53 protein-coding genes and 1 pseudogene are annotated in these 57671 nt (G+C 57.9%); 20 read left to right on the top strand and 34 right to left on the bottom strand.

Features of this window, described 5'->3' with window-relative positions; translation table 11 throughout:
- Positions 1-372: 372 nt before the first annotated feature.
- The 6 genes from mqo (at position 373) to VGC33_RS19645 (ending at position 9664) form a co-directional block, all read left to right on the top strand.
- Positions 373-1989: a malate dehydrogenase (quinone) gene (mqo, locus tag VGC33_RS19670; RefSeq protein WP_331122474.1), complete on the top strand. Its 1617-nt coding sequence runs from the start codon at positions 373-375 to the stop codon at positions 1987-1989.
- Between the two features lie 267 nt (positions 1990-2256).
- Complete coding sequence (locus VGC33_RS19665; protein WP_331122473.1) at positions 2257-5469, top strand: beta-galactosidase; 3213 nt, start codon at positions 2257-2259, stop codon at positions 5467-5469.
- Complete coding sequence (locus VGC33_RS19660) at positions 5459-5911, top strand: GNAT family N-acetyltransferase (protein WP_331122472.1); 453 nt, start codon at positions 5459-5461, stop codon at positions 5909-5911. Before VGC33_RS19665 ends, VGC33_RS19660 begins: the two co-directional genes overlap by 11 nt.
- Positions 5912-6372: 461 nt before the next feature.
- Positions 6373-8145: an NEL-type E3 ubiquitin ligase domain-containing protein gene (locus VGC33_RS19655; RefSeq protein ID WP_331122471.1), complete on the top strand. Its 1773-nt coding sequence runs from the start codon at positions 6373-6375 to the stop codon at positions 8143-8145.
- Between the two features lie 52 nt (positions 8146-8197).
- Positions 8198-9232, top strand: a complete 1035-nt coding sequence (locus VGC33_RS19650; RefSeq protein ID WP_331122470.1) for a M4 family metallopeptidase — start codon at positions 8198-8200, stop codon at positions 9230-9232.
- Positions 9233-9322: 90 nt separating this feature from the next.
- Positions 9323-9664, top strand: coding sequence for a protealysin inhibitor emfourin (locus VGC33_RS19645; protein WP_331122469.1), 342 nt, complete (start codon positions 9323-9325; stop codon positions 9662-9664).
- Here the strand turns inward: VGC33_RS19645 and VGC33_RS19640 are convergent.
- From VGC33_RS19640 to ndk, 10 genes are all read right to left on the bottom strand, one after another.
- Positions 9661-9882 (bottom strand): zinc ribbon domain-containing protein, encoded by a 222-nt coding sequence (locus VGC33_RS19640; RefSeq protein ID WP_331122468.1) that lies wholly within the window; start codon positions 9880-9882, stop codon positions 9661-9663. The genes VGC33_RS19645 and VGC33_RS19640 overlap by 4 nt on opposite strands.
- A 64-nt stretch (positions 9883-9946) precedes the next feature.
- Complete coding sequence (gene der / locus VGC33_RS19635) at positions 9947-11428, bottom strand: ribosome biogenesis GTPase Der (RefSeq protein ID WP_331122467.1); 1482 nt, start codon at positions 11426-11428, stop codon at positions 9947-9949.
- Positions 11429-11566: 138 nt separating this feature from the next.
- Positions 11567-12748: an outer membrane protein assembly factor BamB gene (gene bamB, locus VGC33_RS19630; protein ID WP_331122466.1), complete on the bottom strand. Its 1182-nt coding sequence runs from the start codon at positions 12746-12748 to the stop codon at positions 11567-11569.
- A 10-nt stretch (positions 12749-12758) separates the two neighbouring features.
- Positions 12759-13382 carry a YfgM family protein gene (locus VGC33_RS19625; protein WP_331122465.1) on the bottom strand — a complete coding sequence of 208 codons (624 nt, stop codon included), beginning with the start codon at positions 13380-13382 and terminating at the stop codon, positions 12759-12761.
- 13 nt (positions 13383-13395) lie between these two features.
- Positions 13396-14670, bottom strand: a complete 1275-nt coding sequence (hisS, locus tag VGC33_RS19620; RefSeq protein WP_331122464.1) for a histidine--tRNA ligase — start codon at positions 14668-14670, stop codon at positions 13396-13398.
- A 20-nt stretch (positions 14671-14690) separates the two neighbouring features.
- Positions 14691-15812 (bottom strand): flavodoxin-dependent (E)-4-hydroxy-3-methylbut-2-enyl-diphosphate synthase, encoded by a 1122-nt coding sequence (gene ispG, locus VGC33_RS19615; protein WP_331122463.1) that lies wholly within the window; start codon positions 15810-15812, stop codon positions 14691-14693.
- A gap of 31 nt (positions 15813-15843) precedes the next feature.
- Positions 15844-16812, bottom strand: coding sequence for a cytoskeleton protein RodZ (rodZ, locus tag VGC33_RS19610; protein ID WP_331122462.1), 969 nt, complete (start codon positions 16810-16812; stop codon positions 15844-15846).
- Positions 16802-17557: a type IV pilus biogenesis/stability protein PilW gene (gene pilW / locus VGC33_RS19605; RefSeq protein ID WP_331122461.1), complete on the bottom strand. Its 756-nt coding sequence runs from the start codon at positions 17555-17557 to the stop codon at positions 16802-16804. Before pilW ends, rodZ begins: the two co-directional genes overlap by 11 nt.
- A 77-nt stretch (positions 17558-17634) precedes the next feature.
- Entirely contained in the window at positions 17635-18831 is a 1197-nt protein-coding gene (gene rlmN, locus VGC33_RS19600; protein ID WP_331122460.1) for a dual-specificity RNA methyltransferase RlmN, read from the bottom strand.
- 178 nt (positions 18832-19009) lie between these two features.
- Positions 19010-19441, bottom strand: coding sequence for a nucleoside-diphosphate kinase (ndk, locus tag VGC33_RS19595; protein ID WP_331122459.1), 432 nt, complete (start codon positions 19439-19441; stop codon positions 19010-19012).
- A gap of 272 nt (positions 19442-19713) precedes the next feature.
- Between ndk and VGC33_RS19590 the strand changes: the two genes are divergently transcribed.
- On the top strand, positions 19714-19875 hold the full coding sequence (locus VGC33_RS19590; RefSeq protein WP_331122458.1) for a hypothetical protein: 162 nt from the start codon (positions 19714-19716) through the stop codon (positions 19873-19875).
- A 73-nt stretch (positions 19876-19948) separates the two neighbouring features.
- Complete coding sequence (sseA, locus tag VGC33_RS19585) at positions 19949-20806, top strand: 3-mercaptopyruvate sulfurtransferase (protein ID WP_331122457.1); 858 nt, start codon at positions 19949-19951, stop codon at positions 20804-20806.
- A gap of 90 nt (positions 20807-20896) precedes the next feature.
- On the opposite strand, the gene sseB is transcribed toward sseA, so the two are convergent.
- From sseB to trmJ, 5 genes are all read right to left on the bottom strand, one after another.
- Positions 20897-21691, bottom strand: coding sequence for an enhanced serine sensitivity protein SseB (sseB, locus tag VGC33_RS19580; RefSeq protein ID WP_331122456.1), 795 nt, complete (start codon positions 21689-21691; stop codon positions 20897-20899).
- A 54-nt stretch (positions 21692-21745) separates the two neighbouring features.
- The gene (gene pepB / locus VGC33_RS19575; protein ID WP_331122455.1) at positions 21746-23044 is read right to left on the bottom strand and encodes an aminopeptidase PepB; all 1299 of its coding nucleotides are present in this window, start codon (positions 23042-23044) and stop codon (positions 21746-21748) included.
- 25 nt (positions 23045-23069) lie between these two features.
- Positions 23070-24263 carry an IscS subfamily cysteine desulfurase gene (locus VGC33_RS19570; protein WP_331122454.1) on the bottom strand — a complete coding sequence of 398 codons (1194 nt, stop codon included), beginning with the start codon at positions 24261-24263 and terminating at the stop codon, positions 23070-23072.
- Between the two features lie 51 nt (positions 24264-24314).
- Positions 24315-24815 carry a Fe-S cluster assembly transcriptional regulator IscR gene (gene iscR / locus VGC33_RS19565; protein WP_331122453.1) on the bottom strand — a complete coding sequence of 167 codons (501 nt, stop codon included), beginning with the start codon at positions 24813-24815 and terminating at the stop codon, positions 24315-24317.
- Positions 24816-24966: 151 nt separating this feature from the next.
- A complete protein-coding gene (gene trmJ, locus VGC33_RS19560; RefSeq protein WP_331122452.1) occupies positions 24967-25704 on the bottom strand; it encodes a tRNA (cytosine(32)/uridine(32)-2'-O)-methyltransferase TrmJ in 738 nt (245 codons plus the stop codon).
- A 117-nt stretch (positions 25705-25821) separates the two neighbouring features.
- Here trmJ and suhB point away from each other — a divergent pair, with 117 nt between their 5' ends.
- From suhB to VGC33_RS19540, 4 genes and pseudogenes are all read left to right on the top strand, one after another.
- Positions 25822-26625, top strand: a complete 804-nt coding sequence (suhB, locus tag VGC33_RS19555; RefSeq protein ID WP_331122451.1) for an inositol-1-monophosphatase — start codon at positions 25822-25824, stop codon at positions 26623-26625.
- 411 nt (positions 26626-27036) lie between these two features.
- Positions 27037-27399, top strand: coding sequence for a hypothetical protein (locus VGC33_RS19550; RefSeq protein WP_331122450.1), 363 nt, complete (start codon positions 27037-27039; stop codon positions 27397-27399).
- A 118-nt stretch (positions 27400-27517) separates the two neighbouring features.
- Entirely contained in the window at positions 27518-27868 is a 351-nt protein-coding gene (locus tag VGC33_RS19545; protein WP_331122449.1) for a hypothetical protein, read from the top strand.
- Positions 27869-27876: 8 nt separating this feature from the next.
- Positions 27877-27969 (top strand): annotated as a pseudogene (locus VGC33_RS19540) (inositol monophosphatase); the annotation flags it as partial.
- Between the two features lie 14 nt (positions 27970-27983).
- On the opposite strand, the gene VGC33_RS19535 reads toward VGC33_RS19540, so the two are convergent.
- Together VGC33_RS19535 and VGC33_RS19530 are read right to left on the bottom strand one after the other, a co-directional pair.
- Positions 27984-29117 carry a nickel/cobalt transporter gene (locus tag VGC33_RS19535; RefSeq protein ID WP_331122448.1) on the bottom strand — a complete coding sequence of 378 codons (1134 nt, stop codon included), beginning with the start codon at positions 29115-29117 and terminating at the stop codon, positions 27984-27986.
- Positions 29108-29788, bottom strand: coding sequence for a DUF1007 family protein (locus VGC33_RS19530; RefSeq protein WP_331122447.1), 681 nt, complete (start codon positions 29786-29788; stop codon positions 29108-29110). The genes VGC33_RS19535 and VGC33_RS19530 overlap by 10 nt, the downstream gene beginning before the upstream one ends.
- Positions 29789-30017: 229 nt before the next feature.
- Here VGC33_RS19530 and csiE point away from each other — a divergent pair, with 229 nt between their 5' ends.
- Entirely contained in the window at positions 30018-31295 is a 1278-nt protein-coding gene (gene csiE / locus VGC33_RS19525) for a stationary phase inducible protein CsiE (RefSeq protein WP_331122446.1), read from the top strand.
- Positions 31296-31451: 156 nt separating this feature from the next.
- Here the strand turns inward: csiE and glyA are convergent, their stop codons facing one another.
- The 6 genes from glyA to purL all read right to left on the bottom strand — a co-directional run bounded on the left by glyA (position 31452) and on the right by purL (position 41388).
- A complete protein-coding gene (gene glyA / locus VGC33_RS19520) occupies positions 31452-32705 on the bottom strand; it encodes a serine hydroxymethyltransferase (RefSeq protein ID WP_331122445.1) in 1254 nt (417 codons plus the stop codon).
- A 279-nt stretch (positions 32706-32984) separates the two neighbouring features.
- Positions 32985-33323: a nitrogen regulatory protein P-II gene (gene glnB / locus VGC33_RS19515; protein ID WP_331122444.1), complete on the bottom strand. Its 339-nt coding sequence runs from the start codon at positions 33321-33323 to the stop codon at positions 32985-32987.
- Positions 33324-33385: 62 nt separating this feature from the next.
- A complete protein-coding gene (glrR, locus tag VGC33_RS19510) occupies positions 33386-34723 on the bottom strand; it encodes a two-component system response regulator GlrR (protein WP_331122443.1) in 1338 nt (445 codons plus the stop codon).
- Positions 34723-35514 (bottom strand): two-component system QseEF-associated lipoprotein QseG, encoded by a 792-nt coding sequence (gene qseG, locus VGC33_RS19505; protein ID WP_331122442.1) that lies wholly within the window; start codon positions 35512-35514, stop codon positions 34723-34725. The genes glrR and qseG overlap by 1 nt, the downstream gene beginning before the upstream one ends.
- Positions 35515-35516: 2 nt before the next feature.
- Positions 35517-36944: a sensor histidine kinase gene (locus VGC33_RS19500; protein WP_331122441.1), complete on the bottom strand. Its 1428-nt coding sequence runs from the start codon at positions 36942-36944 to the stop codon at positions 35517-35519.
- A 556-nt stretch (positions 36945-37500) separates the two neighbouring features.
- A complete protein-coding gene (gene purL, locus VGC33_RS19495) occupies positions 37501-41388 on the bottom strand; it encodes a phosphoribosylformylglycinamidine synthase (protein WP_331122440.1) in 3888 nt (1295 codons plus the stop codon).
- 303 nt (positions 41389-41691) lie between these two features.
- Here purL and mltF point away from each other — a divergent pair, with 303 nt between their 5' ends.
- Positions 41692-43233 (top strand): membrane-bound lytic murein transglycosylase MltF, encoded by a 1542-nt coding sequence (gene mltF / locus VGC33_RS19490; RefSeq protein WP_331122439.1) that lies wholly within the window; start codon positions 41692-41694, stop codon positions 43231-43233.
- Here the strand turns inward: mltF and tadA are convergent.
- From tadA to murQ, 3 genes are all read right to left on the bottom strand, one after another.
- Positions 43223-43738: a tRNA adenosine(34) deaminase TadA gene (tadA, locus tag VGC33_RS19485; RefSeq protein ID WP_331122438.1), complete on the bottom strand. Its 516-nt coding sequence runs from the start codon at positions 43736-43738 to the stop codon at positions 43223-43225. The genes mltF and tadA overlap by 11 nt on opposite strands.
- 55 nt (positions 43739-43793) lie before the next feature.
- Positions 43794-44432 carry a phosphatidylglycerophosphatase C gene (gene yfhb / locus VGC33_RS19480; RefSeq protein WP_331122437.1) on the bottom strand — a complete coding sequence of 213 codons (639 nt, stop codon included), beginning with the start codon at positions 44430-44432 and terminating at the stop codon, positions 43794-43796.
- A gap of 192 nt (positions 44433-44624) precedes the next feature.
- On the bottom strand, positions 44625-45539 hold the full coding sequence (gene murQ, locus VGC33_RS19475) for an N-acetylmuramic acid 6-phosphate etherase (protein ID WP_331122436.1): 915 nt from the start codon (positions 45537-45539) through the stop codon (positions 44625-44627).
- 303 nt (positions 45540-45842) lie between these two features.
- On the opposite strand from murQ, the gene VGC33_RS19470 reads away from it, so the two are divergent.
- Positions 45843-46691, top strand: a complete 849-nt coding sequence (locus VGC33_RS19470; protein ID WP_331122435.1) for a MurR/RpiR family transcriptional regulator — start codon at positions 45843-45845, stop codon at positions 46689-46691.
- A gap of 52 nt (positions 46692-46743) precedes the next feature.
- Here VGC33_RS19470 and VGC33_RS19465 read toward each other — a convergent pair whose 3' ends face one another.
- Positions 46744-47178, bottom strand: coding sequence for a GtrA family protein (locus tag VGC33_RS19465; RefSeq protein ID WP_331122434.1), 435 nt, complete (start codon positions 47176-47178; stop codon positions 46744-46746).
- Positions 47179-47869: 691 nt separating this feature from the next.
- Here VGC33_RS19465 and VGC33_RS19460 point away from each other — a divergent pair.
- The gene (locus tag VGC33_RS19460; protein WP_331122433.1) at positions 47870-48178 is read left to right on the top strand and encodes a hypothetical protein; all 309 of its coding nucleotides are present in this window, start codon (positions 47870-47872) and stop codon (positions 48176-48178) included.
- Between the two features lie 422 nt (positions 48179-48600).
- Entirely contained in the window at positions 48601-48861 is a 261-nt protein-coding gene (locus tag VGC33_RS19455) for a YfhL family 4Fe-4S dicluster ferredoxin (protein ID WP_331122432.1), read from the top strand.
- Between the two features lie 127 nt (positions 48862-48988).
- Here VGC33_RS19455 and acpS read toward each other — a convergent pair whose 3' ends face one another.
- From acpS to lepA, 7 genes are all read right to left on the bottom strand, one after another.
- On the bottom strand, positions 48989-49375 hold the full coding sequence (acpS, locus tag VGC33_RS19450; protein ID WP_331122431.1) for a holo-ACP synthase: 387 nt from the start codon (positions 49373-49375) through the stop codon (positions 48989-48991).
- Positions 49375-50106 carry a pyridoxine 5'-phosphate synthase gene (gene pdxJ, locus VGC33_RS19445; RefSeq protein WP_331122430.1) on the bottom strand — a complete coding sequence of 244 codons (732 nt, stop codon included), beginning with the start codon at positions 50104-50106 and terminating at the stop codon, positions 49375-49377. The genes acpS and pdxJ overlap by 1 nt, the downstream gene beginning before the upstream one ends.
- Before the next feature lie 44 nt (positions 50107-50150).
- Complete coding sequence (gene recO / locus VGC33_RS19440; RefSeq protein ID WP_331122429.1) at positions 50151-50897, bottom strand: DNA repair protein RecO; 747 nt, start codon at positions 50895-50897, stop codon at positions 50151-50153.
- Positions 50898-50908: 11 nt separating this feature from the next.
- Positions 50909-51814 (bottom strand): GTPase Era, encoded by a 906-nt coding sequence (era, locus tag VGC33_RS19435; protein WP_331122428.1) that lies wholly within the window; start codon positions 51812-51814, stop codon positions 50909-50911.
- Positions 51811-52491: a ribonuclease III gene (rnc, locus tag VGC33_RS19430; RefSeq protein ID WP_331122427.1), complete on the bottom strand. Its 681-nt coding sequence runs from the start codon at positions 52489-52491 to the stop codon at positions 51811-51813. Before rnc ends, era begins: the two co-directional genes overlap by 4 nt.
- A gap of 186 nt (positions 52492-52677) precedes the next feature.
- Positions 52678-53649: a signal peptidase I gene (gene lepB, locus VGC33_RS19425; protein ID WP_331122426.1), complete on the bottom strand. Its 972-nt coding sequence runs from the start codon at positions 53647-53649 to the stop codon at positions 52678-52680.
- A gap of 15 nt (positions 53650-53664) precedes the next feature.
- Positions 53665-55464 (bottom strand): translation elongation factor 4, encoded by a 1800-nt coding sequence (gene lepA / locus VGC33_RS19420; RefSeq protein ID WP_331122425.1) that lies wholly within the window; start codon positions 55462-55464, stop codon positions 53665-53667.
- Positions 55465-55690: 226 nt separating this feature from the next.
- Here lepA and VGC33_RS19415 point away from each other — a divergent pair, with 226 nt between their 5' ends.
- The 3 genes from VGC33_RS19415 to VGC33_RS19405 all read left to right on the top strand — a co-directional run.
- Positions 55691-55849, top strand: coding sequence for an SOS response-associated peptidase family protein (locus VGC33_RS19415; RefSeq protein ID WP_331122424.1), 159 nt, complete (start codon positions 55691-55693; stop codon positions 55847-55849).
- Positions 55850-56125: 276 nt separating this feature from the next.
- Positions 56126-56650, top strand: a complete 525-nt coding sequence (locus VGC33_RS19410; protein WP_331122423.1) for a hypothetical protein — start codon at positions 56126-56128, stop codon at positions 56648-56650.
- Positions 56583-57671, top strand: a 1089-nt coding sequence (locus VGC33_RS19405; RefSeq protein ID WP_331122422.1) for an S-type pyocin domain-containing protein, incomplete at its 3' end; no start/stop codon positions are given. The genes VGC33_RS19410 and VGC33_RS19405, both read left to right, overlap by 68 nt.

The raw sequence follows: 57671 nt of genomic DNA, 5'->3' as shown, positions 1-57671 counted from the left end.
TGCCGCTTCAAAAAATATAGCGAAATGACGAGCTGCTAATTATCTCCGGAATAAAGAGGATCCGGCTGCGCCAGGGTTAAACCATCGCCGATTACGCTGAAAATGTCTTTTTCACCGCCATAAAAAGAGAGTAAGCATTTGTTAATGAAAAGTAAATAAAAATTGTTTTTATCCTTGATCTCAATTTTTATCAAAGGGTTACAAACCATAAGCTTAATGTATCTTAACCAGTCGATAACATCACTTTTTGGTTTACTTACCCGTTGGCGACTAATAGAATCAAAAACGCTAAGCAGACAGTATTGGGCTCAAATCAACCTCAATAATATTGCCCTGCGGTATACTTAATTTTCTTAAATAGAGACTTTGCGCATGAAAGAGCATTTCATCGCATCCCTTTGCATGAATGCGTTGGCATCGCCCCAACGGCAAACGGCTGCGAATAACGCCCCGGTGGATGTTGTCCTGATCGGCGGTGGAGTCATGAGCGCTACGCTTGGCACCTACCTTAAGGAACTTGAGCCAGACTGGACCATCAATATGTACGAGCGTCTGGATAAGACCGCGGAGGAAAGCTCCAATGGCTGGAATAATGCCGGCACCGGCCATGCGGCGTACTGCGAGTTGAATTACACCCCGGAAATGGCCGACGGCTCGATTGATATCACCAAAGCGGTGGCGGTGAACGAATCATACGAAATATCCCGGCAATTCTGGGCTTATCTGGTGAAGAATAATATTCTCGGCGCGCCCGAATCCTTCATTAATAACGTTCCCCATATGAGCTTTGTCTGGGGAGAAGAAAACGTTAATTACCTGCGCAAACGTTATGCCGCACTGCAGGGAAGTACCTTATTCCAGGGCATGGAATATACCGAGGACAGCCACAAAATCAGGCAATGGGCGCCGATGATCATGGCGGGGCGCGACACGTTTCAAAAAGTGGCGGCCACCCGCATGACCATGGGCACCGACGTTAACTTTGGTGAACTCACCCGCCAGATGCTCACGGCGCTCGAGCGGCGTCCGAACGTTAACCTGCGCCTTCGGCACGACGTGCTGGACATCAGCCGCAACGCTGACAATACCTGGACGGTAAAAGTCGCCGACCTGAACAATAACGGCAAACAAAGCTCGGTGCGCGCGCGTCATATCTTTATCGGCGCCGGCGGCGCGTCGCTGACGCTGCTGCAAAAATCAGGCATTCCCGAAGCACGGGGTTATGCCGGTTTCCCGGTGGGCGGCAAGTTCCTGGTGACCACCCGGCCCGAGGTGGTCAACGGCCATCTGGCGAAAGTCTACGGCAAGGCGTCGGTCGGCGCGCCGCCCATGTCGGTGCCGCATATCGATACCCGTATGCTGGACGGCGAGAGAACCCTGTTGTTCGGCCCATATGCCACCTTCAGCAGTAAATTTCTTAAACGTGGCTCCTGGTTCGATCTGTTCGGATCGCTGACCTGGCAAAACCTGATGCCGATGATCCGCGTCGGCCTGGATAATTTCGGCCTGCTGGGGTATCTGGTGAGCCAATCGTTTATGTCGGATAAAAAACGGCTGGCGGCGCTGAAGGAATATTATCCCGAGGCGCGGCTTGAGGATTGGCAACTGACCGACGCCGGCCAGCGGGTGCAGATCATCAAAAAAGACGCCAAAAAAGGCGGCATACTGCAGTTCGGCACCGAGGTGGTCAGCTCGGCGGACGGTAGCCTGTCGGCGCTGCTTGGCGCGTCTCCCGGCGCCTCAACCGCCGCGCCGATTATGCTGCAGCTGATTGAGAGCATGTTTAAACAGCAGGCGGCCTCCCCCGCCTGGCGCGCCAAATTACAGGAAATGATCCCGTCCTATGGGAGTCCGCTCGACGGCAGCGTCGACATGACCAATAAGATACGCGCCTATACCAGCGAGATCCTGCAGCTGGCCTGCGTCGAAGCGACCCAGGGCGGCGCCGGGTCGGCAGGCCGGTGGAACACGCTGCCCAAAGCCATCTAGTCCTCACGCCGCGGCCGGCTGATCGCCGGTCGCCCCCTTGCGCCCGGCGGTTCGCCGGTCATCTTTTTCCCGCCAGTCTCCACAACCGCACCGCGCGCCGGCCCCGGGATGCGGGCGACGCCGGATCTTGCCAACCGCCGCGTGGCGATGGCGTATACATTGGCATTTAACTGAAATACTATGTCCACAAAATACAGGCTTTTCCCGCCGGCCACGGCATAACCGCCACAGACGCCCGGGCATAAACCACAATATGGAAGGTATGCCATGCCCCTGTCCCCGACACATGAAAACAGCCCGCCATCCCTCTCCTCGCTTGCGGTGGTGCTGGCGCGCGGGGATTGGCAAAATCCCGGCGTGACCCATTATCGCCGGCTGCCGGCCCATCCGCCGTTCAATAGCTGGCGGGACGGGGAGCAGGCGCGCCTGGACGCGGACAGTGGACAACGGATCTCCCTGGACGGCGAATGGCGATTCAGCTACTTCCCGCGCCCGCAAGCGGTGCCGGAAAGCTGGCTGGAAGGCGATCTGCCCGACGCGCAGCCCATGACCGTGCCATCGAACTGGCAAACCGCCGGTTACGACCGGCCCATTTATACCAATGTCAAATACCCTATCCCGGTGAATCCGCCCTTTGTGCCCGAGGATAATCCCACCGGCTGCTATTCACGGGATATTCTGCTGCCGCAGGACTGGGCCGGCCGGGACCCGACGCGGATTATTTTCAACGGCGTTAACTCGGCATTTTATCTGTGGTGCAACGGACGCTGGGTGGGATATTCGCAGGACAGTCGCCTGCCGGCGGAATTTGACCTGGACGGCTATCTGCGCCCTGGCCGTAACCGGCTTTGTGTGTTGGTGCTGCGCTGGTGCGACGGCAGTTATCTGGAAGATCAGGATATGTGGCGCATGAGCGGAATATTCCGTTCGGTATGCCTGCTGCGCAAGCCCGCGGTGGGTTTTACCGATATCCGTATCCGTACACGGCTGGATGCGCTGTTTCATGACGCGGTGCTTGAGGTGAGCGTCGCTATCACGCCTCAGGCCGACTGCGGCGTCGGCTATGGCGTCGAGGTGGCCCTTTGGTATGGCGAACAGCGCGTTGCGGCGCAGCAATCCCCGCTCGGGTCCGAGATCATCGACGAGCGCGGCCGCTATCCGGAACGGGTGAAGCTGGCGCTGCCGGTCGCCGCGCCGCGCCTGTGGAGCGCCGAAACGCCGGTGTTGTACCGGGCGGTGGTGACGCTGCGCGACGGCCGGGGCGCCCTGGTGGAAGCCGAGGCCTATGACGTGGGCTTTCGCCAGGTGGAGGTGCGCGACGGCCTGCTGCGCCTTAACGGCCAGCCCTTGCTTATCCGCGGCGTTAACCGCCATGAACATCATCCGGTCCACGGCCAGGTGATGGACGAAGAAACGATGCGCCGCGATATCCTGTTGCTAAAACAGAATAATTTTAACGCGGTGCGCTGTTCGCATTATCCCAACCATCCGCTGTGGTATCGATTATGCGATCGCTATGGCCTGTATGTGGTGGATGAGGCCAATATCGAGACGCACGGCATGGAACCCATGAGCCGGCTGGCGGACGATCCGGTCTGGTTTCCGGCATTCAGCGAACGGGTCACGCGCATGGTGCAGTGCAACGGCAACCACGCCAGCATTATCATCTGGTCGCTGGGTAACGAGTCCGGCCATGGCGCCACTCACGACGCCCTGTATCAGTGGGTGAAAGCCCAGGATCCCGGCCGGCCGGTGCAGTACGAAGGGGGCGGCGCCGATACCCGCGCCACCGATATCCTCTGCCCGATGTATGCGCGGGTGGATGAAGATCAACCGTTCCCGGCGGTACCGAAATGGTCGATAAAAAAATGGATCGGCCTGCCCGGCGAGCAGCGTCCGCTGATTTTATGCGAATATGCCCATGCCATGGGCAACAGCCTGGGCGGTTTCGCCGCGTATTGGCGGGCCTTCCGCCAGCATCCGCGCCTGCAGGGCGGTTTTATCTGGGATTGGGCCGATCAGGCGCTTGAGCGCGTGGACGAAGAAGGCCGGACCTTCTGGGCCTACGGCGGCGATTTTGGCGATACTCCCAACGATCGCCAGTTTTGCCTTAACGGCCTGGTGTTTCCCGACCGCACCCCGCATCCGTCCCTGATGGAGGCGAAACACCAGCAGCAGTTCTTCCAGTTCCACCTGCTGGATACCCGGCCGCTGCGGATAGCCATCACCAGTGAGTATCTGTTCCGGACCAGCGATAACGAGCTGCTGCGCTGGCGGATTGAGTGCGACGGCCGTTTACTGGTAAACGGCGAGACGCCGCTGCGGCTGGCGCCCGGCCAACACACCGTGGCGACGTTATGTGATGGTCCGCCGCGGGCGCCAAACGCGGGCGCGCTGTATCTGCGCGTGAGCGTCGAGCAGCCCGCCGCCACCCCCTGGTCGCCCGCCGGGCATCAGGTTGCCTGGGAGCAATGGCGACTGGACGGCGGAGATATGGCGCCCATCGGCCCCGATGGCGCCGAGACCGCCGGCGAACAGCCGAGGCTCGATGAAAACGCCCGTGAGTATATCGTCAGCCATCAAGAGCAGCGCTGGCTGGTGGATAAACAGCGCGGCCTGTTAACCCAGTGGTATCTCGGCGACACGCCGGGGCTGCTCAGCCCCTTGACCGATCAGTTTATCCGCGCGCCGCTGGATAACGATATCGGCATCAGCGAAGCGGACAGCGTCGATCCCAACGCCTGGGTGGAGCGCTGGCGCGCCGCCGGCCTGTTTGATCTTGAGCACCGTTGCCTGGGGCTTAGCGTCGATCAACTGGCCGATCGGGTGGTGTTCCGGGCGGTGCACGGCTATTTCCATCAGGATCGCCTGCTGTTGCAAAGCCATTGGCATACCACCATCGACAACACCGGCCAAATGGAAAACGTTATCCGGGTGACGGTTTCCCCGTCCTTGCCGCCCCTGGCGCGCGTGGGAGCGGCATGCCAACTCGCCACCGACGCGCGGGAAGTCGGCTGGCTGGGGCTGGGGCCGCATGAAAACTATCCCGACCGCCTGGCCTCGGCGCAGTTTTCCCGCTGGCGCCTGCCGCTGGAGGAGATGTATACGCCCTATATTTTCCCGGTGGAAAACGGCCTGCGCTGTTTTACCCGGGAAGTGGCCTTCGGCGACTGGCATATTGAGGGGAATTTCCATTTTTCCCTTAGTCCCTACGGCACCGCGCAGCTCGCCCGGACCACTCATTGGCATCAAATGCGCCCCGAGCCGGGTCTGTGGCTGCATCTGGACGCTCGCCATATGGGAGTGGGCGGCGATGACTCATGGAGCCCGAGCGTGCATACAGAATATCTGCTGCGCGAACGGGAATATGATTACACTTTACGTTGGCGGCGGGTACCCATTGACAGCGCGGCACTTTTATCGCTAACGTCGGTATCAACCTCGACCATACCGGACCGGGGAGGTGCCCATGAACGATGAAACCAAGATAGTTATCCATCCCATTACGCTTGAAGACAAAGAGGAATGGAAATTCCTCTGGCGCCGCTATTTAAGTTTTTATTCCACCATCCGCGACGACGCGCTGTACCAGCATACTTTCGCGCGCCTGCTGGACCCGGACTACCCCGACATGTTTGCCTATGTGGCGCGCCAGCAGGGACATCTGATCGGCCTGGTCAATTGTATTGTGCACGACCACGGCTGGTATCAGCAGAAGGTGGTTTACCTCCAGGACCTGTATGTCGACGAATCGGCGCGCGGCAAAGGCGCGGGGCGGAGGTTGATTGAACAGGTGTATGCCCATGCGGACCGCCACGGCATGGCCAATGTATATTGGACGACGCAAACCACTAACCTTACCGCCATGAAACTGTATGATAAGGTGGCCCGCAAGACTGATTTTATCAAATATCAGCGCTGACGCCTGCGGCTGCGGCGGGAAGAGCCGGCTCACATGGCACGGCCCTTCCCTCCCGCTAAAACCGGGACGCCGAGCCGCTGCTCCCGCCGCCATGGCCCATCGCGGTTTGATGCCGTCACCTTGTCTGCTCGATACTGTCCAATCGTTATTATCTTATTTACTACACCTTCGCTCAACCACCCTTGCTATCCCTAAACCCATTCCATTTTTTTTGTAATTTAAAGAATAAGCTTAAACAAAAGCCGTTTACTTAGCAGTAATGGATTGATTCTTTGCACATTGCAAATAAGGAATAAAATTTGGACGCTGTCACTAAACCCCTTGCGCATAGAGAACCCCTCGATTCCGCCCCGGATGCGGTATTGACTCTTTATCAAACGCTTATTTCTCAGTGGTTAGCCTGGAAATTAATCTATGTCGACGGAAGCAATGAAGATCGAGAAACGGCATATTTGCGTTTGATGGACTGTTTGCAACGGCGAGCAGCCACATTAGATCTGTCCGGGCTGAATTTAACGGAACTGCCGGAATACCTGCCGCCCTTTATTTCGGTTCTTAACGTGGATAAAAATCAGCTTACCGACCTGCCGGATAGGCTGCCGGCGGATTTGACCCTTATTTCCGCTGAGCAAAACTGGTTAACACAGCTGCCAGAAATCATGCCGGATAATCTTCAGGAATTAAATGTTTCGATTAATCAGCTGAGCGCGTTATCCGGCAATCTACCCAAATCGCTTACCCGACTTTACGCGAACAATAATCAGCTTACCCAATTACCTGATACGCTGCCCGATTCCCTCCAGGTGCTGTCGGTGAGCCGCAACGATTTGGATGAGTGGCCTGCCAGGCTTCCCGCCGGATTATGCGTTCTTGAGGTGACGGAAAATATACTGTCACAGCCGCCGGCCACCCTGCCTGCAGGGATTAATTCGCTGAATCTGGCTCGGAATATGCTCATACGCGGCCCTTCTCTTTGGCCGCCGAGGCTGAAAACGCTTAATCTTAGCAATAATCGATTAACGGTGATGCCCGAAAATCTGCCCGGTACGCTTGTCGACCTTAACATCAGTAATAATCCTATTAATGAACTGACCCTCGCCGACCCGCGGAGATTCACCGCGCTGCGGTTATTGGATATAAGCCGCACGTCTTTACGGCCGATTTCCAGCAATATCTGGCATCTGCCGGCCCAGTGCAATATCGTGGTGGAAAGTAATTTTATCGTCAACCGCCTCAGGCATGGGTTTGACGCCTTTATTGCCTCATCCGGTCGCCGGGGACCGCGGTTTATCATTAATCCGGTACATTATAATCACCCGACGCCACATCCCGCCCTGGCGGAAGCGGCGGCCTATTGGTATCCGCCCGCGCGCCGGGCCGGCGTACGTCGCGCCTGGAACGTAATAGCCCGCAATAACGTTGATTCCAGCATAGCATTGACAAAATTTTTACATTATCTGGTCGGGTCCATTCATGAAAAAGTTATTCCGGGCTTCCGGTCCTATATGCGCGCCCGGTTGGATCAATGGACCCACAAGCCCGCGCTTCTCCATCAGGCGATGTCGGTGGCGCAGGAGGCCGCCACAACCTGTGAAGACCGTATTACGCTGACCTTAAAAGAAATTGAAAAGGGTGAGTTGGTTTTTAATATTGAACAAGGCGTGTACGATAAAGATCTGCCGGCGTTGGTTACGCGCGGCCGGGTTATCTATCGCCAGGAAAAATTGCAACATATCGCCGTCAGCAGGATCAATGCCTATCCTCAAAGCGACGCGGTTGAAGTTTATCTCGCATATCTGGTCAAGCTCAATAAACGCCTGGCGCTCAACTCGCGCATCAATCGCATACGGTTTTATTATCTGTCGGAACTGCGACGAAAAGATATTGATAGCGCCGAGCTCGAGGTAAAACAAGAGGAAAACAGTGAGTTCGTGCCGTGGCTGTTGCGCTGGTCGCCGTGGGATGGGGTCATGAACCGGATGGACCCGACGGGTTATGCGCAAATGCTGGCCAGGCGCGAAGAGACGCTGGAAAACACGTATCAACAACGGTTGCAAAGCCGGCTGGCCGAGCTGGCCCTGCGGCCGGACGCGCCGCTCGCCGACGATGCCGCCGTCCAGCTCGGTAAAACCGTTATCGACGAAATCGAAACCGAGTGCCGGCTGCCCCTGCTGCGGCAGTTACTCGGCGACCGCCGGCAGTTGGCGCTTATCGAGCCGTTTTGGCCGCAATAGCCCAATATCCCCTATACTTTAATAGAATGCTAATTATTGGTAGGGGGTTAAATTGGAAAAGCCACGCCAACGTTATTACAGTGTCATCCCACCCTATATACTGCGCCGCATTATCGAAAAGGGCAGCGAACACCAGCGTCAGTATGCCCGGCATACCCTGAGCCATGTCCATAGCCTGATGGGGCATAACCCGGTGGCGGCCCGATATCCGTCGGCGGCCGCGGCGGGCGTGGTGGAACGCGCCATCTATGACGCGCAGAACGCCACCACCCTGCCCGGCAAGCTGGTGCGGAAGGAAGGACAGGCGGCGGGCGCCGACGTCGCGGTCAATGAAGCCTACGATTACCTTGGCGTGACCTATGATTTTTACTGGCGGGTGTTCCAACGCAACTCGCTGGACGCCAAAGGGTTGCCGCTGGCCGGCACCGTGCACTACGGCACTGATTACCAAAATGCGTTCTGGAACGGCGAGCAAATGATATTTGGCGACGGCGACGGTGAAATTTTTAACCGTTTCACCATCGCCATCGACGTGGTGGCCCACGAATTGACTCATGGGGTCACGGAATCCGAGGCGAATTTGATCTACTTTGAACAGGCCGGCGCGCTTAATGAGTCGCTATCGGATGTCTTCGGTTCGCTGGTAAAACAGTTTCACCTTGGACAAACCGCCGAACAGGCCGACTGGATTATCGGCGCCGGTCTGTTGGCCGCCGCCATCAAAGGCAAAGGACTGCGCTCGATGGCCATGCCCGGCAGCGCCTATGACGACCCGGTCCTCGGCAAGGATCCCCAGCCCGCCGACATGTCCGCTTTTGTGCGCACGCGCGAGGACAACGGCGGCGTGCATCTCAATTCCGGCATCCCCAACCGGGCGTTTTACCTGGCGGCGATAGCCCTGGGCGGCCATGCGTGGGAACAGGCCGGCGCCATCTGGTACAACGCGCTGTGCGATGGTCATCTAAGACAAAACGCCGACTTTGCCGCTTTCGCCCGCCTTACCGTTAAACACGCCGGCGAGCGTTTTACCGATAAAGAGGCCAACGCGGTGGAACACGCCTGGCGCGAGGTAGGTGTATTATCATAAGGACATATCCTCCGACCGATAGAAACCCGCCGCGGCCGGCGGCGGTGGTTTGGCAATATGAGGCGTGGGCGTAATGCCGGGAGAAGCCTGATGGATCTGTTATCTTTATTAAACGAGCATGCGGTGATCGAACTGTCGCGCGAAGGGGGGGTGGCGTATATGCCTAAACTTGCCGCTTTGCAGCGTTTCGCCCTGTGCGATCTCTCATCGGCGCAGCGGGAGCATTTATGCCGTTTGGTCGGCCGCGTGGCGTTGCTGGCCCAGCACAGCGAACAAAGCAGAACGCCCGGCAGCGGCGATCAGCGGTACTACCGGATCCTGATCGTCGGCCACCCGCAAGGCGAGGCGCAGGCGACGCAAGCCGAAATCAAGGTGCCGGAAAGCAGCGCGCCGCCGGAACTGGAAATATTATGGAAAAACGGCACCGTTTAAAGCGCGACGCACCGCCAGTCCACTCTTTTTTTGGAAATCAGGCCATCGCCGCGCGGGCAAAAATAATCCACCGCGCCGCAGGCCTTGAGCACATCCAGGGGCTGCCCGCAGTCCGGACAGATTGCCCGCGCCTGGAAGCGGCGCCGGCAATGTTCACACAGCAGGTTCTCTTCGTCGGCCCGCAGCGGACCGGCGCACACCGGACACAGCGCTGTCATCGTCTCCTCCCCGATTGCCCTTGGCGCGGCCCGGCCGGATTGGCGCCCGGTCGGGATAAAAAGCCTATTTGCTTTTCTTGATGTGGCTTATCAGCCGCTTGCGTTTACGCATCTGGTTCGGCGTCAGCTTGTTGTGCTTACCGGCGAACGGGTTTTCCCCTTCGTTGAACTGGATGCGGATCGGCGTGCCCATAATTTCCAGCGAGCGGCGGAAATAATTCATCAGGTAGCGTTTGTAGGAATCCGGCAGGTTTTTGACCTGGGTGCCGTGGATCACCACGATAGGCGGATTATAACCGCCGGCATGGGCATATTTCGGTTTAACCCGGCGCCCGCGCACCAGCGGCGGCTGATGCTCTTCCACCGCCATTTGCATGATCTTGGTCAGCATCGCGGTGCTGATGCGCTTGGTGGAGCAGCGATAGGCCTCGTTGACCGACTCGAACAGATTGCCCACGCCGCTGCCATGCAAAGCGGAAATAAAATGAACCCGGGCAAAATCGATAAAGCCCAGGCGCATATCCAGGGTTTCCTTGACCTCGTCCTTGGTTTCCTGGGTCAGGCCGTCCCATTTATTGACGGCGATCACCAGCGATCGGCCGCTGTTAAGGATAAAGCCCAGCAGCGACAGATCCTGGTCCGAAATCCCCTCGCGGGCATCGATAATCAGCAGCACGACGTTGGCGTCCTCAATCGCCCGCAGGGTCTTTATCACCGAGAATTTCTCCACCGTCTCGGTAATCTTGCCGCGCTTGCGCACCCCGGCGGTATCGATCAGGATATATTCCCGCTCGTCGCGCACCATCGGGATATAGATACTGTCGCGGGTGGTGCCCGGCATATCGTAGACCACCACGCGATCTTCCCCCAGGATCCGGTTGGTCAGGGTGGATTTGCCGACGTTGGGGCGCCCGACGATGGCGAGTTTGATCGGCAGGGACTGCGGGTCGAACGCTTCTTCTTCTTCCTCGGGGATTTGGTAGTCTTCCTCATCCTCCTCGGTCCAGGGCGCCATGCCGGGGTACTCGACCGGTTCCGGATCCGCGTCACTCTCTCCCACCAGCGGCTGCATCACCTCTTCCATCAGGGCGTTCACGCCGCGACCATGGGAGGCGGCAATGGCGAAGACTTCACCCAGCCCGAGGGAATAAAAATCGCCCACGGCGCTCTCGGCGTCGATGCCGTCGGTTTTATTGGCGACCACCACCGTGGTTTTTTGGCGGCTGCGCAGGTGTTTGGCGATCCCCTGATCCGCCGCCATCAGCCCGGCGCGACCATCGACCAGAAACAGCACGATGTCCGCTTCCTCGATCGCCACCAGCGACTGCCCGGCCATCCGGGTTTCCACGCCATCCTCGGTGCCGTCGATACCGCCGGTATCAACGACGATATATTCATGGCCTTCCCATTCTGCACGACCATACTTGCGGTCACGCGTCAGCCCCGGAAAATCCGCCACCAGCGCATCGCGGGTATGCGTTAACCGATTAAACAGGGTGGATTTTCCCACATTCGGGCGCCCGACCAGCGCGACGACAGGTATCATTGTTACAACCTCATCAGGTAATTTTCTATTTCAGCACTTACTTCAGGCTGATTATATAAGACAAAACGGCTCCTGAACATGTCAGGAGCCGTTAATGACCCGCGCGCCCAGACTCTCAGCGGCGGATAAACACAGGCATTAGCGGGTAAACGCGTAGACCTCGCCGCCGTTGGCCTGCAGCAGCAGCTTGCCGCCGGCGACCACCGGGTTGCTCTGCAAGCCGGAGCTGTCCACCTTGACCTGCGCGACAAAACGCCCGTCATCGGTATTGATCCAGTGCATATAGCCTTCCGAGTCGCCGACGACGAGATAACCGTCGAACAGCGCCGGCGACGTCAGGTTGCGGTGCAGCAGTTCGCTCTGGCGCCACAGGGTAACGCCGCCCTGGGTATCCAGCGCGATCAGGCGATCGTCCTGATCGACCAGATAAATATGGCCGCCGTCGACGATAAGATCGTTGACCGAACCGATTTCGCGACGCCAGATAATTTGCCCGGAACGCAGGTCCAGCGCCGCCAGGTTGCCGTTATAGGCCAGCGCGTACACCACGTTATTGACCACCACCGGCGTCATGTTGACATCGCCCAGGCGCGCAATTTCCGTGGCGCCGCTTGGCTGCGAAATGCGCTGTTGCCAGATAAGCTGGCCCTGCGTCATCATCACCGCGCTCACCCGGCCGTTGTCGCCGCCGACGATAGCCGCGCCAAACGCCGGGGTGGGAGCCGATTCGCCACGCAAAGTCAGCGGCGGCATATCCAGGTTAACCGTCCACTTCACGGCGCCATCGGTTTCGTTAAGCCCCTGCAGCATGCCGTTGCTGGTATGGACCAGCACCAGGCCGTCGCTGACCACCGGCGTCGACAGGGCTTCGCCCGCCACCTTGCTCTGCCAGGCAATGGTGCCGTCCTCGGCGTTCAGCGCATAGACCTGGGCCTTTTCACTGCCGACGAAAACATGCCCGTTGGCAACAGCCAGGCCGCCGGACAGCAGCGCCGGCAGGTTACGCGACAGGAAGCCGGTCTTTTCCGACAGATCCACCGACCAGATTTCCTTGCCGGAATCGATGTCCATCGCTTTTACAGTACCGCGGCGGTCCGCGGCAAACACGCGGTTATCCTGCCAGGCGGGACGCAGGTTGGAGTAAAACTCGCCGGTGCCATTACCGACCGAGCGGCTCCATACCTGGGTAGGCTGAAACTGATTGTCCACTTTGGGCAGCGGGGACATGGTGACCACATCTTCTTCGCCGCTAAACCATGAACAGCCGCTGAGCAAGGCAACGGAAATCAGACCTACGAAAAATGTTTTACGCAATTGCATGGGGTCCCTCTTAGCTGGACAGGTTATTCAGTTTCATGCGCAACAAGGCTTGTAATGCCTGAGGCGGGTTCGCTTTAAGCGCTTTATCGTACGCTTCACGCGCCGCTTGATTATTGCCTTTGATGACCTGCGCGTCGCCACGGGCATCTTCCACTAATGCCGACCAGCCGGCATGCGTTTCTTTTTCCAGGGTCTTGAGCGCGCCGTCGACGTTTTTCGCCTCGAGCTGGACCCGCGCCAGGCGAACGTAAATCAACGCCTCGAGATTTTCTTCATTGGTCTGGGTCAATGCTTTTTGCAATTGCTTTTCAGCGGCGGCGAAATTACCGTTATCCACATAAAAACGCGCCAGGTCCATCGAGGTCAGGGCGCCGTAATTATTGTTGTTCGCGTCGGCGAATTTCTGCGCGGCGTCAACCGCCGCCGGGGCGGCGTCGTGGGTCAGCGCCTGGTTCACCTGCTGCCATGACGCCGATGAGGCCATCATGGCGTCATTTTGATGGTTGTGCCAATAACGCCAGCCCACCAACGCGGCAATACCGATAACCACGCCGATAACCAGCGCCTTACCGTTATCCGCGAAGAACCGACCCAGCGCTTCGCGTTGTTCGTTTTCCGAGCTGTAGACTTCCACGTGGTCCTTCTCCTTAAGCTAATATCGATGCCAGGCGCGCAGCCACATCGCTTTGCGCCAGCGTTTCCTGGTCGCCCGTGGCCAAATTTTTCATCACCACCTGGTGCGCGGCGACTTCGTCCTCACCGAGCACCAGGGCCAGGCGCGCGCCCCATTTGTCGGCGCGGCCGAACTGCTTCTTGAAATTTCCGCCGCCGTAGTTGGTCATCAGGCGCAGGTCGGGCAGCGCATCGCGTATCTGCTCCGCCAGGGCCATGGCCGCGCCCTGGGTTCCGTTGCCCGAGGAAATAAGGTACACATCCACCACCGGCCTGGGCTGGTAGTGCGGATTCACTTCCCGCACCAGCAGCACCAGGCGCTCCAGCCCCATGGCAAATCCCACCGCCGGCGCGGCGCGGCCGCCCAGCTGTTCGACCAGCCCATCGTACCGGCCGCCGGCGCATACCGTGCCCTGCGCGCCAAGGCTGGTGGTAACCCATTCAAAAACGGTGCGGTTGTAATAATCCAGGCCGCGGACTAAACGCGGATTAACCGTATATGGGATACCGGCCCGGGCTAAAAGTTCACACAGGCCGTTAAAGTGTTCGCGCGACTCGTCGTCCAGGTAGTCGGTCAGGACCGGCGCGTCGTTCAGCAGGGCCTGGATGCCGGCATTTTTTGAGTCGAGAACGCGCAGCGGATTCGTGTGCATACGTCGGCGGCAATCATCGTCCAATGCATCCTGATGCCGCTCGAGGAAGGCCACCAGCGCCTCGCGATAGCGCGCGCGCGCCTCCAGCGAGCCGATGGAGTTAAGCTCCAGCGCCACATGCCCGTCGATGCCCAGCGCCCGCCACCAGCGCGCGGTCAGCAAAATCAGCTCCGCGTCGATATCCGGTCCCGTCAGGCCGAACACTTCGACGCCCAGCTGATGGAACTGGCGGTAGCGGCCTTTTTGCGGACGCTCATAGCGGAACATCGGGCCAATATACCACAACCGCTGCTCCTGGTTGTAAAGCAGGCCATGCTCGATACCGGCGCGCACGCAGCCCGCCGTGCCTTCCGGGCGCAGCGTCAGGCTTTCGCCGTTGCGATCCTCGAAGGTATACATCTCTTTTTCCACGACATCGGTCACTTCGCCGATGGCGCGCTTGAACAAGGGCGTCTGCTCAACGATGGGTAAGCGGATTTCGCTATAACCGTAACCGGCCAGGACGTGTTTAAGCTGGCCTTCAATGCGCTGCCAGACTGCCGTATCTTCCGGCAAATAGTCGTTCATGCCGCGAATGGCCTGGATGTTCTTTGCCATGTCGATTCTCTTGGTTTTAATTACTTATCAATCAAATTAACGGTAATGCGATTGCTTTCATCAAGCATTGCCGCTTTAGCGCGAATTCTGGCCTCGAGCTGGTCTATCATCCGCTCGTTATCAAAACGATCCCGCTGGCGCACCCCGTCTTCATAAAAACCGCTTTTATTATGGCCGCCGGTCACGCCGATGGTCGAGACCAGGGCTTCGCCCGGGCCGTTGACCACACAGCCGATAATCGAGATATCCATCGGCGTGACAATGTCCTCCAGGCGCTGCTCGAGGGCATTGACCGTGCCGATAACATCAAACTCCTGCCGCGAGCAGGTCGGGCAGGCGATAAAATTGATGCCGCGCGCGCGGATGCGCAGGGACTTGAGGATATCGAACCCCACCTTGACTTCCTCCACCGGATCGGCCGCCAGGGAAATACGCAGGGTGTCGCCGATGCCCTCGCTCAGCAGCATCCCCAGGCCGATGGCGGATTTCACCGATCCGCTGCGCATGCCGCCCGCTTCGGTGATCCCCAAATGCAGGGGTTGTTCGATGCGCGCGGCCAGCAGGCGGTAGGACTGCACCGCCAGGAAAACGTCGGACGCCTTGACGCTAACCTTAAACTGGTCGAAATTGAGTTTTTGCAAAATATCCACATGGCGCATGGCCGATTCCAACAGGGCTTCGGGCGTGGGTTCGCCATATTTTTCCTGGATATCGCGCTCCAGCGACCCGGCGTTAACGCCGATGCGGATCGGGATATTTTTATCGCGGGCGCAGTCCACCACCGCGCGGATGCGCGCTTCACTGCCGATATTGCCGGGATTGATGCGCAGGCAGTCGACACCGTACTCCGCCACTTTCAACGCAATGCGGTAGTCAAAATGAATATCGGCCACCAGGGGCACGTTGACCTGCTGCTTGATGAGACGGAAAGCCTCCGCCGCATCCATGGTGGGCACGGAAACGCGCACGATATCGACGCCCACGCGCTCAAGCGCCTGGATTTGCTTTACCGTCGCCGCCACGTCGGTGGTGCGGGTATTGGTCATCGACTGCACGGCAATAGGCGCACCGTCGCCGATGGGCACGTTGCCAACGTTGATCCTGGTTGATTTGCGGCGGTTAATCGGTGCTTTATTATGCATTATGTTCTCTCCATAATTGCCGAACAGAAGCTTAGTTAGCCGCTATTGTAAATCGGGCAACCTGGTTTGACCTGACATAACGGCTAAGATCAACCGGTTTGCCCTGGAACTCGATTTTTACCGCCGCCGGCGCGCCGATTTTTAATTTATAGGGAGCCTGACCCGCCAGGTTCAGCTTGCCGCCGCTGCGCTGCGTGCCGCTGAACAGCTTCTTGCCGCTGGCATCCGACACTTCCAGCCAGCAATCCGCGGTAAAATTCAATACCAGCGCGCCACCGGCGGAGGTATCGGACGGCGCTTGCGCGGGCTGTGGTTCCGCCGGCGCGGGCGCCGGAGTGGAGGCCGCCGGGCCATTGGACGGCACCGCCGCGCCCTGCGGCGTGGCCGGCTGAGCCGTGGCGGCGGGCGACTGGGCTAGCGGCACCGCATGGGTATCGCCGTCCACAGGCTGATCGGCGGGGGGTTGCCCCACCTCGTCCGTCGCCGTATTATCGCCGCCATTCTGGGCGGCGGTATTATCGCCGTCCGCCCCGGTCGCAAGCCGGTTCGAGGACTGATCGGCCATATCGGTGATATCCTGCTGCTGCGCCTGGTGATTTTGCCACCACCACGCGCCGGTCAGGCCGATGACCACGAATAAAATCAGCCAGGTAAACCCCATCAGCCAGCCGTCCCGCTTCTTGCGGGTTTTCCCGAGGGAAAAACTCTGCATCGGAGCAACCTTCGAGGCCCGGATCGGCGCCTGTTTCGCCATCATCGGCAGGAGTTCTTCCTCAGAGACATGGACCAATCGGGCATAGGAGCGGATATAGCCGCGTAAAAAGGTCGAAGCCAGGTTGGGATTGGCTTTGTCCTCTTCTATTTCCCTGACGGTAGTGACCTTCAGGCACAGGCGTTCCGCCACGGCCTGCTGGCTCAAACCCATTTGCTCACGGGCCTGACGCAGGCGTCCGCCTGTCGTCGTCGATACTGCTTGATCTTGGAGGGCTTCAGTATTCATTAGCTAGGAACTGCTGGTACTGTTTAGATTGTGGAAAACTTCGCGCAAGCCGTGCGCCATAACGTTGTACGTCATTCTGGCGTCCCGCTAACGCAGCGAAACGAATCTGTAACCATAAACTTTCAGCACTGGCCGGAAGAATATGCTGATAAACATCCAATAATAGTTGTGCTTTGTCGCCTTTCCCTTCACTGAATTGCCGGTCTGCTTCCGCCAGCAAGGGCACGCCTTTTTCCGGATCGTATTTTAGCGCGCGGCTGAGCAACGTCCGCGCCTCTTCTTTTTGGCCGGCCTTGTAAAAACAATAACCGGCGTTTTCCAGGCTGTCGGCAACCAGACCATAATCAGCCGCCTGCGCCGCGGCGGCAAACTGTTGTTGCGCCGGTACATACTGCCCTAAACTACATAAAAACGCACCGTAATTATTCAGAACAGTAGCGTTTTGCGGCGCCAGTTTCAGCGCCAGCCGGTAGCGGCCGTCGGCGGCGGCGTTTTCACCGACCCGCTGTTCATACAGCGCCATGCCCAACTGCGCGCGGTAATCGTCCGGCGCCGCTTTCACCGCCTTGGCAAGATTTTGTCGCGCCGCGTCCAGGTTATTGGCGGCCAGGTACTCCATGCCAAGTTGCAAACGGGTTTGCGCCGACTGGGCGGAGACATCGGCCGGCGGTTTTTCACCGGCGCATCCATTCAATAATGTCATAACCAACACTGCTGCTATTCCACTTAACCGCGTCAGCGTCATGCTCGTTCCCTTTAGTCTGGTTTATAAGCGTCCATGCTGTTTATCAAGGTTCGCGGACTCAATCCCCACACCCGGCGTTAAACCGCCTTGATGTCGATAGGCTCGCCCGCCATACGCTTGCGCAGCGTCCTTTTGGTGCGATCGATGACGTCGCCGGCCAGCTGGCCGCAGGCGGCGTCTATGTCGTCACCCCTGGTCTTACGCACGATGGTGGTAAAACCATATTCCATCAACACTTTGGAAAAACGGTCGATCCGGCTGTTGGAACTGCGGCCGTAAGGCGCGCCCGGGAAGGGGTTCCAGGGGATCAGGTTGATCTTGCACGGGGTGTCTTTCAGGCATTCAGCCAGCTGATGGGCATGCTCAGTGCCGTCGTTGATATGATCCAGCATGACGTATTCCACCGTCACCCGCCCCTGGTTGGCGTTGGATTTGTCCAGGTAGCGCCGTACCGAGGCGAGGAAAGTCTCGATGTTGTACTTTTTGTTAATCGGCACGATTTCATCACGGATGGCGTCGGTGGGCGCATGCAGGGAAATGGCCAGCGCCACGTCGATCATTTCACCGAGCTTGTCCAGCGCCGGCACCACGCCCGAGGTCGAGAGCGTTACGCGGCGCTTGGACAGGCCGAAGCCGAAATCGTCCATCATGATTTCCATCGCCGGCACCACATGGTTGAGATTAAGCAACGGCTCGCCCATGCCCATCATCACCACATTGGTGATGGGCCGCTGCCCGGTAATGCCGACGGCGCCGATGATTTTCGCGGCGCGCCATACCTGGCCGATAATTTCCGATACCCGCAGGTTGCGGTTGAAACCCTGCTGCCCGGTGGAGCAAAAGGTGCATTGCAAGGCGCAGCCCACCTGGGACGACACGCACAGGGTGGCGCGATCGTCTTCCGGGATATAGACCGTTTCCACCTGCTGGTCGCCGACCTTGATGGCCCATTTGATGGTGCCGTCGCTGGAGCGTTGCTCGGTCGCCACTTCCGGCGCGCGGATTTCGGTCAGTTCTTTAAGGGTGGCGCGCAGATGCTTGTTGATATCGGTCATTTGATCGAAATCATCGCAGCAGTAGTGATACATCCATTTCATCACCTGATCGGCGCGGAAGGGTTTTTCACCCAGGCCGGCGAAAAATTCCCGCATCTGCTGGCGGTTCATGTCCAGCAGGTTCAGTTTCTGATGGGCTGACGCGCCTGCCGGCGGCGCCGATATGGGCGCGCCGGACAAGGCGTCCGAGAGTGCCGCGGTGATAAGTTGTTCTGACATAATGTAGAAATGCCTCGTTATTACACGTTATGGCGTGGAAAAGATAAAAAAAGCCCCGGCGAGTGCGGACTGACTCATCGCCAACTCCTCATCCGGGGCGCATTGGAACTAGATTTTAGCGCAGAGCCGCGCGGCTTAAAAGCATAAGCCCGGCTTTTTTATCGATAATGCGCGACGCTTAGCGGGTACGCGGGCAAATTTCGTCATCACTGAAGAAATAAGCTATTTCCCGCGCGGCGGATTCCGCCGAGTCGGACCCATGCACCGCGTTTTCGGTAAAGCTGTCCGCATAGTCGGCGCGCAGGGTGCCGGCCAGCGCGTTGGCCGGATTGGTGGCGCCCATGATGTCGCGGTGGCGATGCACGGCATTTTCACTTTCCAGTACCTGGACCATTACCGGCCCCGAGATCATAAAACCCACCAGTCCATCAAAGAAAGGTTTGCCCTGATGCTCGGCGTAAAAACCTTCAGCCTGTTCGCGGGTAAGGTGCAACATTTTAGCTGCAACCAGAGTAAAACCGGCGCTTTCATAACGGTTGAAAATCGCGCCAATGGCATTCTTTGCCACCGCATTGGGTTTTAAGATGGATAAAGTACGTTCTATCGACATTTTGACCTCTATGTTACACAGCAATGGAAGGCCGGGTTAATCGGTTGTTATACCGGCCTGTTTAAGTGGCGCAGATTATAGGGATCGGATAGGCGCTTGCCTATCAGAAATGCAACATTTCGTTAAAAAAAATGCATCTTATTCCCTACTTTTCAATGGGCTATTCTATTTTCCATAAATAAATAATTAATACCAGCGCAAATATCGGCCTGCCCGGGAAATGTTTTGTCGGCCTCGCCCGGCGCGCTAAGTCGTTGAGGCACGCGATTTTTGTGCGCAAGACGTTAACATTACCGTCGGCGGCAAAACACGTCCGGCATGGCATTTTAGCCTTTTCCCCGGCAAATAATGTCCGCGACGGCTTTTGCGCCTTCGCCAACGAACAGGTGGCGCCAACCTTCATCATCTTCCCCTTGTCGGCCACGGTGAAATAAACAACAATGACTGTATATTTTCATGGGCGACGGCTGTGGCTGTGCCCCGTCGCCTGATAACCGGAGTCTCTGCATGCACGCTTCCCTGTTTATCTCCCCAGAGTGGCTTACCGATCGTCTGGACGATCCCCAGGTACGGCTAATCGATGCCCGCATGCTGCCGGCCGGCTACCAGGGCCCGCGCGATCTTTATCAGGAATATTTGGCCGGGCATCTGCCGGGGGCGGTATTTTTTGATATCGAAGCCCTGTCGGACGACGCCAGTCCCCTGCCCCATATGCTGCCTGAAGCGGACGATTTTTCCCGCGACATGGCGCGATTGGGCATCAGCGAAGACCAGCACCTGGTGATTTATGACGACGGTTCGCTGTTTTCCGCGCCCAGGGTGTGGTGGATGCTGCGTATTGCGGGGGTCGCGCGGGTGTCGTTGCTGGCCGGCGGACTGGCGGGTTGGCAACAGGCCGGGCTGCCGCTGGCGCGGGGACCGGCGGATACGGCGCCAGGGGTATTTTCAGGGCGTTTCGCCATGGATAAGGTCAGGGATATTGACCAGGTGCGGCGTCTTGTTGACGAACGTGGCGCGCAGATCGTTGATGCGCGTCCCGCGGCCCGCTTCAGCGGACAGGCGCCTGAGCCGCGCCCCGGCCTGCGCCTGGGCCATATTCCCGGCAGCGCCAATGTGCCCTGGAGCACGCTGGTGGCTGACGGACGGTTAAAACCCGAAGACGAGCTGCGGGCGCTGTTTGCCGCTGCGGGGGTTGACCTGGATCGGCCGCTGGTGGCCAGCTGCGGATCCGGCGTCACCGCCGCGGTGGTGGTGCTGGCGCTGACGGCGCTGGACGTGGGGGATGTGGCGCTGTACGACGGATCCTGGAGCGAATGGGGCGGCCGGGACGATACCCCCATCGCCTCGGGCGCCGGGACGGCATAGCCGGCTTGGCCTCAACCGCGGCGCGCCAAGGACCAAGCCAGTGCCTGGAGGTTACCGGCCCGTCCGCCCTTCAGGACGGGAGGCTATCAGCTAATGCGCCCCCGGCCCGTGCGTCGCGCGCAGCCAACTGCCCCATTTGCGCTCGTAAAACGGCGTAATATGGCGGATGAAATAGTGGCTGATGCCCGGTTCCTCCTGCCCGACCAGGCAGATATCCACCGGCTCCCCGTCCGGCGCGGTATCGGTGGCGACCCGGCCCACCGCCTGAATGGTTGCTTCATCCTCCCCCTCGCAGTCCAGCCCGATCAGCCAGTGCGGTTTCTCCTGCGCAGAGTCCTGCACCTGGACGATAAACGCCCGGCGCACCCGCTTGATCTCCGCGAATAGCCTGGAAAGCGATGCGATCATCTGCGCCGGTTGCTCCGCCGGGGAGCTTAACGTGATGCGCATTTCGCCCTCCAGGATCAAGCGTTCGGTCAACGCGTCGCCTTCATTCATCATCAGGGCGGAGATTTCGTCCGGCCCGAAGGCTTTGCCATAGGGCAGCCTGGGGTTGAGGAACAGCTCGGCGCCGGCGGTCATGGCGAACAGGGTGCGGGCGGGCAGCGCCAGGAACGGCTGGGCCTGGCTCACGGTTTGCTGCAGCGCGGCAAGGGAGGTAAAAAAAGGAATGGCCGTGGTGCCGTCCGGTTTTTCCCAGTGCTGCAGATTGACCGGCTGCTCCTCGTCGTGGCGCGCGGCGCCGGCAATCCAGCCGTCGCCCGCGTCGCCGAGGACATATACCGTGGATTCCAGCAGCAGGCTGAAGAAGGCCGGACGATGGGCCGGCTCGTTGGCCGCCAGCGCCAGCGCCTGTTCCAGCGCATTATCAAGGGATGGATTCATGACGTGGCTACCGCTCCTTTTTTCCTGAACGCCGGTGTGCCGCCGAATGCGACATTATTCCGCCGCCTGGGCCAGCAACAGATTGGCCAGGGTGCGCACGCCAAGTCCGGTGGCGCCCGCCGACCACTGATCCACCGCGCCCTTGCGATAGGTCGCGGAGCAATCGATATGCAGCCAGCCCTGACGGTAGTTTTCGACAAAATGCGACAGGAATGCCGCCGCGGTGCTGGCGCCGGCGCTATACGCCGCGCCCGCCACGTTGCTCAGGTCGGCGAAATTGGACGGCAGCTGCGCGCGATGAAATTCCGCCAGCGGCAGGCGCCAGAAGGGCTCGTTTTCCGCCGCCGCGCTGGCGAGCAGCGCTTGCGCCAGCGCCTCGTCAAAGCTGAACAGCGCGTGGAAATCATTGCCCAGCGCGGTCTTGGCGGCGCCGGTAAGCGTAGCGCAGTCGATGATAATGCGCGGTTTTTTCGCCGACGCGTCGATCAGGCCGTCGGCCAGCACCAGCCGGCCCTCGGCGTCGGTATTCATCACTTCGACGCTTTTACCGTTACGATAGCGGATGATGTCGCCTAACTTGAAGGCGTTGCCGCTGACCATATTATCGGCGCAGCAAAGATAAAGGCGCACCCGCTGTTTCAGGCCGCGCGCGATGGCCAGCGCCAGCGCGCCGGTGACCGTGGCCGCCCCGCCCATATCGGATTTCATCGAATCCATAAAGCTGCTGCCTTTCAGGCTGTAGCCGCCGGTATCAAAGGTTATGCCCTTGCCCACCAGGCAGGCCAGCACCGGCGCGTCCGGATTGCCGCCCGGATTGTAGTCCAGCGACAACAGCACCGGCTGGCGATCCGAACCGCGGCCGACGGTGTGCAGCCCCATATAGTTTTTGACGCGCAAATCCTCGGCCTTGGTGATCTTGTAGCTGATGTCGTCGCAGGCGACGGAGCACATGATATCCACCGCGCGCTGCGCCAGCTGCTCCGGCCCCAGCTCTTCCGCCGGGGTATTAATGGTGTGGCGCACCCAGTCGATGATTTTCAGCCGGTTATCCAGCTCCCGCCTTGCATCGGCGTCAAGTTCGGGCCAGGCTACCTCGCGCTGTCCCTTCGGCCCGCGATAGCCTTGCCAGAATGACCAGCAGCTTTCGAGATCCCAGAGTTCGCCGTCCAGGCGCACATGCCTGACGCCCTGGCCGTCAATTTTGCGCGCGGCGCGCTGGATATCCGCCAGACGGTTTTCGCCCGCCAGGTGAATGGTCATGCCGCGATCGTTCACGCTCAGCAGCGCTTTTTCGCCCCAGCGGGCATCGGCGGGGGTGGTTGCCAGCATAACCGGCATCGCTTCGGTTGTCATAACCTGATTCCTAGAGTTTTTATGTTTAATCCAATCCCGCGCCCTGTTTGAACATGTCCCACTGCGGCGAGAATTCGCGCAGGCGCCCGATGGCCTGATGCACCACCTGGATGGCGTAGTCGATCTCTTCAGCGGTGGTATAGCGTCCCAGCGAAAAACGTATGGCGCTGTGGGCAAGTTCTTCCTCCACGCCCAGGGCGCGCAGTACGTAAGAAGGCTCCAGGCTGGCGGATGTGCAGGCGGAACCGGATGATACGGCCAGATCCTTTAGCGCCATGATAAGCGACTCACCGTCCACATAGTTGAAACTGAGGTTAAGGATATTCGGCGCGCCCTGCGCCAGGTCGCCGTTAAGGTAAATTTCCTCGATATCACTCAGCCCTTGCCACAGGCGATCGCGTAGTGCCCGCAGACGTGGCGTTTCGACAGCCATTTCTTCTTTGGCGATGCGATAGGCCTCGCCCATGCCGACAATCTGGTGTACCGGCAGGGTACCGGAACGCATGCCGCGCTCATGGCCGCCGCCGTGCATCTGGGCGTCGATTCGCACTCGCGGCTTGCGGCGGACATACAGCGCGCCGATGCCTTTCGGTCCATAAATTTTATGGCCGGAAAAAGACATGAGGTCAATGGCCAATTGGCTGAGATCGATAGGCAGCTTGCCGACGCTCTGGGTGGCGTCCACATGAAACAATACGCCGCGGCTGCGGCACAGTTCGCCGATGGCGGCGATATCCTGTATCACGCCTATCTCGTTGTTGACATGCATGATGGACACCAGGATGGTGTCGGCGCGCATGGCGTCCCGCACCTGTTGCGGCAGGATGATGCCGTTGCTTTGCGGCGTCAGGTAACTGACGTCGAAGCCTTCGCGCTCAAGCTCGGCGCAGGTATCAAGCACGGCTTTATGTTCGGTTTGGCTGGTGATGATATGCCGGCCTTTGCCCTGATGGAAGCTGGCCACGCCTTTGATCGCCAGGTTATCGGATTCCGTCGCGCCGGAAGTGAACACGATTTCGCGCGGATCGGCGCCCACCAGTTCGGCTATCTGGTTGCGCGCTATATCCACCGCCTCTTCGGCCTGCCAGCCAAAACGGTGGGAACGGGAAGCGGGGTTGCCGAAAGTACCGTCCATGGTGAGATAGCGCATCATTTTTTCAGCCACCCGTGGATCGGCGGGCGTGGTGGCTGAATAATCCAGGTAGATCGGTAATTTCATTGCTCATGTGCCCCTGAAACGCCGCGACTGTCGCAGCCAGCGTATTTCTGCTTATGCGCGCAGATTAACGTTGATGGTTTCCTGTATGCGTCCGTTGGCGGTAGTGGTGCGGCGGATATCATTGTTTTGCCGATCGGCCACGTCAAGCACTTCTTCGTTATTGACCAGTTCGGCCAGGGAAATATTATTCAGGAAGTCGCTGATGCGCACGCTGAGATCGCGCCACAGCGTATGGGTCAGGCAGCGTTCGCCGTTTTGGCAGGCTTCTTTTCCCTGGCAGCGGGTGGCGTCGACGGATTCATCGACCGCGGTAATAATGGCGCCGACGGCAATCTGATCCGCCGCCTTGCCCAGCAGGTAACCGCCGCCCGGCCCGCGCACGCTGGCCACCAGGTCATGCTTGCGCAGCCGTGAAAACAGCTGCTCGAGATAAGACAGCGAAATGCCCTGGCGTTCGGAAATTTCAGCCAGGGGAACTGGCCCCTCATTGGAGTGCAGCGCAACGTCGAGCATGGCGGTAACCGCATAACGGCCTTTGGAAGTAAGTCTCATAATGATGGTCCCGGTGGGTGAAATATCGTAAAAGTCTGCCATTCCTGACTAATCTAGTCAACTATTTAACCAACCATTTCACTCAACTATTCCTGCTTAACATCACACAGTCCCCTGAGACGCCTTGCGCATAAGGGCCAAGAGCGATCGTTCAGCTCTTTTTTACCCCCGTCTGCTGCTCGATTGAGGTCAGGATGCCGCGCAGAATATGCAGTTCCTGGGTTTCCGGCCGCGCGCGGGCAAACAGGCGGCGCAGTTTGTTCATTACCTGCCCCGGATGCGCCTTGCGGATAAAACCGGTCTGGTCCAGCACCTGCTCCAGATGAAGATAAAACCGCTCCAGCTCATCCACCAGCGGATAAGGCGACGGCTCGTGGTTTACCGGCAGGGCGGCCTGCTGGCTATCGAGAAAGGCGATGCGCACCTCATAGGCCAGGATCTGGACCGCCATCGCCAGGTTTAAGGAACTGTACTCCGGGTTGGCCGGGATCTGCACATGAAAATGGCACTTTTGCAATTCTTCATTGGTCAGGCCGACGCGCTCGCGGCCGAACAGCAGCGCCACGGGCGCATGTTCGGCTTCCTGCACGCATTTCACGCCGCATTCGCGCGGTTCAAGCATAGGCCAGGGCAAGGTGCGCGAGCGGGCGCTGGTGCCGACCACCAGGCTGCAACCTGCCAGGGCCTGATCCAGGGTATCGACCAGGGTGGCGTTGCCGATGATGTCGCTGGCGCCGGCCGACAGGGCAATGGCCTGGGAATCGGGTTTGGTCAGCGGATTGACCAGGTACAGGTTGCTCAGTCCCATGGTTTTCATGGCCCGGGCGGCGGAGCCGATATTGCCGGTGTGGGAAGTTTCAACCAGAACGACGCGGATGTTGTGCAGCATAGACTTTTAAGGCAAGGGAATAATGGCCGATAGTTTATCACAGCCATAGGCATATTGCTGGCGCTCTGCTATAATCTGCGCCGTTTTAGTTCTTTAACATCTTAGTGGACGATATCCATGCATCCGATGCTCAACATCGCCATTCGCGCTGCGCGAAAGGCGGGCAATTTAATTGCCAAACATTATGAAACTCCCGATGCCGTCGAAGCCAGCCAGAAAGGCGATAATGACTTCGTGACCAACGTCGATCGCGAGGCGGAACGCTTAATCATCGAAGTTATCCGCAAATCTTATCCCCAGCACACCATTATCAGTGAAGAATGCGGTGAACTGGCGGGCGAAGACCCCGATGTACAATGGATTATCGACCCACTGGATGGCACCACCAATTTCATCAAGCATCTCCCCCATTTCGCCGTGTCCATCGCCGTGCGCATTAAAGGCCGCACCGAAGTGGCCGTGGTCTACGATCCCATGCGCAACGAACTGTTCACCTCCACCCGCGGCCAGGGCACCCAGTTGAACGGCTATCGCCTGCGCGGCAGCACCTCCCGCGATCTGGAAGGGGCGATCATCGCCACCGGTTTCCCGTTTAAGCTGAAACAGCACTCCGCCACCTATATGAATCTTGTCGGCAAGCTGTTCAAGCAATGCGCCGATTTCCGTCGCAGCGGTTCCGCCGCGCTGGATCTGGCCTATGTGGCGGCCGGCCGGGTAGACGGTTTTTTTGAAATCGGCCTCAAGCCCTGGGACTATGCCGGCGGCGAGCTGCTGGTACGTGAAGCCGGCGGCCTGGTCACCGATTTTGTCGGCGGCCATAACCATCTGGTCTCCGGTAACCTGGTGGCGGGCAACCCGCGCGTGGTCAAGGCGATGCTGGGCGCGATGCGCGAAGAGCTGAGCGACGCGTTAAGGCGTTAAGCGCCGTTATTATCCATGATTGCCGTCGAGAACCGTTAATCGCGGTTGATCGACGGCGGTCAATAATGTTGAACTTTCATTCCGCCATGCTGATTTAAGGCGTTATGCATAGGTGGGTCTTAGCGGCTATTTCTATAATTTTTAAGCAGTTATCCCACCCGCAAATTCTTCATTACACATCGTCTGCTTCTACACTCTCCTGCTAAATTTCAACATTGCCAACAATCAATCTTTATTTTACTATTTCTTTAACCTATTTATTAGCAAATAAATTTCCCGCATTCGCTTGTGATTAACGCTTTTTTATGCAAACCGCTTTCGCTGTGGCGCCATTTTGCTACCCCTTGATATTATAATTTTGCGGAAATTTACCCGAACCCAATCAAATTTATTTTTTACCAGAGGTGGATTATGACACATAATTTTTCCGCTCATCGCTATAACACGAATGCTTTGCCTGCGCGGGCATTCGAACATCGCATATTAAAAAATTATGCCAGGGCAAATTTTCTTGAGGAAAATGGGTTCAATTTCAGAATTTATGACCCTATCACAGGAGATATTATAGAAAATGAACTTGTTCTTATTCGCGCTAACGGAAGTGCTTATCTATCGCCTGGATATATTCCAGCTTATACAAGCTATTATCATTATGGACAAAATGTCTTTCTAATAAGCCCAATTGCTGGAAGCGTTAAGCTTACGGTTAGGCTTGCGGGAAGAAGTGATGTGGGGCTAAATCTTGCTTTTACTTTTACAGATGCTACATCATAAAGATCATTATATTACTCTGACTTCATTATTGGCATCACTGAAAAACTATTATGATTTTCGCATTGCATTGTCGCCATACCTTCATGACATTAAATTTTTATATTATTAGAGGTGTATCATGTCAACACTTAGCTCGACCCATAAAAAGGGCACTCACACCGCCCCTTCACGTATCTTTGATTATTATAAGATAGATGGGGCAAAGGCTGACCTTTTATCAAAAAATAGCTTGGATTTTCTCTTAATTGATACAGAGACCGGATATGGTGTCAATGACCTCGCTGTCGTTCGCGTAACCGGGAGCGCTTATTTAAATCGTCAATATTCATATTTGGATGAATATGGTATTGGAATCTATTCTTTCACATTGATAGATGACGTTGCTGAAACTGTTTTGCTTACGGTTAGAATCCCTGGAATAGAGGATTCAGGTCTCGATCTTTATTTTACTTTCACCGATGCTGCATAATACATCCGATCTCCGGTAACCGGGTGGCGGGCAACCCGCGCGTGGTCAAGGCGATGCTGGGCGCGATGCGCGAAGAACTGAGCGACGCGTTAAGGCGTTAAGGCGCCAAATGCCGTTAATGGCTGAAAGGCCTGACGCCGCTGGTCAGCGCACTTTGCGCGCCGGCAAACAACACCACGCCGACAACGATCAGTACCAGGCTTCCGGCCAGGGATAACGAGGCCCAGGCGGCGGTGCGCGCAGCGCCGCCTGCGTGCCTGTGGGTCAGGCGTTCGGCATAACGGCGGCCAAAAAATACCAGCAGTGACACCGATAACAGCGTCAGCGACGTCCCCGCCGCCATCACCAGCGCCGACAGCACGCCCCACAGATACACACCCAGCACCTTGGCAAACAACAGCACCAATACCGCCCCGGAACAGGGACGCAAGCCCATGGCCATCACCACCGCCAGCCGGGTGCGCCAGCCTTCGGCCGCCCGCAGATCGCCGTCATCGGGCAGATGGCTATGGCCGCAGCCGGCATGATGGGAATGGCCGGCCGACCCGGCGGGACCCACGGTCATGCCGGCAGCACCGGCGAGGGTGTTACCGGCCACCCGGGGACGCAACGCGGCAACGCCGCGCTTCTCTGCGTCAGCGGGCCGATAGTTCACCGTCTGGCTGGCAAAAAAAGCGCGATCCCGTTCCCGAGAAGATGCGCGCGGGCGCGCCGCCCGCCACAGCCGCCGGGCCGCCCGCCGGCACAGCAGCAATCCCGCCAGGACCATCAGCAGGTAACCCCCCCGCTCCAGCCAGAGTTCACCCAGATGCAGCACGCCTGAAGAGAGCCGCAGCGCCACCAGCACCAGGGTCACCAATGCGATCGCCATGGCGCCCTGCAGCAACGAAGCGGCCAGCGTCATGCCCAGACTGAGTTTTAATCGCGAGGGATGGGTTGCGAGATATGTGGTGATCACCACCTTGCCATGTCCCGGCCCAATCGCGTGCAATATGCCGTAGGTCAGGCTGAACAACAGCAGCGGACCGCCGGCCCGTTGAGGATCCAATTGCACCTGTTGTATCAGCTGCGCCAACTGCCGATGCAACTGACGCTGCCATTCCACGCTTTGCGACATGATGTGCGCCCAATGCAGCGATATCCAGCCCAACACGCCCAGCAGCGCCAGCAAAAACAACCAGAACGGCCACAGGCTGAACCAGGGATTGGCCGCAGCCGGCGCTGCGCCGGCTCGCATCCTCAATGACATTGTAGCGTCACCCGCTGGGCAAACTGTTTGCCCAGCGCCATATCGGCTGCCGGCGCATCCGCTTTATCCAGCGACAGCGCGTATTGTTGCAGCGCCGCGTTGGGCGCGGGAGTCGCCAGGTCGGTTACGCACCGATCGGCCAAGGCGGGCGGCAGGCTGACGGCCTGCTTATCACCGTAGGTCATATCGACAAAATAGGTGGGGTCAAAGGTGGAAAAGACGATGGGGGCGCCTTTCAACGCCGGCGGATGCGCCAGCGGCAGCACAAAGATCAGCCGCGCCTTAAGGCCATTGCGCTCCAGATGGTATTCCGTGGGCAGGTTTTCAAATTTCACCGCCTTGCCGTCACGATACACTTCCGTAAAATAGTGCTGGCCCAGCACATTGGCCATGATTTGCGCCGCCAGTTTTTTCCAGGTCACCGAGTCCGGTTTGGCGTCGCCGACGTCGTAAAACACATCGGCCGAGGTGATCTCATCCATGGTCCAGGTCATCTTCAGGCCGGCGAGCCGGTCGTCTTGCGTGAGGATTTCTGTTTTCATATCGATAAAACTGTGTGGGTGGGCGTGGACCGGCGGGCAAAAGCCACCAGCGACGGCCAGTAATAGCCCTAATGACCACCGCCAGGATGACGTATTACACGCGTTTTTACCCAAGTTACTGCATAACATATTCTGCCGCCCCGGAACTCTCCTGCGGGAAGATGCTAACGGAAACCCGGAACACGCCGCAAGATATTTTCAGTCAACGTTTGTTACCCGGCATTGCGCCGGCGGAACGATTAGGAAGACTAAAGTGTGACCGCGCTTAAAGCATGCAAACAAAATAAGACGTAATCTCACCCAGGGAGATTATTTCGCTATCATTAGCAGTATTCGTTAACGTAAGGGCATCACATCTATGAGCCTGCACACCCCGGAGGTGCCAGCGCTTTCAGGTCCACAACGCCGTTGCCATTTGCTGTTGATGCTTTTTGCGCCCGCGCCATCATTGTCATTGGTCGCCCTGGCCCGTTACAACGGCGAGGATTTGCCCACGACCCGGCGCGATCTTGCCCATATAGAGAGCGAGATACGGCGCATCTATCATCTCCAGCTGATTGCGCACCATGACGGCTGTTACCGGATCGAAGGCACTATCCTTAACCAGCGCGTGTGCCTGATTGAAGGTATGCGCCGGGCCTTGCGCCTGTGCGCGGATCGGGTCAACCGCTATTTCCTGCCGCTGCAACAACAGCTCTGGCAGTTGGCGCCCGCCGAGTTCCAGGCCAGCACAGCGCAAATAGATGAATTGGTGGAGCGGTTCGCGGCGCTTATCGATCGCCCCGCCGCCCCGTATGACCGGGCTTTTCTCGCGCTTTATCTGCGCTATGTCCTTTGCCGGTGTCCTTTGGCCGAACATCCGGAATTCAACCAGCACCAGCAGCAGTGGCTACGGCAAAAAGCCGAATATGCCGCCGTGTTGGACATGTTTCGTCACTGGCCGGTCCCTCCCGCCGAACTGCTTTGCCTGACGCTATTGGCGCGGCTGCTTAAGACCCCGCACCGCGCCCGCGCGCCATCCGGCGAGGACAGGCGATTACTGCATGAGGTGGAGGGGTTGGTCAAACGGTTCGAACAACTGTCCGGCATGAGTTTTAACGAGCCGGAAATGCTGGCCGGCCAGTTATTTTCCCATCTCAGCGCGGCGCTGGAGCGCTGTCATTTTCACGTGGGCATCGACAATAGCCTGCAGGGCGAGGTCGAGGAAAAATATCCACGGCTGCTGCGCACCGCCAAGACGGCGGTAATGCCGCTAGAGGCCGCCTACCGCATACGTTTCTCCCGTGAGGAGATGGGGCTGATAGCGGTGATTTTTGGCGCCTGGCTGATGCAGGATAATGATTTACAGGAAAAACAGGTGGTGATCCTGACCAAAAGCGCAGGTGAACAGGAAAAATTGCTGGAGCTGCAGATACGCGAGTTAACCCTGCTGCCGCTGAATATCAAATTTCAGGCGTTAACGGAGTTTCAGGCGCAGGGCGCGCCCAAAAACACCGTGCTGGTGGTAACCTCGTTCGCCATGCCGCTGCCGCTGTTTTCCCCGCCGTTAATGCTGGTGCGCCTGCCGCTGGTCCAGGCCCAGCAAGAGCGCATCCGCCAACTGCTGGAAACCCCCGGCACCACCGGAAATTGCTAATTCAGCAGTAGACCAAACCTGTTAAAGGGAGAGCGTGCCGGTAGGGTCGAATCGGGCGTGGTTTTTCCGTCCGACCGAGCGCCCCACGGTTCGCTAGGCCCGCTAACACTGCCGCCAAAGCCGACGTGTTAAAGGGTCGCCATGACCATGGGACAATCAGGCATAGACCGGATAACGCGCGCAAATCTCCAGCACTTTCTTTTTGGTGCGCTCGATAACCGCTTCATCGCTGATGCTGTCCAGAATATCGCAAATCCAGCCGGCCAGTTCACGCACATCCTGCTCGCTAAAACCGCGCCGGGTCACCGCCGGCGTGCCGATACGCACACCGGAGGTCACAAACGGGCTTTTCGGATCGTTCGGCACGGTGTTTTTATTCACGGTGATATTGGCGCGGCCCAGCGCGGCGTCGGCTTCTTTACCGGTCAGGTTTTTGTTTACCAAATCCACCAGGAACAAATGGTTATCGGTACCACCGGAAACAATGCTGTAGCCGCGTTCCAGGAACACCGCCACCATGGCCTTGGCGTTCTTGGCCACCTGCTGCTGGTAAATACGGAACGCCGGCTCCATCGCCTCTTTCAACGCCACCGCCTTGCCGGCAATCACATGCATCAACGGCCCGCCCTGCCCACCGGGGAACACGGCTGAATTCAGCTTCTTGTACAGCTCTTCGCTGCCGCCCTTGGCCAGGATCAGGCCGCCGCGCGGACCGGCCAGGGTTTTATGGGTGGTGGTGGTCACCACATGGGCGTGCGGCACCGGGTTCGGATAGACATCGGCGGCAACCAGGCCGGCCACATGGGCCATGTCGACAAACAGGTAGGCACCCACCCGATCGGCGATTTCACGCATTTTCGCCCAGTCGACAACGCCTGAGTAGGCGGAAAAACCGCCGATAATCATCTTCGGTTTATGGGTCTCGGCCAGTTGCGCCAGCTCCGTGTAATCGATATGGCCGCTGGCATCGATACCGTAAGGGATAATGTTGTACAGCTTGCCGGAGAAGTTGACCGGCGAACCATGGGTCAGGTGGCCGCCGTGGGCCAGGTTCATGCCCAATACCGTATCGCCGGGCGCAAGCAGCGCGGTGTACACGGCAAAGTTGGCCTGCGAGCCGGAATGCGGCTGCACGTTGGCGTAATCGGCGCCGAACAGTTCCTTGGCGCGATCGATGGCCAGTTGTTCGACGATATCAACGAATTCACAGCCGCCGTAATAACGCTTGCCCGGATAGCCTTCGGCATATTTATTGGTCAACTGCGAACCTTGTGCCTGCATGACGCGCGGACTGGTGTAGTTTTCCGAGGCAATCAGTTCAATGTGCTCTTCCTGGCGCACCACTTCCTGCTCCATTGCCTGCCATAATTCGGCATCATAATCTGCAATGTTCATATCACGCTTTAACATCCGCTTCTCCTGGCTCAGCTGGCATAGCTGCATGGTGAAAAATAGACTGTGGGGATCCGTTGTGACTATGCCAATAGTGTAAACTTTTTTGCCCCTGCTCCGATAGAGCCCGCGCCGGTTTTTAAGCAAACGATTCCCTTCCCGCCCGCCCGCAATGGAGCACGCGCGCGGGCCGGGCTGGGATCGGGATATTTTTTCATGCCGGTGGGGAATTTTTTCATGAACACGGGTTAGCCCGCCCTGCGGCGCAAGCCGCGGGCGCGGGAATACCGGCGGGGATCAAATCGCTTCTTCGTCCTGCTCGCCGGTGCGAATACGCACGACGCGCGCCACGTCGAAAACGAAAATCTTACCGTCGCCGATTTTGCCGGTCTGCGCGGTATGCATAATGGTATCAACGCAGCTGTCGACGATATCGTCAGCCACCACCAGCTCGATTTTCACCTTGGGCAGAAAATCCACCATATATTCCGCGCCGCGATAAAGCTCGGTATGGCCTTTCTGACGGCCAAAGCCTTTGACCTCGGTGACCGTCATGCCGGTGATGCCGACTTCCGCCAACGCCTCGCGCACATCGTCTAATTTAAAGGGTTTGATAATTGCATCGATTTTTTTCATCTTAAAACCTTTTTCAGGCAGCCGGCGACGCTTACCGCCGGGCTGGGTAAAAGAGAGCCGACTTAGGCTTTAAAGTCGTTAGCGTCCAGCTCGTGGCGCGACAAAAGCTTATAGAATTCAGTGCGGTTACGGCCGGCCATGCGTGCCGCCTGGGTAACATTACCTTTAGTGATCTGCAATAATTTACGCAGATAATGTAATTCAAACTGCAACCTGGCCTCAACAAACGTCGGCAGGACGGTATTCTCCCCCTCCAGCGCCTGCTCCACCAGCGCTTCGCTGATGACCGGGGCCGACGTCAGGGCCACACACTGTTCTATCACGTTAACCAGCTGACGTACATTACCCGGCCAGCTGGCCGCCATCAGGCGTTTCATGGCGTCGATGGAAAAGCTGCGCACAAACGGCTTATGGCGCAGCGCCGCCGCCCGCAGCAGGTGATTGGCCAGCACCGGGATATCCTCGGCCCGCTCGTGCAGCGCCGGCAGTTTCAGGCTCACCACGTTCAGGCGGTAATAGAGATCTTCGCGAAACTCGCCCCCGGCCATTACCTTGGGCAGATCGCGATGAGTGGCGGAAATGATCCTGACGTCGATATCCACATCCCAATTACTGCCGAGCGGACGCACTTTGCGCTCCTGCAGGACGCGCAGCAGCTTGACCTGCAGGGAGAGCGGCATATCGCCGATCTCGTCAAGGAACAGCGTCCCGCCCGCCGCCGCCTGGAACAGTCCTTCCCGGCTGCTGACCGCGCCGGTAAACGCGCCTTTGGCATGGCCGAACAGTTCCGACTCCAGCAGCTGTTCCGGCAGCGCGCCGCAGTTGATGGCGATAAAGGGATGCTTGGCCCTGGGACTGGCGGCATGGATCGCCTGCGCCAAAATCTCCTTGCCGGTGCCGCTCTGGCCATTGATCAAGACGCTGACATCCGACTGCGCCACCATTTTGGCCTGCTCCAGCAGCCGCAGCATGATCGGGCTGCGGGTGACGATGGACTCGCGCCAGCTGTCGTCGCCGGCCGGCATGGACAGCTGCAGCGCATGGTCGATAGCCTGGTATAAGGCATCCCGGTCCACGGGCTTGGTCAGGAAACTGAACACCCCTTTTTGCGTGGCGGCCACCGCATCGGGTATCGAACCGTGGGCGGTGAGGATAATCACCGGCATGCCGGGCTGGTGGCGCTGGATCTCGCCGAACAGCGCCAGACCGTCCATTTCATCCATGCGCAGGTCGCTTATCACCAGATCGATTTTCTCCCGCGCCAGCAGGCGCAGGGCGTCCTGGCCGCTTTCGGCGGTGGTAACGCTGAATCCTTCGCTGGTCAGGCGCATGCCCAGCAGTTTCAACAGGCTGGTATCATCGTCGACCAATAATAAATGGGCGGATTGATGTTGGCTCATTATTTACCGGTTCCCTGTGGTTGCCCGGCGGCGCCGCGGGTTTTGGCGGCGCCGGCGTCCGGCGCGTCGTTATCGTCGCTGTCGGGCAGATCCGGCGACAGCTGCTTGCGGGCGGATAACCGCTGCTCGATTTCCGTCAGGTTCTGCAACTTGCGGGTGGTGACGTCCAGCTTACGCTGCAGTTCCATCTGCTGGAGGCGCAGCATGTCTATTTGGCCGGCGCTGGTTTCCTGCTGCCGCTGGCTGCGGCTGCGCTCCTCCGCCAGCATCAGCCGCAACGCCTGCTGCTGACGCCACATTTTAAACAGGGGATAGACGGAGGCGGGAAATTGGGAACGAAATCCCAGCAGATGCTGATATGATTGGCGGCGTTCAATCACGCTGATGCCCGCGGAGTTGAGTAAAATACTCTGCCGGAAGGCGTCATGCCAGGTCTCGCCCGACTGCCGTTCGGCTTCGGCACGCGCCTGGGTGGGCGTGACGCGTTCGGCGCACTGCATGACGCGCAGCCAGTAGCCTGGATCGCCAAGGGTGGACTCCTCATCAGTTTGCCACAGTTCATTGCATTCGGCGGCAAAACGGTTCGGCGGCGACGCCTGCTGTACCTGGGCGGTGGACGAATCGTCCACGTCGCGATGAACGGGATGGCCATGGCACCCCGCCAACAGCAAGGGCAGCAGCCACACCGGCCTGAACAACCCACGCAGCGATGCCGGCGGCCAGGTAATGCAAATCAGGCGATTAAGGCTTGGTATCAACCTGCTCATCGCCGGTGCGGTGCGTAAACTCATTGTTATTCATTCTCGGCGGTTAAGGGTAATTCTATCCGAAAGCAGACCGCGGCATAATCCACCGTCATCAGGTGAAGCTCGCCGTTCATCCGGCGAATGCAATCCCGGGCGATGCTCAATCCCAGCCCGCTGCCTTTTACCGCGCCTTTGCGCTGTATGCGGCCCTGGTAAAATGGCTCAAAAATCATGGTTTGCTCCGCCGCCGGTATCGGTTCGCCGCTATTGGCGACGTCCAGGACCAGGCATCCCGATTCCCGACGGCTTCGGATCCAAATGTTACCGGATTCCAGGCCATAGTGCACCGCATTGGAGTAGAGATTGTCCAGCACCCGCATCAGCAGCACCGGCTGTGCCCTGAGGCGCTCGCACTTTAGCTCCGTTAGGGTACGGATGTCCTTGGCGCGCGCCGGCAGGCTATGGGCGGTAATGACCTGGTCGATCATCGCGCGCAGATCGATATCCTCATATTCCGCCGGGCTGTCGGCCAGCTTGCGGTTGTAATCGAGCAATTGCTCAATTAATAATTGCAAATGGCGGCTGCTGCTGTCCAGGATCGCCACCACGTCCTGCTGATCGGGCGTCAGCGGGCCGGCCACCTCGTCGGCCAGCAGCGCCGTACCCTCGCGCAGACTGGCCAGGGGGGTTTTCAGCTCATGGGAAATATGGCGCAAAAACTCGTGGCGCTGGGATTCGAGCCAGGATAACCGTTCATTAAGCCATAGAATGCGCTGCGCCAGCGACTGGATTTCACGCGGACCGGTGAAGGAAACCCGATCGTCCAGGGGCCGCCCCTGCCCCAACCGGTTGATCATTTTCTCAACCATCTTCACCGGGCCGATAATCATGCGGGTAAAAAGGATAACCAGCACCAGGCTGAACAGGAATAACAACAGCGCCTGCCAGCCGAAAAAACGGCCGCGCTCGGCGATGGCCTGCTGCAACTGCTGCCCGCGGGTAAAGATATCATTGCGGGTGGCCTGCACCATATCGTTGTTGGCATGGGAAAAATCCCTTAGCAATGCGGATGCCTGAGCATTCGGCCCGCTGTTTTCGCATTGGATGGCGGCGAGCTGGTCAAGCAGCTGTGTAAGCCGTTGATAATAGCGTTGATCGCGCAACATGCCGGCGCGCACGTTGAGAATTTGGCTGTATTGCCGCCGTTGGTTTTGATAGAGGGTAACCAGGGTTTCATCATCCAGCACGCAATACTGGCGATAGCTGCGCTCCATTTCCAGCGCCACGCTGCCCATGGACTCGATGCGCCTGGCGTCCGACAGGGTGGTACGGTTAATGTCCGCCGCCTGCTCGCTCAGGTTATCCAGGCTTTGCCAGGCTTGATACGCCAGTAGCAGCAGAGGCAACAGCACCAGCGTAAAGGCCAGGATTACCAATTGCCGCAGGGATCGGGGAAAGGGACGCCACGTCTTCAAAAAAATCTTCCTGTGATTGCGCCAAGGTGTTTGCCGATGCTATCCGGTTCGGTGGCCTGAAGAAAGCATAAAAAAAGCACTTGGCCCGCGGGCAAGTGCTTTTTATCGGAATAGGGGGTGCCTCACTCAACGTGTCGTCCTGTGATTGATAAAGCCGTAAGGCAATTATCGGTATGGTTGGACGATAGGCACCGTTCTTTGGCGTCATTCGGAAGTTATGAAACAGAGTCGTTGGTTAAGTGAAAACGACCTGTCATATCGGGGTGAATGAGCAACTGGTTTATATTATGCAGCAATCATGCCAATAAAAAAATTATATCTTAGTTATTTGAAATTAAAAGATAAATCAGATAATCCGTCCTGAAACCCTGCTATCCCGCCGCAACGGTCGACCAAGCCTGTCTCTCAAAAGAGACGCAAATGACGGTAAAAATAAATATTTATATAAAACAATGAATTATATGTCTCCAAACAGAGACAGATTTATCTTAATAACAGGCGAAAAACGACAACGCCTACCCGGCAGGTTATGCCGGGCCGTTATCAACCGTTCCCATCAACCCAGCTGGCGGCGCGCGTTGCGGAAAATCCGCATCCAGGGGCCGTCCTCACCCCATTCTTCAGGGTGCCAGGAGTTGCTCACCGTCCGGAAAACCCGTTCCGGATGCGGCATGGTCAGGGTGACCCGCCCGCTGGCGCTGGTTACCGCGGTAATGCCGTTCGGCGAACCGTTCGGATTGGCGGGATAGGTTTCGGTAACCCTGCCGGTGTTATCGACAAAGCGCAGCGCCACCAGGCCTGCATGCTCAAGCGACGCCAGATGCGCCTCGTCGCGCACCTCCACCAGCCCTTCGCCGTGGGATACGGCGATGGGCAGGCGGGATCCCACCATGCCCTGCAACAATAACGAGGGGCTTTGCGTCACCTCCACCAGGCTGAAGCGGGCTTCAAAGCGTTCCGACTTATTGCGCACGAAGCGCGGCCACAGCTCGGCACCGGGGATAAGCTCGCGCAGATTGGACATCATTTGGCAGCCGTTGCATACGCCGAGCGCCAGGGTTTGCGGCCGGTTGAAGAACGCCTCGAACTCGTCGCGCACGCGCGGATTGAACAGGATGGATTTGGCCCAGCCCTCCCCCGCGCCCAGCACATCGCCGTAGGAGAAGCCGCCGCAGGCGACCAGCGCCTGGAAATCCTGTAAATCGCGCCGCCCGGACAGCAGATCGCTCATATGCACGTCGATGGCGTCAAAACCGGCGCGGTGGAACGCCGCGCCCATTTCCACATGGGAGTTGACCCCCTGCTCGCGCAGGATGGCCACTTTCGGCCTGGCCTGCCTGGCGATGAACGGCGCGGCGATATCCTCGGCCGGATCAAAGCTGAGCGCAACATTCAGCCCCGGATCGCCGTCATCCTGCTTAGCGGCATGTTCTTCATCGGCGCAGTCCGGATTATCCCGCAGGCGCTGCATCTGCCAGGTGGTTTCCGCCCACCAGGTGCGCAGCGCAGTGCGGCCTTCGCTATACACCACGCGGTCGGCGGCGCGTATCACCACCCGATCGCCCGGCTCGGCCCGGCCGAGGTAACGCAGGCAATCCGCCAGGCCATGCTCGGCGAATACCTGCTCGACGCGCTGGCGATCGCTTGCGGCAATTTGCACCACCGCGCCCAGTTCTTCATTAAACAGCGCCGCCAGCTGGTCGTCGCCCAGCGCCGCGATATCCACATCCAGACCACAGTGGCCGGTAAAGGCCATCTCAAGGAGCGTGACCAGCAGGCCGCCGTCGGAGCGGTCGTGGTAGGCCAGCAAAACACGATCCGCCACCAGTTGCTGCAGCGCGCGATAAAAACCGGCCAACTGCGCCACGTCGCGCACATCCGCCGTATCGTCGCCCAACTGGCGGTACACCTGCGCCAGGGCGGTGGCGCCCAGCGCCTGATGACCGGCGCCCAGGTCGATGAGCAACAGGGCGTTGTCCCGCCCGGCGCGCAGCTGCGGAGTTACCGTGCCGCGCACATCCTCCACCCGGGCGAAGGCGGTTATCACCAACGACATGGGCGAGGTCATTTCGCGCTGTTCCACGCCCTGCGGCCAGCGGGTTTTCATCGACATCGAGTCCTTGCCCACCGGAATGGTCAGGCCCAGCGCCGGGCACAGTTCCTCGCCCACCGCCCTGACCGCGTCGTACAGCCCCGCGTCCTCGCCCGGATGACCGGCGGCGGCCATCCAGTTGGCGGACAGCTTGATACGTTTGATATCGCCAATCTGCGTCGCCGCCAGATTGGTCAGCGCTTCGCCCACCGCCAGCCGCGCCGAGGCGGCGAAGTTCAGCAGCGCCACCGGCGCGCGTTCGCCTATGGCCATCGCTTCACCATAATAACTGTCCAGGCTGGCGGTGGTGACCGCGCAGTCCGCCACCGGCACCTGCCACGGTCCCACCATCTGATCGCGCGCCACCATGCCGGTGACCGTGCGGTCGCCGATGGTAATCAGGAAGGTTTTTTCCGCCACCACCGGCAAATGCAGCACCCGTTTTACCGCCTCGGCGATGTCGATGCCGCCGCGGTTAAGCGGCGTGCCCGCCACGGGCAGCCGTACCACGTCACGGGTCATTTTTGGCGTTTTGCCAAGCAGCACGTCCAGCGGCAGATCGATGGGCCGATTGTTGAAATGACTGTCGTCCAGGCTCAGATGCAGTGCTTCCGTCGCCTCGCCAATCACCGCGAAGGGCGCGCGTTCGCGCCGGCATATGGCCTCGAAGACCGCCAATTGCTCCGGCGCCACCGCCATGACATAGCGCTCCTGCGATTCGTTGCACCAGACTTCCAGCGGACTCATGCCCGGCTCGTCGTTGGGAATATCGCGCAGCTGAAAACGCCCGCCGCGATTGCCGTCGCTGACCAGTTCCGGCATGGCGTTTGACAACCCGCCGGCGCCGACGTCATGGATAAACAGAATCGGATTGTCGTCGCCCATCTGCCAGCAGCGGTCGATCACTTCCTGGCAGCGGCGCTCCATTTCCGGGTTGTCGCGCTGCACCGAGGCGAAGTCCAGATCGGCGTCAGACTGGCCCGAGGCCATGGACGACGCCGCGCCGCCGCCAAGGCCGATATTCATCGCCGGCCCGCCCAGCACGATAAGCTTGGCGCCAACGGTGATCTCCCCTTTCTGCACATGGCCGTCGCGGATGTTGCCCAGGCCGCCCGCCAGCATAATCGGCTTATGGTAGCCGCGCAGCTCGACGCCGTTGTGGCTGTTGACCCGCTCTTCATAGGTACGGAAATACCCGGTCAGCGCCGGGCGGCCGAACTCATTATTAAACGCCGCGCCGCCCAGCGGGCCATCGGTCATGATATCCAGCGCGCTGACAATGCGATCCGGCTTGCCGAAATCTTCTTCCCAGGGTTGCCCGAAGCCGGGAATGCGCAGATTGGAGACCGAAAAGCCCACCAGGCCGGCCTTGGGCTTGGACCCCCGGCCGGTGGCGCCTTCATCGCGGATTTCGCCGCCGGAGCCGGTGGCGGCGCCGGGCCAGGGTGAAATCGCCGTGGGGTGGTTATGGGTTTCCACCTTCATCAGGATATGCGACGCTTCCTGGTGATAATCGTAGCGCGCGCTGCCGGGCGCGGCGAAGAAACGTCCCACCGCCGGCCCTTCCATCACCGCGGCGTTGTCTTTATAAGCGGACAATACAAAATCCGGCGTCTGCTCAAAGGTGTTCTTGATCATTTTAAACAGCGACTTCGGCTGTTCCTGGCCGTCGATTATCCAATCGGCGTTAAAGATTTTATGGCGGCAATGTTCCGAGTTGGCCTGGGCGAACATATACAGCTCAACGTCGGTGGGATTGCGGCCCAGGCGGGTGAACGCCTCAAACAGGTAGTCGATTTCATCCGGCGCCAGCGCCAGCCCAAGCGTCAGGTTAGCCTGTTCCAGGGCGCCGCGGCCCTGCGCGAGCATATCAACGGTCAGCACCGGCGCCGGCTCGTGACGGGCAAACAGCGCCTGCGCCTGCTCCAGTTCGTCGAAGACGGTTTCCATCATCCGGTCATGCAGCAGCATGCCCAGTTGACGCCACTGCTCCCCGGTCATCGACGCGCCCTGAAAATAAAACGCCAATCCGCGTTCCAGGCGCTTTACCTGCGCCAGGCCGCAGTTATGGGCAATGTCGGTGGCCTTCGACGACCAGGGCGACAAGGTGCCGGGACGCGGCGTAACCAGCAGCAGGCGGCCCTGGGGCGCGTGTTCGGCGAGAGAGGGTCCATACTTCAGCAGCCGTTGCAGCCGGGCGTGCTCTTCAACGGTAAGCGGCGCGCTCAGGTCGGCAAAGTGGACATATTCAGCATAGACCTCGCTTACCGGAAGCCGGGCGTCCTGACAGCGCGACAGCAGCTTGTTGATACGAAACGCCGACAGAGCGGGCGAACCACGCAGTATTTCCATAATAAAAGATCTCTCGTCTTAGAACCGGCGACCAAAGGTGCTCGGATACGGCTTGCCATGGAGCGCATCTTTAGCGCAGCTTTAGGTGGGAAACGCGCGCCATTATAGAGAATCCCGGCGGCGGACGAAACCGTTTGCGCGGTTATTGTTGCGATTCTTCTTCTTTAAACGGCCGCCGCGCGGGAACGCAATAAAGTTGCACCTTGGCGCTTTGTTAAGCAAAATGCTCCGACTCCAGGGAAAAAAGATAATAACACTGCCGTAAGAGACAGGGATAACGTCGCCCCGGCGAGAGATAACTATTTGAAGCGTTTTAAATTAAATTACGTCGTGATTGGCGTTATCGCCGTCATGCTGACCTGGGCGCTGTGGTTAAACGTTCCCTGGCACAGCATGCAGGACGATAAACTCAGCCGGATAAAAGCCAGGGGAACGCTGCGGGTCAGCACCATCGACGCTCCGCTGAGCTTTTATACCGCCAACAACCAGCAAACCGGTTTTGATTACGAACTGGCGAAGCGTTTCGCCGATTACCTGGGGGTCCAACTGGTGATCCGCCAGCGCCATACCCTGAATGAACTGTTCGACGACCTGGACAATGACCATGCCGATCTGCTCGCCGCCGGACTGATATACAATAACGACCGCCTGCAGCGTTTTACCACCGGCCCCGCCTACTATTATGTCTCCCAGCAGCTGGTGTACCGCCTGGGCCAGCCGCGGCCGAAAAGCCTCGGCGCCCTCCAGGGTAGGCTGGCCGTCTCCTCCGGTTCGGCGCATATCTCGCTGCTGCGCGGCCTCAAGGAGACAAAATATCCGCAACTGCGGTGGGAGGTGTCTTCCGATCTCAGCAGCAAGGCGCTGCTCGAGCAGGTGGCGGAAGGCAAGCTCGACTATACGCTGGTGGATTCGGCGACCGTCGGCCTGCTGCAACGGGTACATCCGCAGCTGGCGGTGGCCTTTGACGTCAGCGACGAGGAACCGGTCACCTGGTATATGTCCCGGTACGGCAGTAATAATCTCTCCGCCGCCCTGCTGGATTTTTTCAGCGGCCAGCAGGCGGACGGCACCCTGGCGCGGCTGGAAGAAAAATACCTCGGCCATGTGGGCAGCTTTGATTATGTGGATACCAAGACCTTCCTGTCCTCCATCGACGCCACGCTCCCGGCGCTGCAGGGCCTGTTCCAGCAATACGCCAGTGAAATAGACTGGAAGCTGCTGGCCGCCATCTCGTATCAGGAATCCCACTGGAACCCGCTGGCGGTGTCGCCCACCGGCGTGCGCGGCCTGATGATGCTGACCCGCGCCACCGCCGATAGTCTGGGCATTACCGATCGGCTGGACATTGAACAAAGCATCCGTGGCGGTGCCATGTATCTTGAGCGCATGATGCAAAAAGTGCCCGATACCATTCCCGAGGATGAAAAAATCTGGTTTGCGCTGACCGCCTATAATATGGGATATGCGCATATGCTGGACGCGCGCGCCCTGACGGCCAGGCAACAGGGTAATCCCGACAGCTGGGTTGACGTCAAGCTGCGCCTGCCGATGCTTAGCCAGCCGCGCTATTACCAGCAAACCACCTATGGCTATGCCCGCGGCCAGCAAGCCTACAATTATGTGGAAAATATCCGCCGGTATGAAATGAGCCTGAGCGGCTACCTGGAAGAGAAAGAAAAAAAGGCGGCGCAGCTGGCGGCCGCCCCCTTGGCCCCGAAGCCCGACGCGACCCCCACCCCGACGCCGACGGCGATTCCGCCGCAGATAACCGGCCTGTTCCCGGCAAACGCGGCGGGCGCCGCTGCCGCGCCGCCCTGGATCCGGCCCGGCGGCGCTACTCGGTAATCGTCGGATCCTCGGGTTTCAGCGCCAGGCGGCGCGCTTTGTGCGCCTGCCTGCGGGCGCGGAAAAACGCGCTTAGCTGAGCGGAGCACGCCCCGGCCAGCACCCCTTCGCTTATCACCACGCAATGATTAACGCCCGGCAGGCGCAGCACATCGCACAGCGAACCCGCCGCGCCGGTTTTTTCGTCCCTGGCGCCGAACACCAGTCGTCCCACGCGCGCATGAATAATCGCGCCGGCGCACATCACACAGGGTTCGAGTGTGACATAAAGCGTGGTATTCACCAGCCGGTAGTTGCCAAGCACCGCCCCGCCCTGGCGCAGCGCCATGATTTCGGCATGGGCGGTGGGATCGTGACGCCCGATGGAACGATTCCAGCCCTCGCCGATCGCCTGTCCATCCAGGACCAACACCGCGCCGACCGGCACCTCGCCCTCGCCCTCGGCCCTGCCCGCCAGGGAGAGGGCGTGGCGCATCCAGAATTCGTCGCCCTGCTCGGCGTGCATATCGGTTCTCCCGGTTGATTCGCAGCCGGTGATTATACAAGGATAAAGAGAATTTTTAATCCAGTTGTTTTAACCCGCCATCACGGGTCACCCGCCAGCGATGTTCGCAAAAATAGAGCAACGGGCTGTCGTGCAGGCTATCGCTATAACCGCTGTAAAGCTTAAGCGGAGTGCCCAGTTCACGCTCAAGCTGGGCCACTTTTTCATGTCCCAGACAGCGCAGGGTCAATACCCATCCGCCGCGCAGGCGGGTCATCCGGCTACCGATAAGCTTAACCCGGGCAAGAAACAGCGCGTCGGCGTACACTCCCCGCACCAACGGCTCCGGCGAGCCGGTTATCAACCACACCTGCGTATCCTGGGAAGCCAGGTAGTCGTTCAGGCGCCGCAGCACCATGGGAAAGCCGGTGACGCGCTGGCGAAACCAGATGACAAAACGTTCCTGCAAGCGGATCAGACGGGCTTCGCTGTGACCGAAGGTAATCGACCATAATAGCAGGCTCATCGGCCAGCGCGCCGAACGGCCTTTCACCAATAACCCGATGCCGACCACCGGCAATACCGGCAGGACCAGGATGGCGTTCAACGGCAGGTGTCGCAGCAGGTAACGCAGAAAACAACCGAACATATCCTGTTGATGCAACGTGCCGTCCAAATCGAAAAAAACAATGCGCGAGGCTGCTGTGCGACTCAAAGCGACTCCTCCGGTTAAGACATCCAGTTATCCCGGGCGCCGTCCCCGTCGCCAGGGTAACGGCCTGACCGGCCCGCGGGCATCACGTCCGCCGCCGGGAGGGAAAAAATACGCGATTGCGCGTGTGGCTGCTTTCAGTGTAGTCAGTTCTGCGGGATGTAGCCCGTTAACCGCGACCTGAATGCCGGGGTTTTATCGGCCGGCATCAAGGGCATGGCGCAAATAGCCCCGGTGCTCCGACAGCAGGCGCGCCGCTTCGCCGGCGTCCGCCCCGGTCAGGATCATTAAAATCGCCGGTTTCACCGCATAACCGGTCAATGCGAGAATCTCCCCGGCCCGCGCCGTATCGCAGCCGGTCGCCTCGGCCACGATACGGCAGGCGCGATCCGCCAGCTTGATATTGGTGGCCTTCACATCCACCATCAGATTTTGATAGACCTTGCCGAGTTTTACCATGGCGCCGGTGGAGATCATATTCAGCACCAGCTTTTGCGCGGTGCCGGATTTCATCCGGGTGGAGCCGGTCAGCGCTTCGGGCCCCACCACCGGCGAAATGGCGATGCGCGCCTCGCGGGCTATGGGCGAATCGGGATTGCAGGAAATGGCCGCCGTCGGACACCCCAGCCCCGCGGCATAGCGCAACCCGCCGATAACAAAAGGGGTACGGCCCGATGCCGCCAGCCCGACCACCATATCCACGGCGCACAGCCCGATGGCCCGCAAATCCTCTTGTGCCAGCGTCAGGCTATCCTCGGCCCCCTCCACCGCCTTCAGCAAGGCGCCCGGCCCGCCGGCTATCAGCCCCACCACCCGGCCCTCGGACACGCCGAAGGTCGGCGGACATTCGGCCGCGTCCAGCACCCCCAGGCGCCCGCTGGTGCCCGCGCCGATATAGATAAGCCGTCCCCCGGCGGCAAGCGCCGCCGCCGCCTGATCCACCGCCGCGGCGATGGCGGGCAGCTCGCGTCCGATTGCCTCCGGCACCAGCCGATCCTGTTGATTAAACAGCGTAACCATTTGCAGGGTAGAGAGCGTATCCAGGTTCATCGAGGCCGGATTGCGGGTCTCGGAGACCAACGCGCCCAGGGTAGCCAGATCATTGTCCATCACGTCACCATTGAATTATTAATTCATAAATTGCGGCTATTATTGAATATTAAATTCCGCCAGGCGAGAAAATTATGTACCCTGTCGGTTGCGGACCGCCTCGGCCATGCGGCCGTGCTGGCGGGCATGATGACGGCGCGCGCTTTTTTCCTCAGGCATCATCAAGGGGGCGCCGCCCATGGATCATTTGTTACCAGCCGCTATTTCCAGGTCGTTTTCATGCGCCGTTCGGGATGAGCCATTCTTTATGAGATGTTCGTTATGCGTCATTTGCTGTGAGCCGTTATTTATGAGTCGTTCTTTATGAGCAGTGTGCTGCGTATTCGCCAGCTTTATCGCACCCTGTCGCAAAATGACCGCAAGCTGGCCGATTATCTGTTAACGCAAACCGACCAGGCCCGGCATCTGAGCTCGCAAAAAGTCGCCGAACAGGCGGGCGTCAGCCAGTCAAGCGTGGTGAAGTTCGCGCAAAAGCTGGGTTATAAGGGATTTCCGGCGCTGAAACTGGCGCTCAGCGAAGCCATGGCCGGCGCCCACAATTTGCCGTCGATACCGGTGCATAACCATATTTTAAGCGACGACCCGCTGAAAACGGTGGGCGAAAAGCTGCTGACGGAGAAAGTGGCCGCCCTGCGGGCGACGCTTGACATCAACAGTGAGGAAAAACTCCGCCTGGCGGTGGCGCTGCTGCAGGAGGCGCGCCGGGTGATTATCGTCGGCATCGGCGCCTCCGGACTGGTGGCCAAGGATTTCTCCTATAAGCTGATGAAAATCGGCATGTCGGCGGTGGCGGAAACCGATATGCATGTGCTGCTGGCCACCATCCAGGCGGTCGGCACGGAAGATCTGCTGGTGGCTATTTCGTTTAGCGGCACGCGCCGCGAGATCAACCTGGCGGCGCAGGAGGCGCACCGGGTGGGCGCGCGGGTAATGGCCATCACCCACTTCTCGCCCAATGCGCTGCAACAGCACGCCGATATTGCCCTCTATACGGTAGCGGAAGAACAGGCGCAGCGCAGCGGCGCCATTTCCTCCAATATCGCCCAGCAATCGCTCACCGACCTGCTGTTTATGGCGCTGGTGCAGCGCGATCTGGACAAGGCGCCGCAGCGCATCCGCCATAGCGAGGAACTGGTCAAAAAACTAATATGATGCCGGGCTGCCGCCTGAATCCGCTTCTGCGGCCGATGCCGTATGTCCCGCGTCAAGGATGAGGCTGTTTACCACCGGACGACGCAGGCAGGCTTCTGTCCTGGTTGAATATAAAAAACTTTGCGGTGGCATAATTGAAAAACATTCCCGTCAGGCTCCCCGCCGCCACGCCCAAAATGGGGTACCGCTGCACAAACGCATAGTTGGACACCAGCAGCCAGTAGGTCAGGTAGTTTACCGCTCCGCCGCTAAGCATGCAGATGCCGTACCTGAGGGCCTCGGACCAGGCCGAATGCCCGCTGCGGCTTTTGCGAAACGTAATGAGTTTATTGAGGATCCAGGTGGTCAGCACCGCGCAGACAAAGGAAATCACGCGGCCAACATACAGGCCCAACGCCTCTTTCAGTAAATACAGCACCCCCGAATCAACGACAAAACCGACGGCGCCAATCATACCAAAGAAAAACAGCTCTTTAATTTTGTGCATTTTTCCACTCAACGCCCGCCGTTGCCCGCAGGGCATCAGGCTTGGACAGGTTGCTTTTTAATCTTACCACTGCGTAACGCAGGAACATTGCGCCTACTGTAGCGCAAATCGGCCCCAAAGGCCTCCTTTCTGGATTAACAATATGGACGCGGACATCATCGTTTATCTCCCCGCGCCCCAAGCGTCAGGCTTCGAGAGAAAACGCCCTGACACACACGCCCTTATTCGCCCAAGGCAAAGAAGACCTGGCGAAAGAATGATTAATACCCGAGTCAAGGATGACGAAAAACCGCCGCAAACCCGCCCCCTCCCGCCGGCTTGCAATATCAGAGCATTCTCATGATGAGTTTAGGCGGCAGTTTTGCTAACGACTCAATAAATTTCAGTTAATTCAACGATATATCTATATTTAATAGCGTGCTGTTTTTTACAAAAATACGTATCATTTCATTTGTCTTCCTTGTGTTGAGAATAAATTTCATAACTTTATTTCACAATAAATTTTTTCCATAGCTAAATTTCACTCATTTTTTACATTATCTTAATTGAATATTCACAGTCACGCATGCAAACTGATGCCGTTATATCTTTTAACAGATATGCACCCTATTTTCTAAAATCACATAACCTTTTGCTGTCAAAAACCGTGTTTATGGTTTCGATTGGAATATTTACTACAGGAATAATAAAAATGAACAGAGCGTTTTTTTTGATACCCTTAACGTGTTTATTAATAATGTCGTCAGGCTGCTCATATTTAAGCGGAACCCCGGGTGAAAAACCGTCAAGCACATCACCAAAAATCGTAACCGCTTCCGGACAAAAGCAATTTTGGAATGATCCGGGCCTGTTTGGCGCAGTTCCCAAAAGCCAGCAACAGGCCGGTGATAGCGTCTGCGCCCGTGATGGCAATGGCAAGGCCATCGGCTACCATCCACACCCGAAAAAATATGACGGCACCTATTTCCCCGGCGGTGGATATTTATGTAACATGATCTAGACATCATGATATCAAATGAATGAAGCTACTTTATAGTTTTAAAGTATCCTTGTGCGTAAAAAGGCCTTGCAGGCCTTTTTCATTTAACAACCATTCTTATATAGAATTTATTATAATTTTCCCCCACAATAAATGACATGTGTGTCCCAGCCTCGACCGGGATAAATTCACGTCACCCTACATCATCATACCTTGCTGTTTTTATTCCGTTACGCATATATAGGGTCACTCGCCAATACGCTACGCCCTTGCCTTCATCAATTCGGCGATGTTTTTTATAAAAGGACGCGGCATTGATGTCCGCACGGTTATACTCGCTGTGAAGTTGGCGCGTCAATTTACGCACGGGTTAAAACTGTTGGCATGTATCGTCCCGGCGGGTATAATTCACGCCCTGCTTTATCACTGTCGCCGAGAACACCATGGCCCTGCTTATCACGAAAAAATGCATCAACTGTGATATGTGCGAGCCGGAATGCCCGAACCAGGCCATTACCATGGGCGCGCAGATTTATGAAATCGACCCCAATCGCTGCACCGAGTGCGTCGGCCACTACGATACGCCCACCTGTCAGAAAGTCTGTCCGATCGATAATACCATCATGCAGGATCCCGCGCTTATCGAGACTAATGAGCAGTTATGGGAAAAATTTGTCGTGATGTATCACGGCGATCGGCTCTGATGGCCGCGGGCCGCCGTGATTTACATGTGCTGATTTGCACGCGCTGATTTACACGCACTGAATAGACGTGGCGCCAAGCCCGGCAGATATCGCCTGCGCATCGCCGATTCCCTCTAGCGCCGGTTATTCAGCCCTGGTCCTCGAGAATCACCGTCGCGCAGGCGTAGCGCCGTTCATCGGCCAGAGTGACGTGCATGCGGGCGACGCCGAGGCTTATCGCCAGTTCGGCGGCCTGTAGATAAAGCTTCAGGCCCGGTTTGCCCAGCGCATCGTTGACCACTTCAAACTGGGCGAACGCCAGCCCGTTGCGGATCCCGGTGCCGAACGCCTTGGCCGCCGCCTCTTTTACCGCGAAACGTTTAGCCAGGAAGCGTATCGGTTGCCGATGGGCCTGGAACTGCGCCCACTCCGCATCACTGAGGATGCGGCGCGCGAAACGGTCGCCGCTGCGCCCCACCACCGCCTCGATGCGCTCAATCTCCACGATATCGGTGCCGATGCCGAGGATCGCCATCAGGCGCGCGCCGCCAGCATCAGGCGCTTCATTTCCGCCACCGCGCCGGCAAGTCCGCTCATTACCGCGCGGCCGATAATGGCATGGCCGATATTCAGCTCATGGATCTGCGGCAGCGCCGCAATCGGCTGCACATTATGATAGGTCAGGCCGTGCCCGGCATTGACCTTAAGGCCAAGGCCGGCGGCATAATCAGCGGCCTGGCGGATACGCCGGTATTCCACCAGGCGCGCGGCTTCGTCCACCGCGTCGGCATAGGCGCCGGTATGGATTTCAATATAAGGGGCGCCCGCGGCGGCGGCGGCGGCGATTTGCGCCTCGTCGGCATCGATAAACAGCGAAACCTGGATCCCGGCCGCGGACAGACGCGCCACGGCGGCGGCCACTTTCGTCCGCTGTCCCGCCACGTCCAGGCCGCCTTCGGTGGTGACTTCCCGGCGTTTTTCCGGCACCAGACAACAAAAGTGGGGACGCGTGGCGCAGGCGATCTCGACCATCTCATCCGTCACCGCCATTTCCAGGTTCATGCGGGTCTGCAGCGTTTCACGCAGCAGGCGCACGTCACGGTCGGTAATATGGCGGCGATCTTCGCGCAAATGCACGGTGATGCCGTCGGCCCCGGCCTGCTCGGCGATAAACGCCGCCTGCACCGGATCGGGATACGCCGTGCCGCGCGCGTTGCGCAGGGTGGCGATATGATCGATATTGACGCCTAACAACAGTGCTGACATACCATCCTCGGTAACCGTGACGCGTGGGTTTTCAAGTCGCCAGTTTAACTGGACGAGCCGTCGTTGGGCAACGTTTTAAGCGGGGGCTTGGGCGTCATGAACTGGCGAAACAGCTCGGCGCTTTTCAGCGGCCTGCCGCCAAGATAAGGTTTGAGGGCCATGCGGGTAAAGCGTTTGGCGGCGCGCAGGGCGGCGATATCGGCGAATTCGCGCGTGGCGAGCGAACGCAGCTCGCGGCCGGTAAAACTGTAGTGATCGATGATGACGCTTGCGATAAAACCTTTTTCCTGGCGATAACGATAGGTCATATCATCGCTGACCGGCTCGCCGCTGCCGGCGCAGTGCAGAAAATCCACGCCGTAGCCGAGGTGGCCGAGCAGGGCCAGTTCAAAACGCCTTAGCGCGGGTTCAGGCGAGCCGGTAGCGCCGGCCAGGGTTTGCAGGCAGTGCAGGTAATCAAAAAACAGCGAGGAGTAATCGGTTTCGTGCGCCAGCACGCGGGAAAGTAGTTCGTTGGTGTACAGGCCGCTGTACAGCATCAGGCCGGTCAACGGCAATCCCATGGAGACCGGTTCGGCGCTGCGCAGGGTTTTTACTTCGCCGCGTCCGCTCCAGCGGATCAGCAGCGGCGTAAACGGCTGCAGCACGCCTTTAAGCGCCGAGCGCCGGGAACGCGCCCCTTTTGCCAGGATACGTACCCGGCCGTCGTTCTCGGTAAAAAAATCCAACAGCAGGCTGGTTTCGCTATAATGGCGTCCATGCAGGACGAATGCGCGCTGCCAGCCTTCCATCGGCGGGGTCCTCAGACATCGTCGCCGTAACCGAGGCTTTTCAAGGCGCGTTCATCGTCGGCCCAGCCGGATTTAACCTTGACCCACAGTTCGAGATGCACTTTGTTCTCGAACATGGTTTCCATATCCTGACGAGCTTCGATACCGATGGTCTTGATCTTGGAGCCGCCGTTGCCGATAACCATTTTTTTCTGGCCTTCGCGCTCCACCAGGATCAGGCCGTGGACATCATAACCGCCGCGTTCGTTAGTGATAAAACGCTCGATCTCGACCGTCACCGAATAAGGCAGCTCTTCGCCCAAGAAGCGCATCAGCTTTTCGCGGATGATTTCCGACGCCATGAACCGCTGCGAGCGGTCGGTAATATACTCTTCCGGGAACTGATGTTCGCCTTCAGGCATATGTTTACGCACAATACCCGCGAGCGTATCGACGTTCATGCCGGTTTCGGCGCAGATCGGCACCACATCCAGAAAATCCATCTGCTGGCTAAGGAAAGTGATGTGCGGCAAAAGCTTGCTTTTATCCGTAACGTTATCCACTTTATTGATGGCCAGAACCACCGGGCAGCTTACGCCGCGCAGCTTATTGACCACCATTTCATCGTCCGGCGTCCAGTGGGTGCCTTCCACGACAAAAATCACCAGTTCCACGTCGCCCATGGAGCTGCTGGCGGCGCGGTTCATCAACCGGTTAATGGCGCGTTTTTCTTCGATATGCAGCCCGGGGGTATCGACGTAGACGGCCTGGTAAGGCCCCTCGGTATGAATGCCCATGATGCGGTGACGCGTGGTCTGCGGCTTGCGCGAGGTGATGGAGACCTTCTGGCCCATGAACTGGTTCAGCAGGGTGGACTTGCCCACGTTGGGCCGCCCGACAATCGCCACGAATCCACAATAGGTTTTATCTTCGTTCATTCAAGCTCCAGCTCTTTCAGCGCCTGCTCGGCGGCTGACTGTTCGGCTTTACGGCGGCTAGAACCATTGCCCACGACGGGTTCCGGCAAGCCGCTGACATGGCAGTGAATAGTAAATTCCTGGTCATGCGCCTCGCCACGCACCTGAACAACCAGATAGGTAGGTAACGGCAAATGACGCCCCTGCAGATACTCCTGCAGACGGGTCTTCGGATCCTTTTGTTTGTCGCCGGGGCTGATTTCGTCCAGGCGGCTTTGGTACCAATTGAGGATCAGACGCTCGATATTTTCAATATCGCTATCGAGAAAAATGCCGCCAATCAGCGCTTCTACCGTATCGGCAAGAATGGACTCGCGGCGAAACCCGCCGCTTTTCAGCTCGCCCGGCCCCAGGCGCAGACACTCTCCCAGCTCGAACTCCCTGGCCATTTCCGCCAGGGTATTGCCCCGCACCAGCGTGGCGCGCATCCGGCTCATATCGCCTTCGTCAATCCGCGGAAAGCGCAGGTATAACGCATTGGCGATAACGAAACTCAATATGGAATCGCCCAGGAATTCCAGCCGTTCGTTATGTTTGCTGCTGGCGCTTCGATGTGTCAGGGCCTGTAACAAAAGCTCGTGCTGTTGAAAAGTGTAGCCCAGTTTTTTCTGGAGCCTGTTTATCAAGATGGGATTCATGCGTTACCAATAACTCAACCATGCGTCAAATAACTACAGCAGACGGGAACAGGCCTGTCGGGACAATACCGGGCCAAAACTGTTTCGTGTGCAGTGGCTCCCGAAACGGGAGCCAGTCTTTATTGCCAGAAGGGGGTATTCTACAACGGGAAGCATAATAATGCTTCGCTTAAAAAACGTATTTGATTAATGTATTGCACCGATTCGGCGTAAACGCACGCCGGTGGGCCATTGACCTTCCTGTTTTTCAAAGCTCATCCAAATCGCCGTAGCCTTGCCGACCAGGTTTTTTTCCGGCACAAATCCCCAGAAACGGCTGTCGGCGCTGTCGTCGCGATTATCGCCCATCATGAAATATTGCCCGTCCGGTACCGACCACTCCGCCAGTTGCCGATCGCGCTGGTGATAATACATCCCCACCTGATCCCGCTGGCCCGGCACCGTCAGGATACGGTGCGTGACGTTGCCCAGGGTTTCCGTGCGCTGCGCCAGGCGAATACCGCCGTCCACCTGCTGATCGGGCGGAACCTGCAGAAAACCGGTGGCCGACTCGCCGTTGCCGGTGGAATCAAAGGTCTGGACAAAATCGCTCGGCGCCATATCACTGTAGGTGACCGCCAGCGCGCTGGCACACGACGATTTGCCGGCGCATCCCGGCTGCACGGTCACGTTTTTGTTCAACGGATCGTAAATAATCCGATCGCCCGGCAAGCCGATGACCCGTTTAATATAATCCAGCTTCGGATCGTCGGGATATTTGAATACCACGATGTCGCCGCGCTGCGGATGACCGGTGGGTATCAGCGTTGTTTGGGTAATGGGATTTTTGATGCCATAGGCGAATTTTTCCACCAGGATAAAATCGCCCACCAGAAGCGTCGGCATCATGGAGCCGGAGGGAATTTGGAACGGTTCGTAAATAAACGACCGTACAATAAACACCACCAATAATACCGGGAAGATGGAACCGCAGGTTTCAACCCAGCCCGGCTGCTTGGCCTTTTTCAGCAATGCCTGGTTTTGCGCTTCGTTTTCGCCCGCGGTTAACTGCGCCTGCCTGATACGGCGCGCCGGAGCCAGTTTAAATCGATCCACGCACCAGATAATGCCGGTTATCAAGGTGGCTATTGCCAGGATCAGGGCAAACATATTTGCCATGCCAACTCCTTTGGGTTATTTACTGTCTTTGCCAACGTGCAGGATCGCCAGGAACGCTTCCTGTGGTAATTCAACGTTACCGACCTGCTTCATGCGTTTCTTGCCGTCTTTCTGCTTTTGCAGCAGTTTCTTTTTACGGCTGACATCGCCGCCGTAACATTTAGCCAGTACGTTCTTACGCAATTGCTTAATCGTGGACCGGGCAATAATGTGGTTGCCGATGGCGGCCTGGATGGCGATATCGAACTGTTGGCGCGGGATCAGTTCCTGCATTTTTTCCACAATATCACGCCCGCGGCGCTGTGAATTGTCGCGGTGGGTGATCAGGGCCAGCGCATCCACCCGCTCGCCGTTGATAAGGATATCCACCCGCACCATGTCCGAGGTCTGGAACCGCTTGAAACCATAGTCCAGCGAGGCGTAGCCGCGCGAGGTGGATTTAAGCCGGTCGAAAAAGTCCAGCACCACCTCCGACATCGGAATGTCATAGGTCAGCGCCACCTGGTTGCCGTGATAGACCATATTGGTCTGCATGCCGCGTTTCTCGATGCACAGGGTGATCACGTTGCCCAGGAACTCCTGCGGCAACAGCATGTGGCATTCGGCGATAGGCTCGCGCAGCTCGAGTATATTGTTCAGCGGCGGCAGCTTGGACGGGCTGTCGACATAAATGGTCTCATTGGCGGTGGTCACGACCTCGTAGATAACGGTGGGCGCGGTGGTAATAAGCTCCAGGTCGTATTCGCGCTCCAGGCGCTCCTGGATGATTTCCATATGCAGCAGGCCGAGGAAACCACAGCGAAAGCCGAAGCCCAGGGCGGTAGAGCTTTCCGGCTCGTAGAACAACGAGGCGTCGTTGAGGCTGAGTTTACCCAGCGCGTCGCGGAACGCCTCATAGTCGTCGGAACTGATGGTGAACATGCCCGCGTACACCTGCGGCTTCACCTTCTTGAAACCCGGCAGCGCCTTGTCGGCCGGCTGGCGGGCCAGGGTCAGGGTGTCGCCCACCGGCGCGCCCAGGATATCCTTGATGGCGCAGACCAGCCAGCCCACCTCGCCGCAACTGAGGATATCGCGATCGATGCGTTTGGGGGTGAATATGCCCAACCGGTCGGCGTTATAGGTCATGCCGGTGCTCATCACCTTGATTTTATCGCCCTTGCGCAGGGTGCCGTTCTTTACCCGCACCAGCGACACCACGCCCAGGTAGTTATCAAACCAGGAATCGATAATCAGCGCCTGCAGCGGCGCTTCCGGATCGCCCTGCGGCGGCGGGATATCCCGCACCAGCCGCTCCAGCAGCTCGGGAATGCCCACGCCGGTCTTGGCCGAACAGCGTACCGCGTCGGTGGCGTCAATGCCGACGATATCCTCGATTTCCTGCGCCACCCGGTCGGGATCGGCGGCGGGCAAATCGATTTTATTCAGTACCGGCACCACTTCCAGGTCCATTTCCATGGCGGTGTAGCAGTTGGCCAGGGTTTGCGCCTCGACGCCCTGCCCGGCGTCCACCACCAGCAGCGCGCCTTCGCAGGCGGCCAGGGAGCGGGAAACCTCGTAGGAGAAATCCACATGGCCCGGGGTATCGATAAAATTGAGATGGTAGGTCTGGCCGTCGTTGGCGTGGTAGTCAAGCGTCACGCTCTGGGCCTTGATGGTGATACCGCGCTCGCGCTCCAGATCCATGGAGTCCAGGACCTGCGCCTCCATTTCGCGTTCCGCCAGGCCTCCGCAGGTTTGGATCAGCCGGTCGGACAGGGTCGACTTGCCATGGTCGATATGGGCAATAATGGAGAAATTACGAATGTTCTTCATTTATAAGGAATTTTCTCGGGTATTTTTGATAAAAATCATGACAATGGGCACGGACGTGGACACAAAAACAAAACCACCCGTAAAATATGCAGGCATCTTACACTGAAAGGGCAAAGCAAGAAAGGTGGGCGCTGTTAGCATCGATTACAGCCTCCCTTTTTGAATCACCAGTTTGAATCACCGCACTTTCCCCATACGTCCCCGGATACTCAAGACTCCAACACCGATGAAGATCATCATTCACGGCCGATTTGCTCAGATCGAAACCAGTGAACAATATTTCCAATCGTTGAAGCCTGACGTCGATTTTGCCGGCGGCCTGAATGGCGTGCCGGTCGACAGGCATAACGTCGCCCCCGGCGCGTGTATTCTGATGTTGAATTAGCGCAGCGATTAACCAGCTAACCTTGATATTTGCATACAATTGAAATAGCAGCATTGTATAAATTTTTTCAGCGGCATGCCCATCTATTTAACCTTTGGCTACTTTCCTTGTGATTTATTGTTATTGAATATCCCATCAGCCATTTCTTTAATTTTTATGGCGATCGGATATGAAAATAAATAGCATAATTATAAATCGTAATCTAGGGAAGGAATATGGACGAAACATTGAGAGTATATGCGGACTCAACGTCGCCTAACGGCATGTGCATAATGGATGCAACAGGCAAATTCAACCAATAAGCTGGCGGCCAGTATTGCCAGCCAACGTAGCAAGACCGATCAAATACTGGCTAATAGCCAAATGCAACAAAATACACAATTTGCCTCCGCAATGGCGAAAACAAAAGCGTCTCTCCAATCGACAGGGGATTTGATTGGCGCATCAAGAGCCCTTGCGCAGGCTAACAAACGAGCGGAACAACAGCGTTTGGAAGCAGAACGCCAAATGCGTGAAGCAATTGAAAGAATTAACGAAGAACATAACATGCAAATGGCAGATCTTCAATTGCAAAATAATGAACTTCAGGAAAAATTAAATCATTTAAAACTCCAAGAGCTGGAACTGATTAGAATTCATGATTTAGACAATATGAGTAAGGCATTTCAGCCTCATATTACCGCGGCCGAAAAATTGCGCGATGAAGCAGATCGTCAGAACCTTAAAGAGCACAATGATTATCATGCTCAAAAGTATGACGTATGCCCTGAGCGGGTCAAAAAAAAATGCCGATTTTGCTAAAAGTCAGCATGCCAACGCCTTGAAAAAGCAGCAAGAAGTCGATAATCAGCTTAAGCAATGTAACCAACGGATTGCGTTGCTTATCACTGAAAGAGAGGCGATTGAGAAAGAGCAGTCATCGAATCCTACAACCGAAAATCAAAAACGGTGGTTTCGTTATGAACACAGCATTAATCTTGCAAAACACGAAAGAACCCTCCGTCAACAAACGGCGGATATACTGGTCGATCATGTCAATAAAACCAAATATAGGGTATGGAAAACAGCGGATTATCTGATAAACGTTACAAACCTCTACCACCCAATAGAAAAAGAACAACAGCCCAAAAAGACACACATAAATACAGGCCAGGCTTTGACCATAGCCGCGACCACTTTGACGCCAGCCGCACGATTTATGGAAGGCGCTGTATTTAAAAATACCTTAGCTGCGTTACATCGTATTGTCTTTGCAAGCATATCCGGCCCTATGGCGGCAGTCGGTGCTGCCCTCTTTTATTCCAAACCGGTCGGTCAAGGAAGCGATAAGGTTCCACGGGAAAGCATAATTCCAGATTCCCTGAGCGTCGAGTGGATGCATCTCCCGTCCACCACTAATTTGCACGCAGCGGCTACCGTTGATACGCATTACCATGCCCGTGTTTCCATCACCCCCCATGGGAAACGGGTCGAGCTGATCAAAACCGTCTTGGCTATACCCATTCGTGTATTACCTGGGGAATATGTCAGCGATGGTATTTATCGCTGCACGTTACCCGGGACTGATGAAATCCCCGCAAGAACGATTCTTGTTACGCCAGATAAAGCGCCCGGCACCGATGGGCCACGTGTGCCAGGGGCGCCGGGCGAGGAACCTTCATCAATCGTTAATACCGGCAATCAAGGGCAATCCGTTAAATTGCCGCTGATGACGACCTACCCTGACCTGAGTGAATTAGATTTTAAAGCCGTTATCGTGGTTCCGCCTCTTGAAAGCGGCTACCAGCCGGTTTATGTTATGCTCAGCGGCAGAAAAGGCAGT

This window comes from Acerihabitans sp. (assembly GCF_036398755.1).
Taxonomy (GTDB): Bacteria; Pseudomonadota; Gammaproteobacteria; order Enterobacterales; family Enterobacteriaceae; genus Acerihabitans.
The sequence above is the reverse complement of the archived record's forward strand: the minus strand, read 5'-3'. Positions and strand labels throughout refer to the sequence as shown.

Coding starts and splice junctions, on each gene's coding strand:
- mqo (WP_331122474.1), top strand. CDS start 373: ATGAAAGAGCATTTCATCGCATCCCTTTGCATGAATGCGTTGGCATCG.
- VGC33_RS19665 (WP_331122473.1), top strand. CDS start 2,257: ATGCCCCTGTCCCCGACACATGAAAACAGCCCGCCATCCCTCTCCTCG.
- VGC33_RS19660 (WP_331122472.1), top strand. CDS start 5,459: ATGAACGATGAAACCAAGATAGTTATCCATCCCATTACGCTTGAAGAC.
- VGC33_RS19655 (WP_331122471.1), top strand. CDS start 6,373: ATGGACTGTTTGCAACGGCGAGCAGCCACATTAGATCTGTCCGGGCTG.
- VGC33_RS19645 (WP_331122469.1), top strand. CDS start 9,323: ATGGATCTGTTATCTTTATTAAACGAGCATGCGGTGATCGAACTGTCG.
- VGC33_RS19640 (WP_331122468.1), bottom strand. CDS start 9,882: ATGACAGCGCTGTGTCCGGTGTGCGCCGGTCCGCTGCGGGCCGACGAA.
- der (WP_331122467.1), bottom strand. CDS start 11,428: ATGATACCTGTCGTCGCGCTGGTCGGGCGCCCGAATGTGGGAAAATCC.
- bamB (WP_331122466.1), bottom strand. CDS start 12,748: ATGCAATTGCGTAAAACATTTTTCGTAGGTCTGATTTCCGTTGCCTTG.
- hisS (WP_331122464.1), bottom strand. CDS start 14,670: ATGGCAAAGAACATCCAGGCCATTCGCGGCATGAACGACTATTTGCCG.
- ispG (WP_331122463.1), bottom strand. CDS start 15,812: ATGCATAATAAAGCACCGATTAACCGCCGCAAATCAACCAGGATCAAC.
- rodZ (WP_331122462.1), bottom strand. CDS start 16,812: ATGAATACTGAAGCCCTCCAAGATCAAGCAGTATCGACGACGACAGGC.
- pilW (WP_331122461.1), bottom strand. CDS start 17,557: ATGACGCTGACGCGGTTAAGTGGAATAGCAGCAGTGTTGGTTATGACA.
- rlmN (WP_331122460.1), bottom strand. CDS start 18,831: ATGTCAGAACAACTTATCACCGCGGCACTCTCGGACGCCTTGTCCGGC.
- ndk (WP_331122459.1), bottom strand. CDS start 19,441: ATGTCGATAGAACGTACTTTATCCATCTTAAAACCCAATGCGGTGGCA.
- sseA (WP_331122457.1), top strand. CDS start 19,949: ATGCACGCTTCCCTGTTTATCTCCCCAGAGTGGCTTACCGATCGTCTG.
- sseB (WP_331122456.1), bottom strand. CDS start 21,691: ATGAATCCATCCCTTGATAATGCGCTGGAACAGGCGCTGGCGCTGGCG.
- pepB (WP_331122455.1), bottom strand. CDS start 23,044: ATGACAACCGAAGCGATGCCGGTTATGCTGGCAACCACCCCCGCCGAT.
- VGC33_RS19570 (WP_331122454.1), bottom strand. CDS start 24,263: ATGAAATTACCGATCTACCTGGATTATTCAGCCACCACGCCCGCCGAT.
- iscR (WP_331122453.1), bottom strand. CDS start 24,815: ATGAGACTTACTTCCAAAGGCCGTTATGCGGTTACCGCCATGCTCGAC.
- trmJ (WP_331122452.1), bottom strand. CDS start 25,704: ATGCTGCACAACATCCGCGTCGTTCTGGTTGAAACTTCCCACACCGGC.
- suhB (WP_331122451.1), top strand. CDS start 25,822: ATGCATCCGATGCTCAACATCGCCATTCGCGCTGCGCGAAAGGCGGGC.
- VGC33_RS19550 (WP_331122450.1), top strand. CDS start 27,037: ATGACACATAATTTTTCCGCTCATCGCTATAACACGAATGCTTTGCCT.
- VGC33_RS19545 (WP_331122449.1), top strand. CDS start 27,518: ATGTCAACACTTAGCTCGACCCATAAAAAGGGCACTCACACCGCCCCT.
- VGC33_RS19535 (WP_331122448.1), bottom strand. CDS start 29,117: ATGTCATTGAGGATGCGAGCCGGCGCAGCGCCGGCTGCGGCCAATCCC.
- VGC33_RS19530 (WP_331122447.1), bottom strand. CDS start 29,788: ATGTTATGCAGTAACTTGGGTAAAAACGCGTGTAATACGTCATCCTGG.
- csiE (WP_331122446.1), top strand. CDS start 30,018: ATGAGCCTGCACACCCCGGAGGTGCCAGCGCTTTCAGGTCCACAACGC.
- glyA (WP_331122445.1), bottom strand. CDS start 32,705: ATGTTAAAGCGTGATATGAACATTGCAGATTATGATGCCGAATTATGG.
- glnB (WP_331122444.1), bottom strand. CDS start 33,323: ATGAAAAAAATCGATGCAATTATCAAACCCTTTAAATTAGACGATGTG.
- glrR (WP_331122443.1), bottom strand. CDS start 34,723: ATGAGCCAACATCAATCCGCCCATTTATTATTGGTCGACGATGATACC.
- qseG (WP_331122442.1), bottom strand. CDS start 35,514: ATGAGTTTACGCACCGCACCGGCGATGAGCAGGTTGATACCAAGCCTT.
- purL (WP_331122440.1), bottom strand. CDS start 41,388: ATGGAAATACTGCGTGGTTCGCCCGCTCTGTCGGCGTTTCGTATCAAC.
- tadA (WP_331122438.1), bottom strand. CDS start 43,738: ATGCACGCCGAGCAGGGCGACGAATTCTGGATGCGCCACGCCCTCTCC.
- murQ (WP_331122436.1), bottom strand. CDS start 45,539: ATGGACAATGATCTGGCTACCCTGGGCGCGTTGGTCTCCGAGACCCGC.
- VGC33_RS19470 (WP_331122435.1), top strand. CDS start 45,843: ATGAGCAGTGTGCTGCGTATTCGCCAGCTTTATCGCACCCTGTCGCAA.
- VGC33_RS19465 (WP_331122434.1), bottom strand. CDS start 47,178: ATGCACAAAATTAAAGAGCTGTTTTTCTTTGGTATGATTGGCGCCGTC.
- VGC33_RS19460 (WP_331122433.1), top strand. CDS start 47,870: ATGAACAGAGCGTTTTTTTTGATACCCTTAACGTGTTTATTAATAATG.
- VGC33_RS19455 (WP_331122432.1), top strand. CDS start 48,601: ATGGCCCTGCTTATCACGAAAAAATGCATCAACTGTGATATGTGCGAG.
- acpS (WP_331122431.1), bottom strand. CDS start 49,375: ATGGCGATCCTCGGCATCGGCACCGATATCGTGGAGATTGAGCGCATC.
- pdxJ (WP_331122430.1), bottom strand. CDS start 50,106: ATGTCAGCACTGTTGTTAGGCGTCAATATCGATCATATCGCCACCCTG.
- recO (WP_331122429.1), bottom strand. CDS start 50,897: ATGGAAGGCTGGCAGCGCGCATTCGTCCTGCATGGACGCCATTATAGC.
- era (WP_331122428.1), bottom strand. CDS start 51,814: ATGAACGAAGATAAAACCTATTGTGGATTCGTGGCGATTGTCGGGCGG.
- rnc (WP_331122427.1), bottom strand. CDS start 52,491: ATGAATCCCATCTTGATAAACAGGCTCCAGAAAAAACTGGGCTACACT.
- lepB (WP_331122426.1), bottom strand. CDS start 53,649: ATGGCAAATATGTTTGCCCTGATCCTGGCAATAGCCACCTTGATAACC.
- lepA (WP_331122425.1), bottom strand. CDS start 55,464: ATGAAGAACATTCGTAATTTCTCCATTATTGCCCATATCGACCATGGC.
- VGC33_RS19415 (WP_331122424.1), top strand. CDS start 55,691: ATGAAGATCATCATTCACGGCCGATTTGCTCAGATCGAAACCAGTGAA.
- VGC33_RS19410 (WP_331122423.1), top strand. CDS start 56,126: ATGCAACAGGCAAATTCAACCAATAAGCTGGCGGCCAGTATTGCCAGC.